At 69.5% G+C, this 46450-nt stretch carries 43 protein-coding genes and 2 pseudogenes; 27 read left to right on the top strand and 18 right to left on the bottom strand.

What is annotated here, in order from left to right; all coding sequences use genetic code 11:
- Positions 1-143 precede the first annotated feature (143 nt).
- From ACXC9Q_RS38400 to ACXC9Q_RS38375, 6 genes are all read left to right on the top strand, one after another.
- Positions 144-1049, top strand: a complete 906-nt coding sequence (locus ACXC9Q_RS38400; RefSeq protein ID WP_457061671.1) for an SPFH domain-containing protein — start codon at positions 144-146, stop codon at positions 1047-1049.
- A 9-nt stretch (positions 1050-1058) separates the two neighbouring features.
- Positions 1059-1268, top strand: coding sequence for a hypothetical protein (locus ACXC9Q_RS38395; RefSeq protein WP_328526396.1), 210 nt, complete (start codon positions 1059-1061; stop codon positions 1266-1268).
- On the top strand, positions 1261-1983 hold the full coding sequence (locus tag ACXC9Q_RS38390) for a GOLPH3/VPS74 family protein (protein WP_457061670.1): 723 nt from the start codon (positions 1261-1263) through the stop codon (positions 1981-1983). The genes ACXC9Q_RS38395 and ACXC9Q_RS38390 overlap by 8 nt, the downstream gene beginning before the upstream one ends.
- 63 nt (positions 1984-2046) lie before the next feature.
- Positions 2047-2406 carry a GntR family transcriptional regulator gene (locus ACXC9Q_RS38385; protein ID WP_457061668.1) on the top strand — a complete coding sequence of 120 codons (360 nt, stop codon included), beginning with the start codon at positions 2047-2049 and terminating at the stop codon, positions 2404-2406.
- Positions 2406-3320: an ATP-binding cassette domain-containing protein gene (locus tag ACXC9Q_RS38380; protein WP_457061666.1), complete on the top strand. Its 915-nt coding sequence runs from the start codon at positions 2406-2408 to the stop codon at positions 3318-3320. Before ACXC9Q_RS38385 ends, ACXC9Q_RS38380 begins: the two co-directional genes overlap by 1 nt.
- On the top strand, positions 3320-4117 hold the full coding sequence (locus tag ACXC9Q_RS38375) for a hypothetical protein (protein WP_457061665.1): 798 nt from the start codon (positions 3320-3322) through the stop codon (positions 4115-4117). The genes ACXC9Q_RS38380 and ACXC9Q_RS38375 overlap by 1 nt, the downstream gene beginning before the upstream one ends.
- Positions 4118-4607: 490 nt before the next feature.
- Here ACXC9Q_RS38375 and ACXC9Q_RS38370 read toward each other — a convergent pair whose 3' ends face one another.
- From ACXC9Q_RS38370 to ACXC9Q_RS38355, 4 genes are all read right to left on the bottom strand, one after another.
- On the bottom strand, positions 4608-7313 hold the full coding sequence (locus tag ACXC9Q_RS38370; protein WP_457061663.1) for a glycogen debranching protein: 2706 nt from the start codon (positions 7311-7313) through the stop codon (positions 4608-4610).
- 41 nt (positions 7314-7354) lie between these two features.
- Positions 7355-8395, bottom strand: a complete 1041-nt coding sequence (locus ACXC9Q_RS38365; RefSeq protein ID WP_457061661.1) for a LacI family DNA-binding transcriptional regulator — start codon at positions 8393-8395, stop codon at positions 7355-7357.
- A gap of 73 nt (positions 8396-8468) precedes the next feature.
- Positions 8469-9272, bottom strand: a complete 804-nt coding sequence (locus ACXC9Q_RS38360; RefSeq protein ID WP_457061660.1) for an LLM class flavin-dependent oxidoreductase — start codon at positions 9270-9272, stop codon at positions 8469-8471.
- A gap of 83 nt (positions 9273-9355) precedes the next feature.
- On the bottom strand, positions 9356-10096 hold the full coding sequence (locus tag ACXC9Q_RS38355) for an SDR family oxidoreductase (protein WP_457061659.1): 741 nt from the start codon (positions 10094-10096) through the stop codon (positions 9356-9358).
- Between the two features lie 111 nt (positions 10097-10207).
- On the opposite strand from ACXC9Q_RS38355, the gene ACXC9Q_RS38350 reads away from it, so the two are divergent.
- The 4 genes from ACXC9Q_RS38350 to ACXC9Q_RS38335 are packed head-to-tail and all read left to right on the top strand — an operon-like array spanning position 10208 to position 13359.
- On the top strand, positions 10208-11701 hold the full coding sequence (locus tag ACXC9Q_RS38350) for an AlkA N-terminal domain-containing protein (protein ID WP_457061658.1): 1494 nt from the start codon (positions 10208-10210) through the stop codon (positions 11699-11701).
- A 2-nt stretch (positions 11702-11703) separates the two neighbouring features.
- Positions 11704-12258 carry a GNAT family N-acetyltransferase gene (locus tag ACXC9Q_RS38345; protein ID WP_457061657.1) on the top strand — a complete coding sequence of 185 codons (555 nt, stop codon included), beginning with the start codon at positions 11704-11706 and terminating at the stop codon, positions 12256-12258.
- Positions 12255-12740: a methylated-DNA--[protein]-cysteine S-methyltransferase gene (locus tag ACXC9Q_RS38340; RefSeq protein WP_457061656.1), complete on the top strand. Its 486-nt coding sequence runs from the start codon at positions 12255-12257 to the stop codon at positions 12738-12740. The genes ACXC9Q_RS38345 and ACXC9Q_RS38340 overlap by 4 nt, the downstream gene beginning before the upstream one ends.
- A 46-nt stretch (positions 12741-12786) precedes the next feature.
- Positions 12787-13359 (top strand): YdeI/OmpD-associated family protein, encoded by a 573-nt coding sequence (locus tag ACXC9Q_RS38335; protein WP_457061655.1) that lies wholly within the window; start codon positions 12787-12789, stop codon positions 13357-13359.
- 649 nt (positions 13360-14008) lie between these two features.
- On the opposite strand, the pseudogene ACXC9Q_RS38330 reads toward ACXC9Q_RS38335, so the two are convergent.
- Both ACXC9Q_RS38330 and ACXC9Q_RS38325 read right to left on the bottom strand, forming a co-directional pair.
- Positions 14009-15255, bottom strand: a pseudogene (locus tag ACXC9Q_RS38330) (cation:proton antiporter).
- 1 nt (position 15256) lies between these two features.
- Complete coding sequence (locus ACXC9Q_RS38325) at positions 15257-15742, bottom strand: cation:proton antiporter regulatory subunit (protein ID WP_457061653.1); 486 nt, start codon at positions 15740-15742, stop codon at positions 15257-15259.
- 153 nt (positions 15743-15895) lie between these two features.
- On the opposite strand from ACXC9Q_RS38325, the gene ACXC9Q_RS38320 reads away from it, so the two are divergent.
- The 3 genes from ACXC9Q_RS38320 (at position 15896) to ACXC9Q_RS38310 (ending at position 19918) form a co-directional block, all read left to right on the top strand.
- Positions 15896-16435 carry a PadR family transcriptional regulator gene (locus ACXC9Q_RS38320; RefSeq protein ID WP_457061652.1) on the top strand — a complete coding sequence of 180 codons (540 nt, stop codon included), beginning with the start codon at positions 15896-15898 and terminating at the stop codon, positions 16433-16435.
- Between the two features lie 121 nt (positions 16436-16556).
- Positions 16557-18578 (top strand): oxidoreductase, encoded by a 2022-nt coding sequence (locus ACXC9Q_RS38315; RefSeq protein ID WP_457061651.1) that lies wholly within the window; start codon positions 16557-16559, stop codon positions 18576-18578.
- Positions 18579-18682: 104 nt separating this feature from the next.
- Positions 18683-19918, top strand: coding sequence for an FAD-dependent monooxygenase (locus ACXC9Q_RS38310; protein WP_457061649.1), 1236 nt, complete (start codon positions 18683-18685; stop codon positions 19916-19918).
- Here ACXC9Q_RS38310 and ACXC9Q_RS38305 read toward each other — a convergent pair.
- Positions 19868-20458: a TIGR03086 family metal-binding protein gene (locus ACXC9Q_RS38305; RefSeq protein ID WP_457061647.1), complete on the bottom strand. Its 591-nt coding sequence runs from the start codon at positions 20456-20458 to the stop codon at positions 19868-19870. The two genes, ACXC9Q_RS38310 and ACXC9Q_RS38305, sit on opposite strands and share 51 nt — an antisense overlap.
- 120 nt (positions 20459-20578) lie before the next feature.
- Positions 20579-21163, bottom strand: a complete 585-nt coding sequence (locus tag ACXC9Q_RS38300; protein ID WP_457061646.1) for an HhH-GPD-type base excision DNA repair protein — start codon at positions 21161-21163, stop codon at positions 20579-20581.
- A gap of 78 nt (positions 21164-21241) precedes the next feature.
- On the opposite strand from ACXC9Q_RS38300, the gene ACXC9Q_RS38295 reads away from it, so the two are divergent.
- The gene (locus ACXC9Q_RS38295; RefSeq protein ID WP_457061644.1) at positions 21242-22174 is read left to right on the top strand and encodes a GntR family transcriptional regulator; all 933 of its coding nucleotides are present in this window, start codon (positions 21242-21244) and stop codon (positions 22172-22174) included.
- Between the two features lie 41 nt (positions 22175-22215).
- The gene (locus tag ACXC9Q_RS38290) at positions 22216-23076 is read left to right on the top strand and encodes a hypothetical protein (RefSeq protein WP_457061643.1); all 861 of its coding nucleotides are present in this window, start codon (positions 22216-22218) and stop codon (positions 23074-23076) included.
- Between the two features lie 51 nt (positions 23077-23127).
- On the opposite strand, the gene ACXC9Q_RS38285 is transcribed toward ACXC9Q_RS38290, so the two are convergent.
- Positions 23128-24075 carry an NAD-dependent epimerase/dehydratase family protein gene (locus ACXC9Q_RS38285; RefSeq protein ID WP_457061642.1) on the bottom strand — a complete coding sequence of 316 codons (948 nt, stop codon included), beginning with the start codon at positions 24073-24075 and terminating at the stop codon, positions 23128-23130.
- Between the two features lie 136 nt (positions 24076-24211).
- Between ACXC9Q_RS38285 and ACXC9Q_RS38280 the strand changes: the two genes are divergently transcribed.
- The 5 genes from ACXC9Q_RS38280 (at position 24212) to ACXC9Q_RS38260 (ending at position 28840) form a co-directional block, all read left to right on the top strand.
- Entirely contained in the window at positions 24212-24886 is a 675-nt protein-coding gene (locus ACXC9Q_RS38280) for an SDR family NAD(P)-dependent oxidoreductase (RefSeq protein ID WP_457061640.1), read from the top strand.
- 87 nt (positions 24887-24973) lie between these two features.
- A complete protein-coding gene (locus tag ACXC9Q_RS38275) occupies positions 24974-26482 on the top strand; it encodes an LCP family protein (RefSeq protein WP_457061639.1) in 1509 nt (502 codons plus the stop codon).
- An 18-nt stretch (positions 26483-26500) separates the two neighbouring features.
- Positions 26501-26857: a YciI family protein gene (locus ACXC9Q_RS38270; RefSeq protein WP_457061638.1), complete on the top strand. Its 357-nt coding sequence runs from the start codon at positions 26501-26503 to the stop codon at positions 26855-26857.
- Positions 26858-26941: 84 nt separating this feature from the next.
- Complete coding sequence (locus tag ACXC9Q_RS38265; RefSeq protein ID WP_457061637.1) at positions 26942-27316, top strand: YciI family protein; 375 nt, start codon at positions 26942-26944, stop codon at positions 27314-27316.
- A gap of 267 nt (positions 27317-27583) precedes the next feature.
- The gene (locus ACXC9Q_RS38260; RefSeq protein ID WP_457061636.1) at positions 27584-28840 is read left to right on the top strand and encodes an RNA polymerase sigma factor; all 1257 of its coding nucleotides are present in this window, start codon (positions 27584-27586) and stop codon (positions 28838-28840) included.
- Here the strand turns inward: ACXC9Q_RS38260 and ACXC9Q_RS38255 are convergent, their stop codons facing one another.
- The 3 genes and pseudogenes from ACXC9Q_RS38255 to ACXC9Q_RS38245 all read right to left on the bottom strand — a co-directional run bounded on the left by ACXC9Q_RS38255 (position 28841) and on the right by ACXC9Q_RS38245 (position 30637).
- Entirely contained in the window at positions 28841-29182 is a 342-nt protein-coding gene (locus ACXC9Q_RS38255; RefSeq protein WP_457061634.1) for a helix-turn-helix domain-containing protein, read from the bottom strand.
- A 64-nt stretch (positions 29183-29246) separates the two neighbouring features.
- Positions 29247-29429, bottom strand: a pseudogene (locus ACXC9Q_RS38250) (response regulator); the annotation flags it as partial.
- A gap of 74 nt (positions 29430-29503) precedes the next feature.
- Positions 29504-30637, bottom strand: a complete 1134-nt coding sequence (locus tag ACXC9Q_RS38245; protein WP_457061632.1) for a sensor histidine kinase — start codon at positions 30635-30637, stop codon at positions 29504-29506.
- Positions 30638-30752: 115 nt separating this feature from the next.
- Between ACXC9Q_RS38245 and ACXC9Q_RS38240 the strand changes: the two genes are divergently transcribed.
- From ACXC9Q_RS38240 to ACXC9Q_RS38230, 3 genes are all read left to right on the top strand, one after another.
- Positions 30753-32351, top strand: a complete 1599-nt coding sequence (locus ACXC9Q_RS38240; protein WP_457061631.1) for a carboxylesterase/lipase family protein — start codon at positions 30753-30755, stop codon at positions 32349-32351.
- Between the two features lie 93 nt (positions 32352-32444).
- The gene (locus tag ACXC9Q_RS38235) at positions 32445-33218 is read left to right on the top strand and encodes an alpha/beta fold hydrolase (RefSeq protein ID WP_328526424.1); all 774 of its coding nucleotides are present in this window, start codon (positions 32445-32447) and stop codon (positions 33216-33218) included.
- A complete protein-coding gene (locus ACXC9Q_RS38230; RefSeq protein WP_457061630.1) occupies positions 33215-34003 on the top strand; it encodes an alpha/beta fold hydrolase in 789 nt (262 codons plus the stop codon). Before ACXC9Q_RS38235 ends, ACXC9Q_RS38230 begins: the two co-directional genes overlap by 4 nt.
- A 54-nt stretch (positions 34004-34057) precedes the next feature.
- Here the strand turns inward: ACXC9Q_RS38230 and ACXC9Q_RS38225 are convergent, their stop codons facing one another.
- Together ACXC9Q_RS38225 and ACXC9Q_RS38220 are read right to left on the bottom strand one after the other, a co-directional pair.
- Complete coding sequence (locus ACXC9Q_RS38225; RefSeq protein WP_329481761.1) at positions 34058-34684, bottom strand: superoxide dismutase; 627 nt, start codon at positions 34682-34684, stop codon at positions 34058-34060.
- Positions 34685-34904: 220 nt separating this feature from the next.
- Positions 34905-35849, bottom strand: a complete 945-nt coding sequence (locus ACXC9Q_RS38220; RefSeq protein WP_457061629.1) for an NADP-dependent oxidoreductase — start codon at positions 35847-35849, stop codon at positions 34905-34907.
- A gap of 71 nt (positions 35850-35920) precedes the next feature.
- Between ACXC9Q_RS38220 and ACXC9Q_RS38215 the strand changes: the two genes are divergently transcribed.
- Entirely contained in the window at positions 35921-36280 is a 360-nt protein-coding gene (locus ACXC9Q_RS38215) for a winged helix-turn-helix transcriptional regulator (RefSeq protein ID WP_457061627.1), read from the top strand.
- Here the strand turns inward: ACXC9Q_RS38215 and ACXC9Q_RS38210 are convergent.
- Genes ACXC9Q_RS38210 through ACXC9Q_RS38200 form a run of 3 tightly spaced genes read right to left on the bottom strand, consistent with a single transcriptional unit; the run spans position 36236 to position 38318 of the window.
- Positions 36236-37057, bottom strand: coding sequence for an alpha/beta fold hydrolase (locus ACXC9Q_RS38210; protein WP_457061626.1), 822 nt, complete (start codon positions 37055-37057; stop codon positions 36236-36238). The genes ACXC9Q_RS38215 and ACXC9Q_RS38210 overlap by 45 nt on opposite strands.
- 47 nt (positions 37058-37104) lie before the next feature.
- Entirely contained in the window at positions 37105-37563 is a 459-nt protein-coding gene (locus ACXC9Q_RS38205) for a nuclear transport factor 2 family protein (RefSeq protein WP_457061625.1), read from the bottom strand.
- A complete protein-coding gene (locus ACXC9Q_RS38200) occupies positions 37560-38318 on the bottom strand; it encodes a hemerythrin domain-containing protein (RefSeq protein ID WP_457061623.1) in 759 nt (252 codons plus the stop codon). The genes ACXC9Q_RS38205 and ACXC9Q_RS38200 overlap by 4 nt, the downstream gene beginning before the upstream one ends.
- A 119-nt stretch (positions 38319-38437) precedes the next feature.
- On the opposite strand from ACXC9Q_RS38200, the gene ACXC9Q_RS38195 reads away from it, so the two are divergent.
- Positions 38438-41824, top strand: coding sequence for a BTAD domain-containing putative transcriptional regulator (locus ACXC9Q_RS38195; protein WP_457061621.1), 3387 nt, complete (start codon positions 38438-38440; stop codon positions 41822-41824).
- Here ACXC9Q_RS38195 and ACXC9Q_RS38190 read toward each other — a convergent pair.
- Positions 41760-42671: a TIGR03564 family F420-dependent LLM class oxidoreductase gene (locus ACXC9Q_RS38190; protein ID WP_457061619.1), complete on the bottom strand. Its 912-nt coding sequence runs from the start codon at positions 42669-42671 to the stop codon at positions 41760-41762. The two genes, ACXC9Q_RS38195 and ACXC9Q_RS38190, sit on opposite strands and share 65 nt — an antisense overlap.
- A gap of 86 nt (positions 42672-42757) precedes the next feature.
- Between ACXC9Q_RS38190 and ACXC9Q_RS38185 the strand changes: the two genes are divergently transcribed.
- Together ACXC9Q_RS38185 and ACXC9Q_RS38180 are read left to right on the top strand one after the other, a co-directional pair.
- A complete protein-coding gene (locus ACXC9Q_RS38185) occupies positions 42758-43294 on the top strand; it encodes a TetR/AcrR family transcriptional regulator (protein WP_457061617.1) in 537 nt (178 codons plus the stop codon).
- Positions 43295-43348: 54 nt separating this feature from the next.
- Positions 43349-46336, top strand: a complete 2988-nt coding sequence (locus ACXC9Q_RS38180) for a glycine--tRNA ligase (protein ID WP_457061673.1) — start codon at positions 43349-43351, stop codon at positions 46334-46336.
- Positions 46337-46450: the final 114 nt, after the last annotated feature.

The raw sequence follows: 46450 nt of genomic DNA, 5'->3' as shown, positions 1-46450 counted from the left end.
CACCATCCACACCCCACCGCCTTGACACCACCCCACCCCACCTAACTAACCGGCTTTGGGGTTGACCCCTGAAACGGGACCAGCAGTGGCTTGTTAATGTGATATCACTTTGCTACCTTTGAGCTATTCGAGAGGAGCTGGTGATGGTGGATGTCGCGGTGGAGATGCCGAAGCCCAAGGTGACCGAGCGGGTGGCCTGGCAGCTCAACGGGTGGCCGATGGCCGGGCTGGCCTTCGTGCTGGTGGTGGGCGGCGTGGCGTTGTTCATCGCCGCGGCCGGGTCGGGCAATGGCGTGCTGATCACGGTCGGGATCCTGGTGTTCGTCGCGGGCGTGATCGTCGCGGCCGGACTCACTCCGGTGGCGCCGGGGCGGGCGCGGGTGCTGCAGATCCTCGGGCGGTACGCCGGGACGATCCGCATCGACGGTCTGCGCTGGGTCAACCCGATCGCCACCCGCAAAGAGGTGTCCACCCGGATCCGCAACCACGAGACGGCCGTTGCCAAGGTCAACGATGCCGACGGCAACCCGATCGAGATCGCCGCGGTGGTGGTCTGGCAGGTCGAGGACACCGCGCAGGCGATGTTCGAGGTGGACGACTTCGTCGAGTTCGTCGCGATCCAGACCGAGACTGCGGTCCGGCACATCGCGAACAGTTATCCGTACGACGTGCACACCGACGACGGCGTACTGTCGCTGCGGGACAGCACCGAGGAGATCACCGAGACCCTGTCCGCCGAGATCGGTGCCCGGGTGCAGGCGGCCGGCGTCCACGTGATCGAGTCGCGGATCACCCACCTCGCGTACGCCCCGGAGATCGCCCAGGCGATGCTGCGGCGCCAGCAGGCCGGTGCGGTCGTGGCGGCCAGGCAGCGGATCGTCGAGGGCGCGGTCGGCATGGTCGAGCTCGCGCTGGACCGGCTGTCGGAGCACGAGGTGGTGGAGCTCGACGAGGAGCGCAAGGCGACCATGGTCAGCAACCTGCTGGTGGTGCTGTGCGGCGATCGTGACGCCCAACCGGTGGTCAACGCCGGCACGCTCTACCAGTAAGCGGCCGCCGTGGCCGCCGAACGCAAGAAGATCCTGCTCCGGCTGGATCCCGTGGTGCACGACGCGCTGGCCCGCTGGGCGGCCGACGACCTGCGCAGCACCAACGCCCAGATCGAGTACCTGCTCCGGCGGGCGCTGGCTGACGCCGGCCGGCTGCCGACAGGCGTCGGTAAGATCCGCCGCCCGGGCCGTCCGGCCAAGGAGGAAGACGATGAGTAGGACACTGGTGACTCCGCTGAGGCGACCGCCGATGCCGGCGCGACACGTGCCGCGCCGACGGAAGGCAGTTGCGCTGGGCAACACAAAGGCCCCGGATGCCTTGGCTGCAAGGCTTTTCCTGCTCGCTTACGATCCGGAGCGTGGGCGGCCGGTGGGTCGATCGAAGCTCGGGAAGTTGCTCCGGGCCGCGGCTCTGACCGACCTGCAGCTCAACGGGAACCTTGCCGACGACAACGGCCGGGCCAGGCTGACGATGGCGGCCGCACCGTCCGATCCGGTGCTCGCCCTTGTCCTCGAGGACATCCGCGCCGTCGGACCGCGGAAGTGGCGGCACTGGGTCGACCGGCGGCAGCGCGCCATCGTCCGCGAGGTCCGCGACGACCTCGAGCGCGCTCGCATGATCAAGGTCGAGCCGCACCGCATCCTCGGCCTGATCCCTGCCGACCGCATCACCTTGCGCCACCCGCTGGTACGACGCCAGATCCTGCAGAGCGCGCGCGACACCCTGCGGCCGTCTCGCCTGGTCAGCCGCGTGGATCTCCGTGACGCCGCGATCGTCGTCCTGGCGTCCACGGCAGACCTACGGACGGTCGTCACGAAGGAGCAGCGCACCCGCCACAAGGACCGACTGGCTCAGTTGGCGGTCCGCGTCGGTCCCGTCGTACCTGCTCTGAAGAGGTCTCTGCAGCAGTCGCAGTATTCCGCGGGCGGCTGACCTTGCGGGGTGCTATGGTTCGTTACTCAAGTAACTAACCCAGGAACCGGAGAGGGGGCCGTGGTGTTCGACGATCGGAGTCCGATCTATCTGCAGATCGCGGAGCAGATCAAGAATGACATCGTCGCCGGCGCCCTCGGCGAGGACGAGCAGGTGATGTCGACGAACCAGTACGCCGCCTTCTACCGGATCAACCCGGCCACCGCGGCCAAGGGATTCGCGCAGCTGGTCGACGAGGGCGTGCTGTACAAGAAGCGCGGGATCGGGATGTTCGTCAGCCCGAACGCCCGCGACCTGCTCCGCACCGGCCGGCGGGACTCGTTCTTCGCGGACGTCGTCGACCCGATGATCCGGGAGGCCAAGGCGATTGGCGTACCCCTCAAAGACGTCGTCCAGCACATCCGGACCTACGGAGAAGCCTGATGACCACCCTGACAGACACCGCCCTGACTGTGCGCACGGAGGACCTCTCGGTACGGTTCGCCGGGGTGCCCGCGCTGGACCGGCTGGACCTGCGCCTCGCGCCCGGCAAGATCCACGGACTGCTCGGCCGGAACGGATCCGGCAAGAGCACGCTGGCCGCGACCCTGGCCGGCTTCCGGCGGCCGGACGCGGGCCGCGTGTGGATCGAGGGCGGCGACCTCGGTACGGCGCAGGAGCCGTACGAGAACGCGGTCGTGACGAGCCGGGTGTGCCTGATCCGCGAGTCCGGCGACCTGATCGACGCGGCGCTGGTCCGGCATGCGATCGGTCTCGCCGCGAGCCTGCGCCCGTACTGGGACGACGAGCTGGCCGGCGACCTCCTGGATCGCTTCGAGGTCCCGTTGAACAAGAAGGTGCAGAAGCTGTCCCGTGGTAAGAAGTCCGCGCTCGGGGTCGTTCTCGGCCTGGCGAGCCGGGCGCCCTTGACCATCTTCGACGAGAGCTACCTGGGCATGGACGTCCCGTCCCGGAACCTGTTCTACGACGCTCTGCTCGCCGACTACGCCGAGGTGCCGCGTACGGTCCTGCTGTCGACCCACCTGGTCAGCGAGGTCAGCACGATGCTCGAGGAGGTGGTCATCCTCGACAACGGACGCCTGGTCACCCAGTCGCCGGTGGACGCGCTGCGCGGCCGTGGCGCCTCGATCGTCGGCCCGGCCGCGGCGGTGGACGAGTTCACCGCCGGCTTCACGGTGCTCGCGGAGGATCGGCTCGGCGGCACCAAGTCCACCACCGTCCTCGGCGACCTCGATCCGGCTCTGCTCGCGCAGGCCGCCTCATCCGGTCTCGAGATCGGACCCGTCGGCCTGCAGGAGCTCTTCGTCCACCTGACCGCCCCGACGGGAGGCCGCTGATGAGCGCTGCACTCGACAACCGCACGCGTCCGGCCGAGCAGGCGGTCGCTCGTGCGTCCCTGCCGCGTGGTGTGACGAATGGCCATCGGCTGCGCCGGATCCTGCTCGCGATGTGGGTCGGGATGCGGCCGATGCTGGTCGGCTACTGGATCGTGATGCTGGTCGGCTTCCTGATCGTCGGCATCGGGATCAAGGCCGCGACCGGCGGGATCGACCACAGCACCTGGGATTACGGCACCCAGTCGCCGAAGTACTTCTCGATGGCGGTCGGCATCATCATCACCCCGGCGTACCTGACCTTGCTGATCGCCCAGGGCATCACCCGGCGGATGATGTCTGTTGCCGTGAGCATCTATCTCGCCGGCGCCGCGGCCGCCACTGCCGCGCTCTGGGTGGTGGTCTACCAGGTCGAGCATCTGATCTACGACTGGCAGGCGTGGAATCAGGCGCTCGCCAACCCGCACCTGTTCACCAAGACCTCGCAAGTGGGCCTGATCTTCACCGAGTTCTTCCTGCTGATCCTGTCGCACGAGGTGGCCGGGTGGTTGCTGGGGATCACGTTCGTCCGGTTCGGCTTCTGGCGTGGCGTGCTGCTCCTGCCGCTGTCACTGATCCCGGCCGCGGCCGCCGAGTTCCTGCTCGTCGCGCAGTGGCTCGCGGACGTGCTGAACGGTCTCGGCTATCACCGTCCACCACTGGCCGTCGCCGTACCTTCCGTCCTCGTGGTCAGTGCTCTCGGTCTGTACGCCGGCTATCTCGTACTGCGACCGATGGCGATGAAACAAGCGAAAGGCTGAGCGATGTTATGCACAGGGGGTGTGTATAAGTCGGCCGTTTTCTGTGGATGGTCAGGCGGTCACTGTGGATGACACGCACCGGCTCGCGAAGTAGTCAAATCTGTTGGCAGGGAAGGGTTGTGCGACCCTGGCTCGCGGCGGTAGAAATGTCGACACGCTACTTCGATTAGGGGGTGGCGGGTCGAACGGAAACCGAGGACCTTCACGGTGGGGATCCCCACCGAGGTAGACCGGTGACGGGGTCTGCCGGCCTCTACGGACCCGTTCGGGAGGCTGGAGACGTCACCTTCCTTCAGCTAGTGGGGCCCCTCCGACTCATACTCGGAGGGGCCCCGCCTCGCGTCCGGCACGACACTTGTGTCCTGTAACGACACCAACACGTATCGATAACCGCGGGTCCGGGCAACAGAAAGCCGGCCGGCGCACAGAACGGTTGTGCGCCGGCCGGCGATCCGGGGGCCCGTGCCGTACCGGCCACGACCCCGTGGTCTCAGGCGAGGGTGATCTTCAGTGCCGAGGACGCGCCGCGCGCCGGCACCTGCACTTCCACTCCCCGCGTCGTCGTGACCAGCTTGTACGTCGCGGTCCGGCCGTCGAGGGTCACGCTCTTGACCTTCGCACCGGACGGCAGCACCGCACCGATCGTGACCGATCCGCCGACACCCTTGACGGTCACGTCGGTCCGCAATTCCTTACCTGTAAGGCGTGCCGAGACATCGACCGATCCGTGGCCGACCCGGATGTTGCTTCCGGCCACCTTCTGCTGACCCTGCGGCAACTGCGGGATCACCGAGACCCGGCCGTGCCCCAGATCGGGGTCGACACCGAGCTGCTGGTGGATCACCGGCCAGAGGATGCCGTACGCGCCCCAGGCCTGCAGCGCCATCGAACGGTCGTAGAACGGCCGGCCGATGTTCGCCGGAGAGTCCGGCGAGGGAGCGATCTCCGGCATCGCGCCAGGCGTCTCCCACACCGTCGGGTCGAGCTGGATCCGGGCGTTGCCGGTGGTGTACACCTGCTGCTGCTTCGTGCCCAGCCGACCGAAGTTGCCTTCGGCAACCGCCATGATCGACGTGTTCAGTCCGAAGATGGTGCGCTCGCTCTTCACCTGGGAGACGACCGGGTCACACGAGGCGCCCGGGTTGCCGGCCGGGTCGGAGGTCGGACCGGTGCCGGTGTGGAACAGGCCGAATTCTCCTGTGTAGCAAGGCTTCTCGCGCTGGTCGAGAGCGGTCTTCGCGTGGTCGGCCGATGCGAGCGGCGAGTTCGGCTGACCCGGCCGGACCAGGACCGCCTCCATGGGCGTGACGCCGATCCAGTGCCGCTGGAAGATCGGCGTGTTGTCGTTCGCCGGATTCGCCGGGTCGTCGACGGAGTCGGCGTACCCCATCGCCTGCGGGACCCACCACTGCGCCTCGAAGCGGGACTCGAGGTCGTTCGCGCGGGTGGTCGCCCACTGCTGGACCGTGGCGTCGTGCTTGGACGCGGCGAGGTCCGCGAGGTCGCGCAGACCGCGGGCGAGGTAGACGGTGCTGTCGAGTTTCTCCACGCCCATCCCGGCACGCTCGACGTTCGCCAGGCCTTCCGGCCAGCCGTCGCCGTCCTTGTCGAGCTCGCGGTAGACGTACTGCAGGTTGCGGACGCTGAAGTCGTACATCTCGTCGCGGAACCTGTTGTCGCCGGTCCACCGCCACAGCAGCGCGACGGTACTCGGGAACTTCACCGTCTCGTCGGTGTTGCCCGCACTCTGGTTGGAACCGAAGTACACGTCACCGGTCGGTGTCACTTCGTGTGCGACCTTGCCGCTGCGGTTGTTCAGGATGTCGCTGACGTCGCGCAATGCACGCAGGTGCTGCTTCACGGTATCGAACTGACCGGCCGCGACGGCGGCGTACGCGGTGTACTCACCGTCGGTCGCGAACAGCCACGGATAGTCCGGGAATCCCGCGCCGAACCAGCGCGCGGTCGGGACCGTGCCGACCGGAGCCGGATAGTCCTTGCCCTCGTTGACATCGCGGATCTGCAGGTTGTGCGACTCCTGCACGGAGTCGGCCAGGTTCTGCTTGCTCCACTCGACGCTCTGCTGCAGTAGCCGGTCACCAGGAAGGTCCACCGCGGACTGGGCGTCGATCTGCTTCCGCTCGGAAGCCTTTGCCTTGAGCAACTTCTCCGGGTTGCTCAGCGCCTTGCCGTACTCGCGCTGCGCCGCCGACGCACCCTGGTCGGAGCCGGCCACCGCGAACCAGATCGTCTTCTGTTGGCCGGGTTTGAGGCTGACGTCGTACGTCAGTTGCCCGCCGGTGCCCTTGCCGACCAGCGAGTCGTCACACCGCGCGGGCGTCGTACCGTCGGCGGGGCAGATGACCGCCGGGTCCTGGGGGCCACGGTGGTTCGGGCCGAGTGCGTGGGCCGTCGGACGCAGGGACGATCCGACGAACGCGGCGTAGTCGTGAGCGGTCGCGTTGGGGTACGACGGTGTGCCCTGCTCCTGGAAGCGGAGTGCACCGTTGGCGTACGCGCCCGTGTCCGGGAGGTTCGCGTCCGCCGCACCGGGTGCGGTCCAGCCCCACGGGTAGGACTGCATCAGCTCGGAGTGCGCGTCCACGGCCAGCTTGACCGTCTTCGCCGTACTCGAGCTGAGCGTCAGGCCGACCAGCGTCGCGCGGACGCCGTCGGGGACGAAGTCGGTACGACGGACGTCGACGGAACCGGAGTAGTCGATCCGGCTGTACCCGTGGCCGCTGGTGTACTTCGCGGCGGCGACGTCCTTGCCGAGCCAGTTGCCGTCCAGGCCGAACCAGAGCCCGTCGAGCAGCTTGATCGGCTGGGTCCAGAACCCGCCCATCTCGCCGCGGATGTGCCAGCCGCTGGCCGGGTACAGCCCGCTCTCGTCGCCCATCGCGTAGGCGCGATCGCCGACGACGAGCGACCGGCGGTCGGCTAGGCGGGTTGTGGTGGACAGCTCGGACGATCCGCCGGTCTGAGCGGCGGCCGCCGTAGCGCCGGCAGCCGAGCCCGCGGTGGCCGGGCCGGCGGCTGCGCCGGTGGTGGTGGGGCCGGCGATCGCGGACGCTGTGCTTGCCAGCACGGTGGCGGTGGCCAGCAAGGCGATGCCGGCCGTCTTGCGCACCGGTTTGCGGCGCGGTGGGGCGGTGCTGTGTCCGATCAAGGATCGGACGTCGGGTCGGGGAGTCATGGCGGTTCCTCCTTCTCGCGGCGCTCGGGGTTTGCGCCGCATCAGCCAGGGGCTGAGCTGCCCCTGATCACCAGTTCGGGTTGCAGCAGGCGTTCGATCGGTGGCCCGGAATCGGCACCGGAATCAGCACCTGAATCAGCGTCGGTGCCGGCAGCGGTCAGGATCGTGATCAGCTCGGCGGCGATCCGGTTCATCGGTTGCCGCAGGCTGGTCAGGCCGGGGGACACGACATCGGCGAGAGGTGAGTCGTCGAAGCCGGTGATGCCGACGTCCCGGCCGGGGGTGAGGCCACGGCGGCTGAACTCGCGGAGCGCGCCCAGCGCGAGAATGTCGCTCAGGGCAACGATTCCGTCCGGCGGCCGCTCGGAGTCGAGCAGGTTCGCGGTGGCGCGGGCGCCCTCGTCGAGGCTGTCCTCACGACACCGGACCGACAGGCCCGCGGTCGGCAGGCCGAGCGCCTTACATGCGCTGCGCCAGCCGCCGAGACGGTCCTCGGCCAGGCCGGACGACTTCGGCCAGCCGATGAAGGCGATGCGCCGGCGGCCGGTCTCGTGCAGGTGCCGGACCGCTGTGGCGGTGCCGGCCGCGCCGTCGACATCGACCCACGGGCCGGGCTGGGTGGTCTCCTTCCAGACCCGGCCGAAGGACACGAACGGGATCTTCTGGTCCTTCAGCCAGCCGTGCCGCGGATCGTGGGTCTCGGTCTGCGAGAGCACGAACCCGTCCACCATGCGGCGCGCGTGCAGATCGTCGTACACCTCCATACCGTCGACGCCGGCCGGAGCGGTGAACAGCAGGATGTGGCGGCCGCTGCCCTCGGCCGCCGCGCACAGGGCGTGCAGGAACTGATCCATCACCAGATGGGTCTGGTTCGGCCAGTTGGGCACGCAGTACCCGATCAGTTCGACCGCGCTCGTGCGTAGGCTGCGGGCGTTACGATTCGGCCGGTAGTTGAGCAGTTCGATCGAGCGGCTGACCCGCTCGAGCGTGTCTGGGCGGAGCCGCTGCGGCGCATTGAGAGCGTTGGACACCGTCTGCACCGACACCTCGGCGTGGGCGGCGACCTGCTTCAAGGTGGCCACGGCAACCTCCCACGGGGGTTTGAACGTTAAAAACACCCGCAGTCTCTCCTGCGACCTTCGTCGTGTCAACGGCTCAGAGCGTCGGCGGTCCCTGCCTGACGATCGCCGCCGTCTCGTCCGGCGGGAGTGGCGGGATCCATCGCCCCCACCACGTCGCTCCCGCCGCGGCGAAGGCCGCCGGATCGCCCCCGCTCACCTTCACGTCGAACCAGGCGGCGGCGGTCCCGGCGGTTGCTCGACGCTCCGCAAGCAACTGCCGCGCGTCGTCCGGCGTGATCCGGTGCGGTGCGTCGGTCGTACCCTTGTATGCGCAGCTCCCGTCCCACCGAAGGATCCTGCGCCGGACCGCCGGGACGAGCATGTTCCCACCGATCCAGATCGGGATCCGCGGCTCCTGCACCGCCCGGGCCGTCAGTTGCACGTCGTCGAGCCGATAGTGCCGGCCCGCAAAGCTCACCGGACGCCCGGTCCACAACCGGTCGATCACGGTGAGCCCTTCGTCCAGCATCTCCGCCAGCTCCCTCGGCGCCCGCGCAGGCATGAACGGATCCCCAGGGTCACCGATCCCGACCCCCAGCACGAAGCGCCCGTTCGACAGGTGATCCAGCGCGACCGCCTCGGCCGCGACCTTCCACGGACTACGCCGGGGCAGCGGTGTCACCGTCGTACCGATCCTGATCCGCGAGGTCGCCACGGCCATCGCCGCCAAACAGATCCACGGGTCCCACGTCGGCTCGGAGGTGTCGCCTTGGTAGATCAGGTAATCCTCGAGGAACAACGCGTCCCAGCCGGACTCCTCGACAACCCGCGCGAGCTCGGCGAGCCCGCGCGGGTCACGCCCCGCCCCCACCGCCCCAACCGTCACCGAAAACCTCATGCCCCGGACCCTAGCCCGACAGGTCGACGCTCCTTTGTGGAAACAAATCGGCGGATGGCGATGATTTGTTTCCACAAAGGTGGTCAGGCGGTGTGGCCGCCGTCGATGGTGAGCGCGGTGCCGGTGATGTACGCCGTCTGCGGGCCGGCCAGGTACGTCACAGCGGCCGCGACCTCGGCCGCCGTACCGAACCGGGGGAGGGCCAGATTGGTCAGCTGGGCGGCGGCGAACGGGCCGTCGGCCGGGTTCATGTCGGTGTCGATCGGACCCGGGTGGACGACGTTGGAGGTGATGCCACGCTCTCCCAGTTCGCGGGCGAGGGCCTTGCTCAGGCCGGTCATCGCGGACTTGCTCATTGCGTACAGCGTCATGCCCGGTCCGGGGACCCGCTCGGTGACACAGCTGCCGAGGTGGATCATCCGGCCGCCGTCGGACAACCGCCGTACGGCGGCCTGCGCGGCGGCGTACGCGCCCCGGACGTTGATCGCGAGCACCCGGTCGACATCGGCCAGGGTGAGCTCGGTGATCGGGGCGATCGCGCCGACGCCGGCGTTGTTGACCAGGATGTCCAGCCCGCCGAGCCGATCCGCGGCCCGCTGTACGCCGTCCGCGACCGCCACCGCGTCCGCGGCGTCGACCTCGAGTGCGAACGCCCGCCGTCCGAGTGCCTCGATCTCCTTCACCACCTTGGCCGCTGCGTCGGCGGAACTCTTATAAGTGAAGGCGACGTCGGCCCCGCGTTCGGCCAGTGCGATCGCCGTCGCAGCGCCGATCCCGCGGCTGCCGCCCGTCACCAGGGCCTTCTTGCCAAGTAGTTCGTTCATGCCTCCAGTCCACCGACCTGCGCGGGTCGAAGCTGGCGGAAATCGGACCCCGGATCCTGGCGTCGCAATCCCGCGATACCTCGATGGCGCAAAACCGCTAGAGAACTGTCGGTGGCGGCAGGGATGCTGGAGCACATGTACGAATGCCGGGAGCGATGTGTCCGCGCCGTCCAGTCCAAGGATGCGCGCTTCGACGGGTGGTTCTTCACCGCGGTGCTGACGACGAAGATCTACTGCCGGCCGAGTTGCCCGGTGGTGCCGCCGAAGGTCGAGAACATGCGGTTCTACCCGAGCGCCGCGGCCGCGCAGCAGGCCGGATTCCGCGCCTGCAAGCGATGCCGGCCGGACGCGAGCCCCGGCTCACCGGAGTGGAACGACCGGGCCGACCTGGTCGCCCGCGCGATGCGGCTGATCGCGGACGGCGTGGTCGACCGTGACGGCGTACCAGGCCTGGCCGGACAGCTCGGCTACAGCGTCCGCCAGGTGCAGCGTCAACTGCACGCCGAGCTCGGCGCCGGGCCGCTCGCGCTCGCCCGCGCCCAGCGTGCGCAGACCGCTCGGCTCCTGATCGAGACCAGCGAGCTGCAGATGGCCGATGTCGCGTTCGCCGCGGGGTTCTCCAGCGTGCGGACCTTCAACGAGACCGTGCAGGAGGTCTTCGCGCTCGCGCCGACCGAGCTGCGCCGCCGGGCCCGACGAGGTACGACGTCCTCAGCGCCCGGGACGATCTCACTCCGGCTGCCGTTCCGCGCGCCGCTCACCCCGGACAACCTCTTCGGTCACCTGATCGCGACCGGCGTGCCAGGGGTGGAGGAGTGGCGCGGCGGTCACTACCGGCGCACGCTCCGGCTGCCGCACGGTCATGGTGTGGTCGCCTTGCGGCCGATGCCCGACCACATCGCCTGCCAGGTCTCGCTCACCGACCAGCGCGACCTGGCGATCGCGATCAGCCGCTGCCGCCGGATGCTCGACCTCGACGCCGACCCGATCGCCGTCGACGATCTGCTCAGCACGGATCCGTTGCTCGCGCCGCTGATCGCGAAGGCGCCGGGGCGCCGCGTCCCGCACACCGTCGACGGTGAGGAGTTCGCCGTACGCGCGGTGCTCGGTCAGCAGGTGTCGACAGCGGCGGCGCGGACGCACGCGCATCGGCTGGTGGTTCAGCATGGTGAGCCGATCGAGGACGCGGCCGGTGGACTGACGCATCTCTTCCCGACGATGCAGGCGCTGGCGGGGCTCGATCCGGAGACGCTGGCCTTTCCGAAGTCCCGTCGTACGACGCTCACCACGTTGATCGCCACGCTTGCCGCCGGCGAGATCGACCTGGGTGCGGGCGCGGACTGGGATCGCGCGCGGGAGCAGGTGGCCGCGCTGCCGGGGATCGGGCCGTGGACAGTGGAGTCGATCGCGATGCGGGCGCTCGGTGACCCGGATGCCTTCGTGGCCAGTGATTTGGGTGTCCGATACGCCGCCCGTGATCTAGGATTGCCGGAAGCCCCCAAACCGTTGACCGACCACGCGCGTGCGTGGCGGCCTTGGCGTGCGTACGCGGTGCAGTACCTCTGGGCCACCGGTGACCACGCCATCAACAAGATTCCGGAGTGAGCATGACCGAGCTGACCACCGACCGTCTTCTCCTGCGCCAGTGGCGTGACTCCGACCGCGAGCCGTTCGCGGTGATGAACGCGGACCCGGCCGTGATGGAGCATTTCCCGGCCTCGCAGACGCGCGAGCAGAGCGACTCCCTCATCGACCGGAACATTCCCGAGATCGACGGGCGAGGCTGGGGCCTGTGGGCGCTGGAGGTGCGCGAGACGGGCGAGTTCATCGGCTTCACCGGATTGTCGGTGCCGAGCTTCGAGGCCCACTTCATGCCGGCGGTCGAGATCGGCTGGCGCCTGATGAAGGGTGCCTGGGGCAACGGTTATGCGACCGAGGCGGCCCGGGCGGCGCTCGCGCACGGCTTCGGCCCGGCCGGGCTGGACGAGATCGTCTCCTTCACCACGACCACCAACCTGCCGTCGCAGCGGGTGATGCAGCGGATCGGGATGACGCACGACGAGGCCGGGGACTTCGACCACGTCCGCATTCCGGCCGGCCACCGGTTGCAGCGGCACGTGCTCTACCGGATCAACCGTTCGCGGTGGGAGGCAATGCGTTGACGTACGCGGTCATGGACAGCCCGCTCGGCCCACTCACGCTGGTCGCGACCGGCGCGGGTGAGCTGGCCGGGCTATACATGGCCGAGCACCGGCATCGCCCGCCGATGGAGACCTTCGGGGACCGCGACGACTCGGTCCTGCCCGCGGTCGCCGCGCAACTCACCGAGTATTTCGAGCACGGCCGGACGACGTTCGACGTACCGCTGCATCTCGCGGGGACGCCGTTCCAACAGCAAGTCTGGACGGCGCTCCAGGACATCCCGTACGGCGAGATCACGACGTACGGCGATCTCGCGCGGGAGCTCGGCCTCGTGCCGGGCGCCTCCCGCGCGGTCGGCCTGGCCAACGGCAAGAACCCGATCAGCATCATCGTCCCGTGCCATCGCGTCGTCGGCTCCACCGGCAGCCTGACCGGGTACGGCGGAGGCCTCGAGCGCAAGCAGGCACTGCTGGATCACGAGCGAGGCGACGTCCTCTTCTGAGGAAAGTGCTCACTCGATGAGCACTTATCCGGCGCATGCTCATCGTATGAGCATCACTGACGAGGAAGCGCTGGCGTGTGGATCCGCGGCCGAGTGGCGCGAGTGGCTGGCCGCGAACGGGCAGACGGAACGCTCGGTCTGGCTGATCGTCCGCCGTGACGAGGGCGGGGTGAATCTCGCGACTGCGGTCGAGCACGCGCTGTGCTTCGGCTGGATCGACAGCAAGACCGTGAAGCGCGACGACCGCAGCACCTACCAGTGCTTCACCCCACGCAACCCGCGCAGCACCTGGAGCAAAGTCAACCGCGACCGCGTCGACCGCCTGACCGCCGCCGGCCTGATGGAACCACCCGGCCAGGCACTGGTCGACCACGCCCGCCACACCGGCACCTGGGATCTCCTGGCCGACGCCCAGAACCTGATCGTCCCCGCCGACCTGGCCGCCGCACTAGTGGCGAATCCCCAGGCAAACAAGCACTTCCAGGCCTTTCCACCCTCCGCCCGCCGCACCATCCTCGAATGGATCACCCTGGCCAAACGCCCCCAAACCCGAGCCGCCCGCATCACCCGAACCGTCACCGAAGCAACTCACAACCACCGCGCCAACACCCCCCACTGACCCACCCACCGGCGCCCACACGCCCACCCGCGGGCGCCCGCACACGCCCGCCGGCGCCCACAGCGCTAGACCTGTCAGGCGGCCCTGCTGACTGCCCACCTACCCGCGCGCCAGTTACCGAGGGCTTGAACAGCAGCCAGGGTGCTGGCACAGGAGATAGCGGCTCTTGTGCTGGGTGTGTGGGTGACAGGGGTCGGGCGCTGCGGTGCGGTCGGTGGGTTCGGGGGCTGTGGGGTCACCTGGTGGGGAGTGCGGACATCGGGTGTGGTGTCCGTGGTCTCGATCAGGTGTCCGAGGTCCGGAGGGTTGCTGGATAGAGTCCCAGGGAGGACCTGGCGTACCGAGGAACGGGTAGTAGTCGGCCACGCCCCACCCGACCGGCGCGGGGTCGACTTTGGGCACGGGATGGTCGTTGTGTGGGCGGTTTCGTGGTTGAACCGTGCCCAAGGTAGCCAGCTCGGCCCGGGTACGCCCACGGAAACGACAGGGGAGCCGAAATAGCTTGTTCACGGCCCCGGTGGTGTGGGTCAGCCGACCCGGCCGAATGTGGTGCTCGGGGTCGACGAGAGATGGTGCGCCAAAGGGCCTGGGCGGGTAGTCGGTACGTGGGTCAGGGCGTGGGTCAGGGCATGGGGGTTAGGGCGTGTGGTCAGGACGCGGGGTCTGGTGCGCGGGGGTCAGGTGGGGGTGTTGGCTGGGTTGTCCAGGTGTTGGGGGCGGGGGATTGGGCGGGGGTCACGCGCTTGGTCTTGGACAGGCGGCGGGCGACTGGTTCGGTGTAGCGGGCGGCGACCGGGCCGAGGATGACGAGGATGAGGACGTAGGCGGTGGCGAGCGGGCCGAGTTTGGGTTCGACGCCGACGGCCAGGCCGGCGATGACGATGGAGAACTCGCCGCGGGCGACGAGGGTGCCGCCGGCTCGCCAGCGGCCGGCTGACTTGATGCCGGCGCGGCGGGCGGCGTACCAGCCGGTGGCGATCTTCGTGAGGGCCGTGAGTACGGCGAGGCCGAGAGCGATCGCGAGGACCGGCGGGATCCTGGCGGGGTCGGTGCTCAGCCCGAAGAACACGAAGAAGACCGCGGCGAACAGATCCCGCAGCGGGCTGAGCAGGTTGCGCGCGCCGTGGGCGACCTCGCCCGACAACGCGATCCCGACCAGGAACGCGCCGACCGCCGCCGACACCTGCAGGTGCTGCGCGATGCCCGCGACCAGCAGCGTCAGCCCGAGTACGACGAGCAGCAACATCTCCGGGTTGTCCGAGGAGACCGCCCGGCTGATCACCCGCCCGTAGCGCAGCGCGATGAACAGTACGACGCTGACCGTACCGAGCGAGATCAGCAGCGTCACGCTCCCGCCGGCCAGCCCTACTCCGGCGAGCATCGCGGTCAGGATCGGCAGATAGACGGCCATCGACAGATCCTCGAGGACCGAATCCCCAGCACCACCGGGGTTTCGCGGTTGCCGAGCCGGCCGAGATCGCCGACCACCTTCGCGATCACGCCGGACGACGAGATCCAGGTGACACCTCCGAGCGCGACCGCGGCGACCGGCCCCCAGCCGAGCAGCAACGCGACGGCCGCACCGGGCAAGGCGTTCAGCAGGAAGTCGACCGCACCCGACACGTACTGCGTCTTGAGTGTGCCGACCAGATCCGACGCCGTGTACTCCAGGCCGAGCAGCAACAGCAGCAGGATCACGCCGATCTCGGCGCCGGTGGCAACGAACTCCTCACTGGCTGCCAACGGCAACAAACCGCCGTGCCCGAACGCGAGCCCGGCCAGCAGATAGAGCGGGATCGGCGAGAACCCGAGCCGCCCGGCGATCCGGCCGAGGATGCCGAGGGCAAGGATGACCGCGCCCAGCTCGATCAGCAGGGCGGTGATGTTCTCGTGCACGTCACCCTCCCGCGATCAGATCGGCGACGGCGTCCACACCTTCACGCGTGCCCACGACGACCAGCGTGTCCCCGGTCGCGAACCGGAAGTCCGGGGTCGGCGACGGGGTCGCGCCGAGACGCCGCAGTACGGCGACGATCGACGCGCCGGTCCGGCTGCGGGCCTGGGTGTCACCGAGGGTGCGACCCGAGTACGGCGACTTGGCCGTGATCGGGATGTGTTCGGTGACCAGGTCGATCTCGATCTCGCCGCGGACCGGGTCGAGCGGCGCGGGGATCAGCAACTGCGCCAGCGCCGCGGCCTCACCGGGATCCAGCGGGACGGAGTCCTTGCAGGCGTCGTCGTCCTCGGGGTCGTGGAAGCCCAGGAACCGCCGGCCGTCGTTGTGCACGACCACCGACACGTGCTCGCCGCCCTCGGTGATGAGGTCGTACCGGGTGCCGATCCCGGGCAACGTCGTTCTGGTCGGGTGGGCCTGGTGGTCCATGATGCTCCGATCCGCGATAGCTGGCGTCTGCAACCATTGTCTCAAAGTCTGAGCCTGCGGTCCGGGAGCTGGCTGTGATCTGGCCCCCAGCCTGATGTGATCTGCCATGCACTCAGGTGCACTGCAACGAGTTGCATAGGTAGAGTCCCCGGTATGGCGTTGGAGCACGCGATCCTGGTGGCGCTGAGCGAGCGCGACGGGTCCGGTTACGAATTGGCCCGGCGGTTCGACCGGTCGATCGGCTACTTCTGGCCGGCCACGCACCAGCAGATCTACCGGGTGTTGCGCCGGATGGACGAGGCCGGCTGGGTGACGCACACCGAGATCGCCCAGGAGGGGCGTCCGGACAAGAAGGTCTACCGGGTGTCCGCGACGGGCCGGGACGAACTCTCGCGCTGGCTGGCCGAGCCGGAGGATCCCGCCGTACTGCGCGATGGGCTCGGGGTGAAGTTGCGTGGTGCGTCGCTCGGCGATACAGGCGTCGTACTGCAGGAGATCGAGCGGCACCGGGCCGAGCATGCGACGCGGCTCGAGGTGTATCGCGGGATCCAGCAGCGCGACTTCCCGAAGCCGGCCAAGCTGCACGACCGGGACCTGCACCAGTACCTCGTGCTCCGTGGCGGGATCCGGGCCGAGGAGTCGTTCGTGGACTGGTGCGACGAAGTGATCGAAGCTCTACGGAAGGACCACTGATGACTGTGCCTTTGGCCGGGCCTTCGGCGCCGGCGTGGTCATGGGGCCTCGGCTCCCGGCCTTCCCTCGTCGCTCCAGTCGCTTCGCTCCCTACGCTCCTCAGTCCAGGCCGGGAGGCCCCATGACCGCATATCCACACGTCACGGCGCCGTTGGATCTCGGTCATGTCGTGCTGCCCAATCGGGTGATCATGGGCTCGATGCACACCGGCCTCGAGGACAGGCTCAAGGATCTACCGAAGTTGGCGGCGTACTTCGCCGAGCGGGCTCGTGGTGGTGTGGGTCTGATGGTGACCGGCGGTTATGCCCCCAATCGCACCGGCTGGCTCACGCCGTTCGGGTCCAAGCTGACCAGTCGTCGCCAGGCCCGCAAGCATCGCCTGCTCACCGACGCCGTCCATGCCGAAGGCGGCCGGATCGCGCTTCAGATCCTGCATGCCGGCCGCTACGCCTACCATCCGTTCAGCGTGTCTGCGTCGGCTCTCAAGGCGCCGATCAACCCGTTCAAACCGCGGGCGCTCTCCGATCGCGGAGTCCGCAAGCAACTGAAGGCGTACGTCGATTGCGCGGCGCTGGCGCGTGAAGCCGGGTACGATGGCGTCGAGATCATGGGCTCCGAGGGGTACTTCATCAACCAGTTCCTGTCCGAGCGCACGAACAAGCGCACCGACCGTTGGGGCGGCAGCCCGGAGAATCGCCGCCGCCTCGCCGTGGAGATCGTCCGCCAGACGCGTGAACGCGTCGGCGACGACTTCCTGATCATCTATCGCCTCTCCATGGCCGACCTGGTCGAAGGCGGCCAGACCTGGGACGAGGTCGTTGCGCTGGGCAAGGAGATCGAAGCGGCCGGCGCGTCGATCATCAACACCGGCATCGGCTGGCACGAGGCCCGGGTGCCGACGATCGTGACCTCGGTGCCGCGGGCCGCGTTCACAAGCGTGACTGCCGCGTTCAAGCCGCACGTCGGCATCCCGGTGGTCACCTCGAACCGGATCAACCTGCCGCAGGTCGCCGAGGAGGTGCTGGCCCGCGGGGACGCCGACCTGGTCAGCATGGCCCGGCCGTTCCTGGCCGATCCGGACTGGGTGCTCAAGGCAACGACCGATCGGGCCGACGAGATCAACGTCTGCATCGCGTGTAATCAGGCCTGTCTGGATCATGTGTTCGCCAAGCAGAAGGCGAGCTGCATGGTCAACCCGCGGGCCGCTCGCGAGACGGAGCTGCAGTTGCTGCCGACCCGTCGTACGAAGAACATCGCGGTCGTCGGGGCCGGGCCGGCCGGGCTGGCCGCCGCGGTGACGGCGGCCGAGCGTGGGCATCGGGTCGAGCTGTTCGAGACGGATCAGGAGATCGGTGGGCAGTTCGGAATCGCTCGGCGGATCCCTGGGAAGGAAGAGTTTGCGGAGACGATCCGGTACTACCGGCGCCGGCTCGAGCTCACCGGTGTGAAGCTCCACCTAGGTCGGCGCGCGACGGCCGACGACCTCGCCGGCTTCGACGAGATCGTGCTCGCGACCGGCGTCGTACCGCGGGTGCCGGCGATCCCGGGCATCGATCACCCGAAGGTCCTGTCGTACGTCGAGGTCGTCCGGGAAGGCAAGCCCGTCGGGGCGACCGTTGCCGTGATCGGCGCGGGCGGGATCGGTGTCGATGTGAGCGAGTTCCTGACCACGGAGGCGTCGCCTGCGCTTGACCTGGCTGCGTGGAAGGCCGAGTGGGGTGTCGCCGATCCGACCGTCGCGCCTGGTGGGCTGACCACCCCGAGGCCGGAGCCGTCGCCGCGGAAGGTCTATCTGTTGCAGCGGAAGCCCGGGAAGATCGGCGCCGGCCTCGGCAAGACCACCGGCTGGGTGCACCGCGCCGCACTGAAGAGCAAGCAGGTCGAGCAACTCCGCGGCGTCAACTACGAACGCATCGACGACGAAGGCCTCCACCTCACCTTCGGCCTGCAGCACGAGAACCCCCGCGTCCTGGCCGTCGACACCATCGTCATCTGCGCCGGCCAAGAACCGGTCCGCGACCTCGCCGACGCCCTCGCCCCGGCCAACCGCCCCATCCACCTCATCGGCGGCGCCGACATAGCCGCCGAACTCGACGCCAAACGCGCCATAGACCAGGCCACCCGCCTAGCCCTCACCTTGTGATGGCGCCCTAGGGCATTCGACCGGAGTGCTCTAGTGCGCGCTCGCCTCGGGCGGGGAGTGCAGTGCACCGTTTACGGCGTACGCGCACTAGGTGAGGAGACAGGATGACGAAGCGAGTATTGATCTCCGGTGGGGGGATCGCGGGGCCGGCGGTGGCGTTCTGGTTGCGGCGGTTCGGGTTTGTGCCGACGGTCGTCGAGGTCGCGCCGGGGCCGCGGCCGGGTGGGCAGACCGTGGACCTGCGCGGGGTGTCCCGGGTGGTCGTCGAGCGGATGGGGCTGATGGCCGCGGTCGGGGAGCGGCAGATGCATGAGCGTGGGCTGGAGTACGTGCGGGCCAACGGGCGGCGCGCGGCCGCGATGCCGGCCGAGTTGTTCGACGGCGCGGGCCCGGTCGCCGACATCGAGATCCTCCGTGGGGATCTCGCCGAGATCCTGGCCGACGCGACCGGCGACATCGAGTACCTGTACGGCGACTCGATCGCCAAGCTGGACGAGGATGCGAGCGGTGTCGAGGTGACGTTCGCCGGCGGCATCCAGCGGCGGTTCGACCTGGTGGTCGGGGCCGACGGCGTGCACTCGCGGGTCCGCCGGCTCGCGTTCGGTCCGGAGGAGCGGTTCGTGCGGCACCTCGGCGGCTACATGTCGTACTTCACCATCGAGACCCCGGAACCGCTGAACGACTGGATGAAGATCTACACCGCACCCGGCGGTCGCTGGGTCGGACTGCGACCCGACCACGACCCGCGCTTCGCGAAGGCCCTGCTGGCTTTCCGATCGCCGGTGCTCAGCTACGACCGCCGCGACGCCGAGGCGCAGAAGGCCTTGGTGCGCCAGCGGTTCGAGGGCCTCGGCTGGCACACCGAGCGCATTCTGGCCGGGCTGCGCGACGCGGACGACTTCTACTTCGACAGCGTCAGCCGCGTCGTCGTACCCGAGTGGTCGCGCGGCCGGGTCGCGCTCGCCGGGGATGCCGGGTACTGCGGCTCGCCGCTGACCGGCCACGGTACGGCGCTGTCGCTCGTCGGCGCGTATGTTCTGGCGGGAGAGCTCGCCGCCGCGGACGGCGATCACCTGCAGGCATTCCCGGCGTACCAGGCCCGGATGCAGGCGTACGTCGACCAGCGCATGGAACTGCCGCCCGGTGGGATCAAGATGGCGATGCCGATGAGCTCAGTCGGCGTCCGGCTGCGCGACACCTCGACGCGGGTGATGACGTCCCGCCTGTTCGCGGGTCTCCTGGCCAAGATGGCGATCGCGAAGCCCGACGCGATCGACCTGCCCGACTACTCAGTCGAGCGGGGAGACCCAGTCCGGATTGCGGCCGAGCAGGCCGAGTAGCTGGTCGAATTCGGAGGCGTTGCCGGAGACCTTGACGCTGCGCTCGAAGGCGGCGCCCGGGCCGCGGGTGGCGTCGGTGTCAGGGATCCGGCGGGCCAGGGCGAGCGCCATCTCGACCATGTCCGGCGGCGCGTCGTACGTGACGTCGATGGCCCGGGCCAGGTCCCAGGCGTGCACGACGCAGTCGAGCGGGTGGAAGGTCAGCGCGACCCGGCGCGGGAACGAGCCGAACTCGCGGACCTCCATCAGCCGGTCGAGTGCGCCGCCGTCGGCGAACGCGTCGGCGACGCCCACGTTGGACCGCCGGTACGCACCGGCCGGGTTGTCGCCGAGCCGGCCGCCGTTCCAGGTCTGCACGGGGGCCGAGCCGTTCAGGGCCGCGGCGGCGAAGCCTTCGTTCTCGCTGACGATATGACGGAGCAGGCCGCGAACGGTCCAGTCCGGGCAGGGAGTCGGAAACCAGAGCTGCTCGGGTCGCACCTGCATCACGACTTCCCCGAGGACTGCGCCGGCCCTACGATCCAGATCCCGGATGTCCATCCGTGCTCCTCCCGTCGCCGGCCGCCTCAGCGAGCATAGGCTGCTCGAAGGTGATTCGGCAGGAACCCGCGTGAGCACAAGGGACAACCCGCGCGGTGGGGCCGGGAGGGGCAGCTGGGGTCAGGCGGTTCCCGCGGCGGCTGCCTTGGCGGCCTTCTTGAAGGAGCGGACCTTGTTGAGGGACGCGGCGTCGGTGACGTCGGCGATCGAGCGGTGCGAACCGCGGTCGCCGTAGCTGCCGGCCGCCTCCCGCCAGCCCTTGGGCTCGACCCCGCGCTGCTTGCCGAGAAGCGCGAGGAAGATCTTGGCCTTCTGCTCGCCGAACCCGGGCAGCGCCTTCAGCCGCTTCAGCACCTCGGCCCCGTCGGGCTTGGGGCGGCCGGCGGTCCAGATGCCCGCGGTGTCGCCGTCGTACTTCGCGATGATGTGCTCGGCCAGCGCGTGCACCCGCCGGGCCATCGATCCGCCGTACCGGTGGATGGCCGGTGGAGTGACGCAGAGCTCGACGAACGTGTCGATGTCGGTGGCGGCGATCTTGTGCAGGTCGAAGCCGTCCATCCGGTTGGCGATCTTGAGCGGCCCCGAGAAGGCGTGCTCCATCGGGTACTGCTGGTCCAGGAGCATGCCGACCAGCAGGGCGAACGGGTCGTCGTTGAGCAACTTGTCGGCGTCCGGGTTGCCGGTCAGGTGGAGTTCGCGCAGCATGGCGCCCATCTTGACACGAAGCAGTGGCTCGGCGGGCTATTGCGCGTACGATGTATGCGTACTAGTTCGGGAGGGTTGATGGGTGCGGCGCCGTACCAGGTGATCGCTGCGGAGCTCCGGCGGCGGATCGAGGCGGGCGAGCTGAAGCTGGGGGACCGGGTGCCGTCGACGCGGGCGCTGGTGCGCGACTTCGGGGTCGCGATGGCGACCGCGACGAAGGCGTTGCAGGCGCTGCAGCAGGAGCGGCTGGTGCATGCGAGTCCGGGCGTCGGGACGGTCGTCGGTCCGCCGCCACGCTCGGCCACGCGATCCCGGCCGGCCGCCGCTCACCGCGCCGTACCGACGGACGGCGGCCTGGGTCTCCATCGCGACGAAGTGGTGCGGATGGGGATCGCGATCGCGGACGCCGAGGGGCTGGGCGCGCTGTCGATGCGCCGGATCGCGGCCGAGCTCGGGGTGTCGACGATGGCGCTGTACCGGTACGTCGGCGGCAAGGACGCGCTGGTTCTGCAGATGGTCGACACCGCCATGGGCGAGTTCCCGTTGACCGAGGCGCCGGACGGTTGGCGGGACGGGGTCGCCGCGGTGGCCCGGTCGCAGTGGGCGGCGTACCGGCGGCATCTGTGGCTGGCGAGCGCGGTCAGCCTCGGCCGCCCGCAACTGCTGCCGAACCTGCTGCCGCACACCGATGCCGTCCTGCGCGCGCTCCGTGGGGTCGACAAGAGCGACGCGCTGTACGCCGCGATCTCTGTGTTCGCGTTCGTTCGTGGGGTGGCGCTGGCGATGGAGACCGAGGCGTACGCCGAACAGGACACCGGGCTGACCGCTGACGAATGGGTCGACCGGCAGAGTGGGCAGATGGCCGCGCTGGTCGCCACGGGGAATCTGATCGGGTTCCGTGAGCTGCTCGCGGACGGCTTCGACTTCGACTACGACCTGGACCGGCTGTTCGAGTTCGGTCTCGGACTGGTGCTGGACGGGCTCGAAATGAGACTCGCGCCGCTACGCTGAGTACTGACGGTCTCGAGGAGGTGACTGTGGACCCTGTGTTCGTGCCTGACGTGCCAGTCGGCGTACGGCGGTTGTACGAACACCGGCCCGAGTTGTTCGTCCCGGCCTCGGCGCCGCGGCCGAAGCGGGAGACGTCGTGGTCGGTTGCTCCCGCGAACACGTTCGGCACCCTGCTGGTGTGGATCACGGTCTGTGTCGGCGGATGGATCCTGGCGCTGATCTTCCTGGCCGGGACGCTGCCGGCTGCGGTCGCCGCCTGGTCGGCGGTGGCGCTCGCCGGGATCGCGGTGGTCGCGACCGGCGGGATCCTGGTGAAGTCTGGGATGGAGGACCGCGGGCACAAGGCGGTCCGGTTGCAGCACGGGAAGTACCTGCTGCCGGAGGACTTCGACGCGCCCGCGGCGCGGCTGCTCGGCCGGGCCCAGCGCGCGGTGAAAACGGTGCTCGAGGCAACAGTTACCCAACGCGGGCTGCTCGACGAGATGAAGAACGAGCTGGTCCTGCCCGAGCAGCTCTGGGACATCGCGCAGGTGCTGCGGGAGCACACCGCGCTGCGGGCCCGGCAGCGCGACGTGGCTCGTGGGATGGCGACCGCCGAGCTGGAGACTGTCCTCGGGCCGCAGCGCCGGGCCCTCGCGCTGTCGGTGGACGCGATCAAACGCAAGGTGGATCTGCTCGACCATTACGCCGACCGGGTCCGCTCCGCCGACGCCGCTCTCCGCGCCGAGGCGGCGCTAGGTGACGGCGACCGCTACATCGAGCTCCTGGCCCGCACCGAGCCGGTCGGCGACACCTCGATCGTGCAAGGCTTCGCCGACGAAGCCACCGCCCTCAAGGAGACCCTCACCCGAACCATCAACGCCGCCCGCGACGCGGGCCGCACGCTCGCCCTCCCGGAATAGCAGCCGGGCCCTGAGGGGAGGGCAAGGTGGCGTGAGACGGGCTGGTGGTGATCAGCTGCCGGCGAGGAGTCGTGCTTCTTCCTCGGGTGTCAGCCCGATTCCGAGTTCGGGTTTGCCTCGAGCATCGTCCCAGGTGAGGACGTCGGCGACTGTTCGGCGGAGGGGAGTGACCGGCATGCCGGCGGCTCGTGCCTTGGCGGGGTTGCGGCGGCGTTCACCCCATTCGGCCTCGGGGTCGATGAGCGGGAACCGGGGCGGGACGGAGTCGAAGGGGACCTGGACGATGTCGACTGTGGTGCCGGAGAGGTCGGCGGCGGTGGTGATGAGTTCGGCGATCGTGCTGTCGGGGCCGATCGCGTTGTAGGCGCCCGAGCGCTCGTCCGTGATCAACTGGACGACGAGCCGGGCGACGTTGCGGCTGTCCACGAGTTGCAGCGGCGCCTCGGGCTTCGTCGGCAGCGCGACCCGACCGCCGCGGGCACCACGTCGTACCCAGTAGAGGGCCGTGCCCGACGAGTCACCGGGACCCGTGACCCGACCCGGACGGACGATCGTCGCGCGGTCGCCGTACCGCGCGAGTATGTCGTCCTCGCAGGCGACCTTGCAGGGGCCGTAGGTCTCGTTCGTGAGTACGTCGGCCGCCCGCATCGGCGGCCTCCGTGGCGCCGTCTCGTCGGTCCCGGCCGGCAGGTCGCGCACGTACACCGCGTGACTCGAGATGAACACGTACCGTCCGACCCGATCGCCGAGCACGTCCATCGTCTCGTCGACCTGCTTCGTTTGGAAGCCACTCAGATCGACGACCGCGTCCCACTCGCCGGTCCGCAGCGCCTCGTAGTCGCCCGTCTCCCGGTCGCCGACCAACTGCGTGACCTCCGGTGGCAGCGCCGTACCACTCTTTCCGCGGCTGAAGGACGCGACCTCCGCGCCTTGTGATAGCGCGTCCTCGACAACCGCGCGACCGACAAACCCGTTCCCACCCAGCATCAGAATCCGCACAACCGACCAACCTAGTCCCGGCTCCCCGCCCACCGCGACCGGATTAGGCTGCCGTCATGAGCGAGCGGAGCGAGGGCATCATCAAGCACAGTCGATTTCGTGTCTCATCGGCGCCCGGAGCGAAGCGAGGACGTCGATGAGCAACACTGTGGTGGTTGCTGGTGGCACCGGTGCGCTCGGGGTCGCGGTGACCGCGGAGTTCCTCCGGGCCGGGTGGCGCGTCGTGGTCCCTGGGCGGACCGAGGAGTCCCTGGCCCGGCTCGGCACCGACCCGGCCCTCAACCCGGTGATCGCCGACCCCTTCGACCCGGCCGGTACGGCGGACGTCGTCGCGCTGGCCGCCTCCGACGAGACCGCCCCACTGACCGCACTGGTCAACCTGATCGGCGGCTTCGCCTCCGGCGCACGGGTGCACGAGACCCCGATCGAGGACTTCGAGGAACAACTCCGGCTCAACCTGCGCCCGACGTACCTGATCACTCAGGGCGTGCTGCCGCATCTGCTCGCCGCGGGTGCTGGAGCGATCGTTTGTACGTCGAGTGGCGCGGCGCAGCGGCCCTTCTCCGGGGCGGCCGGATACATCACCGCGAAGGCCGGCGTGATCGCGTTCGCGGACGCACTGCACGCGGAGTACGCACGCGATGGCATCCGGGTGAACACGATCATCCCCGGCACCATCGACACCCCCGCCAACCGGGCCGAGAGGCCGAAGGCCGACACCTCCCAGTGGACCCCGCCGGCGCGCATCGCCACTGTCGTCCGGACCCTCGTCGAGGTCGACGGTTTCGCGGGTGCCCATCTGTCCGTATGACAACCGATTGACCCTGTAATACGTCTGAGGAGGTACAGGTGCGGGTACTTGACGCACACTGGATCTGGGGACGGCGACAGGGGAGCCATGGGGAGAAGTGCGCGCGCGGCAGCCAACCGGCCACGGTCGGTGCCGAAGCTGCTGAGTCTGACGCTACTGGGCGCGCTGTTGCCTGGGCTCGGACTGATCGCCGGCGGTCGCCGTCGGATCGGCGCGTTCGTCCTCACCCTCGCCCTCGGGCTGGTCGGCCTGGGCGTGTACGTCGGTCTGACCCGGCGGGACCAGGTCCTCGCGGCGGCCGTCGTACCGAGCCGGCTGCTGATGACCTCGGTCGTGATCGGGGTGCTGGCGTTCCTCTGGATCGTGGTGATCGTCGCCTCGCACCGGTCGTTGCGTCCGGCAACGGGTGGCCGCGGTGGGCGGGCGATCGGCGCGATGTTCGTCGGCATGCTGTGCTTCGCGATCGCGGCCCCGGCGGCGCTCGGCGTACAGAGCGTGCTCGCGCAGCGCACCCTCGTGCAGGACGTGTTCCAGGCACAGGCGGAGAGCAAGAGCGCGACCCGGCCGACGGTGGTCAACGTCAAGGATCCCTGGGAGGACCGGCCGCGGCTCAACCTGCTGCTGATCGGCGGTGACGACGCACCGAGCCGGGTCGGCGTCCGGACCGACACGGTGATCGTGGCGAGCATCGACACCAGGACCGGCAACACGGCGCTGATCTCGTTGCCGCGCAACCTCACCTTCATGCCGTTCCCGAGCGACTCGCCGCTGCACAGGATCTACCCGGAGGGCTTCGGCAAGGAGGGGCTCAGCCTCGACGGCCGGCTGGAGTGGATGCTGACCGCGATGTACCAGAACATCCCGGACGCGCACCCCGGCATCCTCGGACCGTCCGACAACGAGGGCGCCGACGTACTGAAGCAATCGGTCGGCGAGGCGACCGGGCTGAAGCTCGACTACTACCTGCAGGTCAACCTGCAGGGCTTCCCGGAGCTGGTGGACGCGATCGGCGGGATCACCGTCAACGTCAACGAGCGGGTCGCGATGGGCGGGATCAGCAGCTCACACATCCCGCCGGCCGAGTGGATCGAGCGTGGGCCGAGGCAGCATCTGGACGGCCGGCACGCCCTGTGGTTCGCCCGCGGCCGGTACGGCGCCGACGACGACCAGCGGCAGGTCCGCCAGCGGTGCGCGATCAAAGGCATCGTCGACGCGGCGGACCCGCAGACGCTGGTGACGAAGTACCGGGCGATCGCCAAGGCCGGTCAGCACCTGCTGCGCACCGACATCCCGCAGGAGCTCTTGCCCGCACTGGTCGAGCTCGCACTCAAGGTGAAGTCGGGGACCGTCTCCAACGTCACCCTCGACGCGTCGAAGCTGCGGCTGAAGTACCTGCACCCCGACTACGGCGCCCTGCGCGACACCGTCGAGAAGGCGCTCGAAGCCGACCCGGCGCCGGCCGTTACGCCGACCACCCCGCCGACGCCCTCGAAGTCTGCCCGCAGGCCCGTCGCTCCGCCGCCGACGCCGGCCGGCCCGACGCAGAACCTCGTCGACGCCTGCGCCTATCAGCCCAACGGCGACCAGCCCAATTAGGGGCGTAGGTTCGGCGTCATGCGTTTCGACCGCTACACCGTGATCCTGTTGGCGCTGCGCCCGGACGCGCCCACGATGACGGACGAGGAGGCGGACGAACTGCAGGACCGGCACCTGGCGCATGGCGCCGACATGCAGGAGCGCGGGCTGGTCCTGGCTCGCGGACCACTCGTGGACCAGGACAACGAACGCTACCGGGGCTTCTCGATCTGGTCGGTGGACGCCGCGACAGCTCGCAAGCATGCCGAAGCCGATCCGGCGGTCCGGGCCGGCCGCTTGGCGGTCGAGGTCATGACCTGGATGATGCCCGCCGGCAACCTCCAGTTCTCCCGCGTCCGGCCACCCCGCTCGATCGCCGACGCAACGACCGACTGATTGCCGCGGATCGGGTGTCGATCTGGTGGTGGGTCGCTCGACGTGAGAGTAAGTGGTCGACCGACAGGACGAGGAGCGGGTGCGATGCGCTACATGATCATCAACAAGGCGGACGCTGACAGCGAGGCGGGAAGGTTCCCGGCGCCGGAGGTGGCCGAGGGGGTCGGGAAGGTCGTCGAGGACCTGTCGAAGGCCGGCGTACTGCTGTTCGCGGAGGGCGTGCACCGCAGTTCGCTCGGCGCCCGGGTGAAGGTCGAGGACGGCAAGCGCACCGTCACCGACGGCCCGTTCGCCGAGACCAAGGAACTGATCGGCGGCGTCATCGTCGTCGAGGTCCGCAACCGCGACGAGGCCGTCGAGTGGGCCGCCCGCCTGGCCGAAGCCCTCGGCAACGAGGTCGAGGTCCGCCGCGTCGTCGAAGAAGCCGACTTCGACCCCAACTCGGACCTCTACTCCTGAGCCTGCCCCCACAGCCGGAGGCTTGCCCCCCGAGATTCCAAGTGGGCAACCCTCCAGCTGGTGGGGCACCCCCCGAGTTGGAGGGTTGCCCCCTGGGATTTCGGGCGGCCAACCCTCCGGCTGGTGGGGTAGCCCCTGAGCTGGGGGGTTGCCCCATGGGATTGCGGGTGGGCAACCCTCCGGCTGGTGGGGCAGCCCCTGAGTGGGGGGCGTGCTGTGGGAGAGGGGTGGGTTGATGTTGGACGTGGGGTGTTGTTCTATCGGCGGGTGACAGTTATCGAGGCGGCGGGGGCGGTCGACGCGGTCTGGCGGATCGAGTCGGCCCGGATCATCGCGGGCGTGACCCGGATCGTGCGGGACGTCGGGCTGGCCGAGGAGCTGGCGCAGGACGCGCTGGTGGCGGCGCTCGAGCAGTGGCCGGAGTCCGGCGTACCGAACAATCCCGGCGCCTGGCTGATGGCGATCGCCAAGCGGCGCGCGATCGACCTGATCCGGCGCAAGGAGACCTACCAGCGCAAGCTCGCCGAGATGGGTCACGAGCTGGAGATCGACGGCGACAGTGTCGAGGACGACGTCGAAGCGATTCTCGAGGACCACATCGAGGACGACCTGCTCCGGCTCGTGTTCACGGCCTGCCACCCGGTGCTCACGATGGATGCGCGGGTCACGCTGACGCTGCGGTTGCTCGGCGGCCTGAAAACCGACGAGATCGCTCGCGCGTTCCTAGCCCCTGAGCCGACGATCGCCCAGCGGATCGTCCGGGCCAAGCGCAACCTCGCCAAGGCCAACGTGCAGTTCGAGGTGCCGGCCGGCGACGAGCTGCTCGAGCGGCTGTCGGCGGTGCTCGAGGTCGTCTACCTGATTTACAACGAGGGCTACTCCGCGACCGCGGGCGACGACTGGATGCGCCCGGCGCTGTGCAACGAGGCGATGCGCCTCGGCCGGCTGCTGGCCGAGCTGATGCCGGACGAGCCCGAGGTCCACGGTCTGCTCGCGTTGATGGAGCTGCAAGCGTCGCGTGCCAACGCGCGGATCGGCCCCGAGGGTGAGCCGGTCCTCCTGCTCGACCAGGACCGCCGCCACTGGGATCGACTGCTGATCCGCCGCGGCCTCGCAGGTCTCGACCACGCCTGGGCCCTGGAGAAGCCGCCCGGCCCGTACCTCCTCCAGGCCGCGATCGCCGCCTGCCACGCCCGCGCCGCCGACCCCGACGACACGGACTGGGCCCGCATCGCCGGCCTGTACGCGATCCTCGCCCAAGTCACGCCGTCGCCGGTCGTCGAGCTCAACCAGGCGGTCGCGATCTCCATGGCGTTCGGCCCGCAACGCGGCCTGGAAGCCGTCGACGCGCTCGCCGACGACCCGTCCCTGAAGGACTACCACCTGCTCCCGAGCGTCCGCGGCGACCTGCTGTTCAAACTCGGCCGCCTCGCCGAGGCCCGCGAGGAATTCGAGAAGGCTGCCGCCCTCACCCGCAACGAACGCGAACGCACCCTCCTGCTCGAACGTGCCGCCGCCTGCTAGCTACTCCGCATCGTGCAGCAGTACGGCGACCTGCGTGCGATTCGTGACGTCGAGCTTGGCCATCAGACGGGTGAGGTGTGCCTTGACCGTGGCCGTGCTGAGGTAGAGCTCGCCGGCGATCTCGCGATTCGTGCGACCTCGGGCGATCGCGGTCGCGATGGCGCGGTCGCGATCGGTCAGTGTGGCGAGCAGTTCGCGTGACTGCCGGCGTACGACGTCTCGATCGGGCATGGTGACGTGCTCGATCAGCCCGGCCAGCACGCTCGGGGACAGCACCGGCTCGCCCGCGGCCGCGCGGCGGATGGCGTCGACGATGTCGGCCGGCGGCGTGTGCTTCAGCACGAATCCCGCCCGCGCCCGCCCGCAACGCCCGCAGCACCTGATCGTCGGCGTCGTACGTCGTCAGCACGATGACGCCAGGTTGATCCGGCCGGTCGCGCAGGGCCGCGGTCGTGGTGATCCCGTCCGTGCCCGGCATCTTGAGATCCATCAGCACCACATCCGGCCAGGTCGAGGCGACCAGATCGGGTACGGCGGCGCCGTCCTCCGCCTCACCGGCGACCACGAGGTCGGGTACGCCGCCGAGCATCGTCCGCAGGCCCATCCGGACCAGTGCGTCATCGTCCACCAGGAGCACCCGGATCGGACGATCAGCAGGCGCGGTCATGACGCCAAGGGTAGCCAGGCAGTCAGCCGGAAGACGCCGTCCGACGTCCCGTAGCCGAGCCGGCCGCCGAGCAGATCGACGCGTTCCCGCAGTCCCAGCAACCCGAGACCGGCGCCGGGCACCGCCGATTCGCCGGGCCGGACCAGTTTGTTGCTGACGACAACCATGAGTCCGTCGGCACAGCTGAACTCGATCCGCACGGGCGCTCCGGGTGCGTGCTTGCGAGCGTTCGTCAACCCTTCCTGCACCACCCGGTACGCCGTTCGCCCGGCCGCCTCCGGAATAGTTGCGTCCGGCAACTTGGTGGCCTCGACCGGCTGACCGGACCGGACCGCGTCGTCGATCAGCTCGGCGATCCGTTGCAGGCCGGGCGTCCGGAGATCCGGGTCCGGCGGCAGGGTGTCGTCCCGCAGGACGCCGATCACCTTCTGCAGGTCGGTCAGGATGCCGTGCGACGAGCCGCGGATCACCTCGGCGGTGGCCGCGACGTCCGCCGGCGGGGCGTCCGGGCGGAACGCCAGCGCGCCGGCATGCATGCTGAGCAGCGAGATCCGATGTGCCAGCACATCGTGCATATCCCGCGCGATCCGCAGCCGCTCGGACCTGCGGGCGTGCTCGATCCGGGCCTTCTCCTCGGCCTGCGCCCGCAGCGCCCGTTCCTCGGCCTCCTGGGCCAGCCGCAACCGCAGCCGCAGGAACAGCCCCAGCTCGATCGCGCCGATCAGCACGAGGACCCCGAAGATCGGCCAGTACGTGTCGAACCCGTTCCGGACCACCAGGTTGACCGTCACCGCGGCCAGGGCGAACCCGGCGACCGCGAGTGCCTGCTGGTAGCGCCGCCGGACGATGATCGCCGCGATCGCCGCGGCGGGGCCCGCGGTAGTGGTCACAGCCGTCGCGACCAGCAGCACCGCGACGACCGGAATCGGCCGGCGGCGCCGGAACAGGAGCAGCGGCGGCCCGGCGACCGCGGCCACGAGGTCCAGCACCAGCCAGGCCCGGGCGGGCTGTGGGTCCGCAGCGAACTCACCGGTCAGCGTCGCCGCGGCGACGAGGTAGGCCAGCAGCATCAGGCAGACGTCGCCGAGGCGTTGCCGGCGTGGCCAGGGCTGCTCCTCGTGATCGTCCACGTCCTCGAGAAAGGAGCCGTTCGGTCCGTGCGGTGTGGATTGTCGACCATCGGCTGGCAGGTCTGGCCAGGTGGCTACTGCCGGTCAGCCGGGTCTGATGGACAGGCTGAAGACCATGTTGAGAAGACTTCGATTCCTCCCGGCCGCGGTCGGTTTGCTGCTGGCCGTCGTACCGCTGCAGGCGAGCCAGGCCGGCACGCACCAGGACGTCGTACGCGTCCGCGACGGCGTGCTGCGCGGGGTGACCGGCCCGTCGACCATCACCTTTCAGGGCATTCCGTACGCCGCTCCGCCCGTCGGCGAACTGCGGTGGACGGCACCACGCCCGCCCGCGCACTGGGACGGCGTTCGGGACGCGTCCAAGCCGACTCCGTTCTGCGCCCAACCGGGTAATGATGGCAAGTCGTTGATGCCCGGGACCTCCGAGGACTGTCTCTATCTCCACGTCACGATGCCGAAGACCAAGTCCTCGACGCCTCGGCCGGTGATGGTCTGGTCGCATGGTGGCGGGTTCAACTCCGGCTCGGGGAGTCAACATGTGTCCAGCAAGCTGGTGACCGAGGGCGACGTGATCATGGTGACCGTCGACTTCCGGATCGGTGTCTTCGGCAACTTCGGGCTCCGCGGACTGCCGGGCTCCGGCACGTTCGGGCTGCAGGATCAGCAGGCGGCGCTGCGGTGGGTGCGGGACAACATCGGTGCCTTCGGCGGCGATCCGCACAACGTGACGCTGTTCGGCGAATCGGGTGGCGGTGTCGGGACCTGTGGGTTGCTCACCTCACCAGGCACTCGTGGGCTGGTCGACCGCGCGATCATGCAGAGCGGGTCCTGCCTGTTGAGCTGGCCCCGCAACGGTCTCATGATGGGCGTTCCGGCCGGCTCGTTCTGGCATCCGGTGGCTGCCGTGCAGCAGACCGGCAAGGCTGCGGCCGATCACCTGAGCTGCACCGGCTCGCGTACGACGGTCCTGCACTGCCTGCGGGACCTGGACACGGAGAAGGTGTTCGCCGAGTCCGGCGCCTTCGGATCTGTTGCCTATGGCACCCAGACGTTGCCGGTCGAACCGGGGAAGGCGATCCGGGCCGGGCTGTTCCCGAAGATCCCGGTGCTGTCCGGTCACACCAAGGACGAGGCGCGCGCGATCGCGGCCCTCGCGGAACTGCTCCAGGCTCCGGTGACCGCGGCCAACTACCGGTCGTTGCTGGTCGAGGCGTTCGGTGACCGCGCCGCCGAGGTCGAGGCGGCGTACCCGGCGTCGGCGTACTCGGCGCCTGGACAATCGGCCGACCTGTCGGCGGCGCTGGCGTGGTCGGCGATGGACACCGACCGGGTGTTCGCCTGCACGCAACAGGCTTCGACGAAGGCGTTCGCCCGAAAAGCGCCGGCCACTTATGCCTACGAGTTCGCGGACCCGGCCGCCCCGGGTTACGTCCTGTTCCCACCCGGCTTCCCGACCGGGTCGTCCCACGCCTCGGAGTTGAACTACCTGTTCGACGCCGCGGGAGGTGCGCCGTACCAGTTGACCGAGACTCAAGAGAAGCTCGCGACCCAGCTCCGCCGCTACTGGACGAACTTCGCCCGCTCCGGCAACCCCAACGGCGACGGCACGCCGACCTGGCCGCACTGGCCGAGCGTCCAGCTTCTCGCTCCCGGATCAACCCACCCGATCGACGACACTCACGCCCACCGCTGCAGCCTGTGGAACACCATGTAGTGATCTGGGTCACAGGGGTGTCGATTCCGGGTGGCGTCGTTCGACGCCGTGGGTGAGGCCAGCTGAGTGGCCCGCTGAACCTGGAGGAACATCATGGAGAAGGTCACCTCGGCGGACGGCACCGCCATCGCGTACGACCGGCTCGGCGAGGGACCCGCGGTGGTCCTCGTCTGCGGCGGCTCGGTGGACCGGATGTCGAACGCCCCGCTGGCAGCGCTGCTGGCACAGAACCACACCGTCTACAACTACGACCGCCGTGGCCGCGGCGACTCCGGCGATGCGCCGGAGTACGCGATCGAGCGCGAGTTCGAGGACCTGGACGCGATCTTCGCGGCTGTCGGCGGACCGGCCTGCCTGTACGGGACCTCGTCCGGTGCGGCGCTCGCCTTGCTCGCCACCGCGGCCGGCCGCCCGGTGACCAAGCTCGCGCTCTGGGAGCCGCCGTACATCCTCGAGGGCACCCGGAAGCGGCCGCCGGCCGACACCGCGTCGATCTACCGCGCGTTCGTCGCCGAGGGTCGTCGCGACAAGGCGGCCGAGTACTTCATGGCCGAGGTGGTCGGGCTGCCGGCCGACTTCGTCGCGATGGCGAAGGAGTCGCCGTGGTGGCCCGCTCAGGAGGCGATCGCGCACACGCTCGCGTACGACGCGACCGTGATGGGCGACTACTCGATCCCGGCCGCGGCGGCAACGGTGACGGTACCGACCCGGGTCTTCACCGGTGGCGCGTCGGAGGAGTGGATGAAGCTCGGCAACCAGGCTGTCCAGGACGTGATCCCGGGCGCCACCGGCCGCGTGGTCCCCGATCAGCAGCACAATGTGGACCCAGCCGCGCTGGCTCCGTTCCTGAAGGAGTTCTTCGCATGACCAGCACAGTATTTTCCAAGGACGGTACGACGATTGCCTATGACCGGCGTGGTGACGGGCCGGCCCTGGTGCTGGTCGACGGTGCGCTGTGCGGGCGAGCCCAGGGGCCGATGCCCGAGCTCGCCGAGGAGCTGGCAAGTCACTTCACGGTCTACAACTACGACCGGCGCGGCCGGGGTGAGTCCGGCGACGCGGACAGCTATGCAGTGGATCGCGAGATCGAGGACCTGGCCGCGGTGATCGAGGCCGCGGGTGGTTCGGCGTACGTGTACGGCTCGTCGTCCGGGGCGGCGCTGGCGCTGCGGGCCGCGGCGGCGGGGGTGGCGATCGAGAAGCTTGTCGCGTTCGAGCCGCCGTTCGTCGTCGACGACAGCCGCAAGCCGGTGCCGGCGACCTGGGTCGAGGACCTCGAGTCCCGCGGTCCGGCGGACGCGGTGAAGTACTTCATGACGAAGGTGATCGGCCTGCCCGGGCCGTTCGTCGCGATGATGAGGCTGATGCCGGCCTGGAAGCACCTGAAGGCGATGGCCCCGACCCTTCCGTACGACGCCCGCGTCGTCGGCGCCAATGTGGCCGGCCGGCCACTGGACGCGGCGCAGTGGGCCGGAATCGAGAGCCCGGTGCTGACGGTCTACGGCGGCAAGAGCCCGGCCTGGATGAAGGCGTCGGTGCGTGCGGTGGCTGACGCCGTACCGGGGGCGGACTGCCACGAGGTGCCGGGTCAGACGCACCTGATCAAGACGGCCGCGATCGCCCCGGTGCTGACCGGGTTCTTCACCCGCTGACGCCCGCCGGGGTCCGGCGAACCGATGGCTCGCCGGACCCCGGAAAGGCGCTGCTCAGGCGCCGGTGACCAGCGCGCCGGCGCCGGCGCGCGCGGCGTCGAAGCGGGCCTGCGCGTCGGCCCAGTTCACCACGTTCCACCAGGCCTTCACGTAGTCCGGCTTCACGTTCTTGTACTGCAGGTAGAAGGCGTGCTCCCACATGTCCAGCATCACGATCGGGATCTGCCCGGCCGGCAGGTTGCCCTGCTGGTCGTACAGCTGGTGGATCAGCAGGTTGCCGCCCAGCGCGTCCCAGCCGAGGATCGCCCAGCCGGAGCCCTGGATCGTGGTGGCGCTGGCGGTGAAGTTGGCCTGGAAGGCGTCGAACGAGCCGAAGGACTCGTCGAGCGCCGCGCCCAGCTCGCCGTCCGGCTTGTCGCCACCGTCCGGAGACAGGTTCTTCCAGAAGATCGAGTGGTTGACGTGCCCGCCGAGGTTGAAGGCCAGCGTCTTCTCCAGCCCGACGATCGAGCCGAAGTCACCCTTCTCGCGGGCCTCGGCCAGCTTGTCCAGGGTGTCGTTCAGACCCTTCACGTAGGTGGCGTGGTGCTTGTCGTGATGCAGCTCCATGATCTCGCCGGCGATGCTCGGCGCCAGTGCGCCGTAGTCGTAGGGGAGGTCGGGAAGCGTGTACGTGGTCAACTCTGCTCCTTCGTCGGGGCCCGCGGGGGCCGATATCTGCGATGTCCTGTCTCAGCGGCACCAGCTTGAAACTTCAACCACGGTTGAGGTCAAGGTGCCACGCTGTGGGACGGGCCAGGCAGCACCTCCGACCGGTGCCCGGTGCGACCGCCGTTCACACGGCGCACGCACCGAACACCCCCAGCTTCACATACTGCTCCGCAGGATCCACGGCGGCGTCTCACCTGACCGCGAGCACCAGCTTCCCCCGGGTCCGGCCGTCCTCCAGCTGCCGGTGCGCCGCGGCCGCATCCGCCAGTGGGAACACCTCCTCGACCTCGGCCCGGACCGCTCCGCACTCGATCAGCGCCGCGATCTCGGCGAGTGCGTGACCGTCGGGTTCGACCAGGTACGACGCCACTCGGACACCGGACTCCGCAGCGCGGGCGAGCCGCTCCGGCGAGGTCCCGGACGGTACGGCGACCACCAGGCCACCCGGCCTGGTCACCGCCACGGACTGGGCCAGCGTGGTCTCGCTGCCGACCAGGTCGATCGCGACGTCGATGTCCCCGGTCGCCCCGGCCACGTCCGCCGAGTGGTAGTCGATCACCTCGTCCGCGCCGAGGCCCCGCAGCCACTCGTGCTTACCGGCGCTCGCCGTACCGACGACGTACGCGCCGAGCTCTTTGGCGAACTGCACGGCCAGGTGCCCGACTCCACCCGCGGCCGCGTGGATCAGCACCCGCTGACCCTTCTCTACGCCGGCCAGCGCGGTCAGGATCTGGTACGCCGTGAGTCCGGCCAGCGGGACCGCGGCTGCGTCGGTGTGGCTGAGGTTGGCCGGCTTAAGGGCGAAGTGCCGCGACGGCGCGGTCACGTACTCCGCGTACGCCGAAGCCGCCCGGGGGAACCACGGCATCCCGTAGACCTCGTCGCCGACCGCGAGGGTGTGGACGCCGTGACCGATCTCCTCGACGACACCCGACACGTCCCAGCCGAGGATGAACGGCGGGTCTCCGAGCAGGCCGGCGACGCCCTGACCCGCACGGGTCTTGGCATCGACCGGGTTCACGCCGGCCGCGTGGACGCGGACCAGCACCTCGGTGGGGAGCGGCGTGGGGCGGTCGGTCTCGACGAGGTGCAGGACCTCAGGGCCGCCGAAAGTGTCTTGACTGATGGCTCTCATGGACCGCAAGCTATCTGTGGGACGGTAGTATCCCGCAAGGACCACTACTATCTAAAGGGAAGTACGAGGGTATGTCGACCACCTGTGCGACCGGGATCCACGACAAGCACGACGTGTACGCCGCGCAGTGTCCGTGCCGGGAGATCCTCGATCTGCTCGCGAACAAGTGGGCCGCCCTCGCGATCGGTGCGCTGGAGGACGGCCCACTGCGGTTCGGTGAGCTGCAGCGACGGCTGCAGGGCATCAGCCCGAAGGTGCTGACCCAGACCCTGCGCCGCCTCGAGGAGAACGGCTTCCTGCATCGGGAGATCTACCCCGCCGTGCCGCTGCACGTGGAGTACTCACTCACCGACCTCGGCCACAGCGTGTCCAAGCCCCTCGCCGCCTTACGCACGTGGGTCGAGACTCACCTCGACCAGCTCACCGCGTAGCGCCTTCGCGAACTCGTCCGGTACGCCGACGAAGCCGGTGTGGTCACCGGGGAACCGCGTCGTCGTGATGCCGAGGCGTTCAGCCAGAGCGGTCGAGGTTCGGTCACACAGCTGACCGGTCGATTCCTCACCGATCCCGATCACGATCCGTACGCCGCTGTCCCGCAGCCGATCCACGTCCGGCAGCCACGTGATCGACTCTCGCATCTCGTGGGCGAACCAGAACCGCTCGTCGGCCACCTGCTGCGGATCCCGTTCGCCGCCGAACATCCCCTCGATCATGCCGTCCGGCACCTGGATGTTCGCGATCGCGAAGAACTGCTTCCACGCGCCGATCACATCCCCGGCCAGGTAGTCGGCCATCATCTGCTCGGACCTGGCGAGCAGCTCGTCAGCGTCCTCGACGAGCCGGTCGAGCGGCGGCTCATGCGCGATCACCGTGCTCACGACGTCGGGGTGAGCCTGGGCCAACGCCAGCACGGTGACCGCGCCACCACTCGAACCGAGCACCGTCGCGGGGCCCGCATCGACGTGCCGGATCAACCGGGCCAGGTCGTCGGCGCGCTGTTCGGGTGTCGACGTACCGCCGGCGTGAAGCCGACTGCGCTTCACGCCGCGCGGATCCGTCGTCAGGACCGTGTAGTCGTCGGCCAGCAGGTCGGCCAGGGGCGCGAACGCGTCCGCATCCATCGGTGCGCCGACCAGGACCACCAACGGTCCGGTCCCACGCACCTCGTAGTACAACTCCGCCTCGGGAACCACCAGTGTGTTGTTCATGTCGTCTCCACGAACGGCACCCGCGCCGATGGACAACTGGGGCGGCGTCAGTCCGACAGGCCGAGCTTCCGGAGCAGGTCCTGGTGCGCGAACTGGCCGTAGTACTCGACCATTCCGGCGATCCGGCCGTCCCGGAACGTCGCCTTGATCGCGAACCTGTTCTCGTAGTGGTCGCCGGTGACGAGCTCGGCCACCATTCGCTCCTCGATGATCGCCACGTCCGGGTCGTCGGTCTGGTGGAAGACCAGGTCGTGGATGGTGATGCTGCGGGCGGCCGAGATCAGTCCGGTGAAGGCCGCGTGCAGAGCTTCGGTGCCGGTGATGACCGCGGGCAGTCCCGCGACGGGCAGGGCGGCCTCGTAGCTGCCATCCGGCTGCCAGCACTCGATGTAGGCGTCGATGTCGCCGCCGAACAGGAACCCGGCGGAACGCTGCCAGAGCGCCTCGTTCCGGACCCTTGCGTCGGCGATGTCACTGGCGCTGTCGATGGTGGTCGCTGAACTCATGACGAAACTCCTTGATCTGTGACGTGGTTGGTAGCAGGCGTGGCGAGGTCGGTGCTGCGCCTCGGCGTACTGGTGCCGTGGATGCGGCGCGCGTAGCGGCGGAAGGAGTGCCGGCCGATGATCGGCAGCAGCCGCCGGACCGGCGCGGGGAGGTTCGCGAGCTCGAGCCCGATGACCTCGGGGTCGCCTTCGTAGAGCATCATTCCGAAGCCCAGGAACACCTTGCGGCGCGGAATCGACGACATTCCCTGAGCGGTGAACTCCGCCCACTCGGCGGTCGTGATGTGCCGGGCCATCAGCGGAAGCAGGTGCGTCTCCTCGGCCTGCAGATGCTCGAACAAAGCCGAGCAGAGCTCGGTGAGGACCCGTGCCAGCTCCTCGCCATCGCTGCTGGACGCGGTCGTCCGCCAGGTGTCGAGAGTCGCGTTCGACTGCTCCAGCAGGCCGGCGACTGTCTCGTGCTGGCTCTCCATCACATGCACGAGCGGCGCGAGCTCCTGCGGGACCCGTTCGAGCAGGGCAGCCCAGAGCAAGTCGTCCTCGATGGTGTGATGGTGGTGCAGCAACGCCAGGAACAGGCCGACGTGATCCGCTACCTCGCGGGTACGGCGCTCGTCGCCGGCAACCGTTCTGCGTACCGCCGCCGGGCTCAGCCCGAGCTCGCGACGGAAGTTGTCGTGCGCCACCTTCATCATCCGGACATCGGTGAGCCCTGGTCCGTGCAGCTGCCGTCCGTCCGCGGTCTGGCTCGTCATCGTCCTCCCCTTTCGCTGTGTGGTGGTCCGATCGTGGATCGGCGCACTTGGAAGTCACCCCGGTCCGGCTTGGAAACGGACTGCTGTCAATCGGCGCCGTGCCGGGTTAGCGTCGTACCGTGCGGTTTCGGGTGTTGGGGCCGGTCGAGGTTCTCGATGCCGACGGGGGGCTGGTCCATCTGGGGGGCCAGAAGCAGCGGGCCCTGCTCGGCCTGCTGCTCGCGTCCGGAGGCCGGGTCGTCTCGGTCTCCCGGATCATCGACGAACTGTGGGACGAGGATCCGCCGGCGAAGGCCCTGGTGTCGGTCCAGTCCTATGTCGCGAATCTGCGCCGGGTGCTGGAGCCCGACCGGGCCGCCCGGTCCGCGGCCAAGGTCCTGGTCACCCAGCCACCCGGCTACTCGCTGGCGGCCGAGTCGGTCGACGCGGTGGAGTTCGAGCAGTTGGTGACGGCGGCCCACGACGTACTGCCGGATGATCCCGGGCGTGCTCGTGAGCTGTTCGGAACTGCTGTCGGTCTGTGGCGCGGCGAGCCGTACGCAGATCTGTCCGCAGCAGTGCCGGGTCTGGCCGCCGAGGCTGTCCGGCTCGGCGAGCTCTGGCTGCTCGCCACCGAGAACCGGCTCCGTGCGGACTTCGCGCTGGGAGGCCATGAGCGGCTGATCGGCGAGATCGAGGGTCTGGTCGAGCTCCATCCGCTCCGCGAGACCGCGTGGGGTCTGCTGGCCTTGGCCTTGTACCGATCCCAGCGCCAGGGCGAGGCGCTGGACGCGCTGCGTCGGGCCAGACGAGTCCTGGCCGAGGAGCTTGGTGCGGATCCGGGTCCGGAGTTGCGCCGGCTGGAGCAGGCGATCCTCGATCACGAGCCGAGCCTGGATGCGGCACCGCTCGTCCCGGCGCGGCCGATCGGCGGCTCGGTGGACCGTCTCCGCGGGCCGGCCGCCGCCGGTCTGGTCGGCCGGGACAGCCACCTGAACGGGCTCACCGAGCACCTCGTCAACGCGAGCGCCGGACGTGGGGTCGCGGTCCTGGTGACCGGCGAGCCGGGGATCGGCAAGACCGCTTTAGCTCGCGCGCTGACAGCCACTGCGGCCGCCATGGGTCTCAAGACCGGTTGGGGTCGCTGCGACGGCGCCGAGGGTGCACCCGCGCTGTGGCCCTTTTCGCAGGCCTTGGCGGAGTGGCTTGATCACCACAGTTCGGGTGCCCTCGCCGCGTTGACTCCAGGCGACGGCGGATCTGGTACGACGGACGCGGACACAGCGGCCTTCCAATTGGCCGAAGGTGTCAGTGCGCTGCTGCGGTCGGCCGGTCCGATCCTGCTGGTGCTCGACGATCTTCATCGCGCCGACGGCGACACGCTGCGCCTGGTGCAGCGGCTCGGCGCGACGCTGTCCGGACTGCCCGTCGTACTGCTGCTCACCAGCCGTGATGCGGATGCCGATCTGACTCCGGAGCTCGGGTCCGTGCTCGCCGATCTCGCCCGGGCGGGCTTGGTGCGGATCGGACTGCACGGCTTGGACGAAGCTGAGGTACGGGCCTTCGCGAAGCTGCACCATGAGGCCGACCTCCCAGTCGCGGTGGCCGGCGCGCTGATGGAACGGACGAACGGGAACCCGTTCTTCGTCGGCGAGCTGATCCGGCTGCTCGCCGAACAGCGGCGCCTCGCGGATCCTGCGGCCGCCGGGTCACTCGAGGTGCCTGACGGTGTTCGCGACGTTGTCCGGCAGCGGATCTCCCAGCTGCCCGCCGAGGTGGAGCCGCTGCTCTCCGCCGCCGCGGTATCCGGTGTGACGTTCGACGGCGAACTTGTCGAGGCGGTGTCCGGATTGCCGGCCGACGGCGCGGTGGCGGCGATGGAGACAGCTTTGCTGGCCGGCCTGATCGTTGCGGACGGCAACGAGTATCGCTTCACGCACGCCCTGGTGCGGGAGGCCGTCTATGCGCGGGTGCCGTTGGGCCGTCGTCGTCAGTTGCACGGCGCACTCGCCGTACTGCTCGAGCAGCGTTTCGGTGGCGCCCGGCTGGCGGAGATCGCACACCACCACGCGCAGGCCGGCCCTGATCATGCTCGCGCCGCGTGGACCGCGGCCGTCCGCGCGGCAGCGGTGGCCGCCCGCCAACCCGCGCCGGCCGAGGCCGCGCGGCTGCAGGCTCTCGCGCACGCGTCAGTGCTGCGTGACAGCACCGCGACGGCCACCGATCGGTACGACGTACTCGTCGGCCTGGCGCGAGCCCAGAAGCGCGCCGGGCAGGAGCGGCAGGCCGGGGAGACCGCGCGCGCCGCGGCCGAGATCGCTCTGACCGACGGGGATGCGCTGGCAGCGGCCAAGGCCTTGGTCGAGATCACCGCCGACGGTGTGTGGAGCTGGCGGGAGTACCAAGTGGTCGACGGCCAAGGTGTCGCGTTGATCGAGCGATTGCTGAGCGAGATTCCGCCCGGGTCCGACGTGATCCGGGCCAGGTTGCTGGCGGCCCTGGCCGGTGAGATCTACTACGACCCCGACGCCGGCCGCCGTGCCGTCGAGTTGTCGGCCGAAGCCGAACGACTTGTCCGCGGCCGGACTGGTGACGGTCAGGACGAGTTGGCCAGGGTGCTGGAGCTCCGCCATCTCGCCTACGAGCGTCCGCAGTTGCTTACCGAACGACTGTCCGCGGCCGGCGAGCTCGTCGACCTCGCCGAGTCCGCGGACGATCCCATCGCCCTTGCCCGCGCGTTGGTGTTCCGGGGCCGGGACCAGATGGAGCAGGGCCATCTCGCCGCCGGCCTACGGGACTATCAACGCGCGCGGGTACTGGCCCGGACCCATGCACACGCACCGGTGCTCGTCGCCCTCGACTGGGCAGACGCGGTGATCGCGATCGCGCGTGGCCGATTCGCGGAGGCGGAAGCGGCGATGGCCGCCGCCGACCGGTTCCATTCGCTGACGACCGTTGCGGGTCGGGCCGAGGTGCCGATGGCGGTCACCGCGACGCTGCATCTGGTCCGCGGATCGCTCCCCACGATCGAGCCGATGCTCGCCGGCGCGGCTGCGGCAACGGGGCTCCCACTGCTGCACGACTGGCATGCGCTCGCACTGGTACAGGCGGGGCGAGCGGAGAAGGCGCGGTCCGAGCTTGGGCCGTGGCAACTGCAACCGGACATCCCGGCGGATTACCTGTGCCTGACGCACCTCGCGATCCGGGCCGAGCTGTGGTCCAGGCTGGCGTCGCCGGACGCCGCCGAGGCCCTGCTCCGCCAGTTGGCGCCGTACGCCGATCGCCTGGTCTTCGGCGGCACTGGGATCACGGTGACCGGTTTCGCCGGACACCAGGTCGGCCTGCTCGCCCGCACGTGCGGGGACCTCGACCAGGCGATCGAGCACCTGACGACGGCGCTCGATCGCCATCAGCAGGCCGGACTCCGGCCGTTCGCCGCCGCGAGTGCCCGGGAGCTCGCAGTCACCTTGCGTCAACGGGGCCGACCCGCCGACCACCTCCGTGCCGCGTCGCTAGGAACTCCTTAGTCCGCTCCTGCTCGGTCGTCGTACCGATCGGAGCGAGCATCAGGTCGGTGACTCCGGTATCCCGTAGCTGGTCGATCCGCTTGGCGATCATCTTCTCGTCGCCGGCGAGGAGTACGTCGGCCGGTCCGTCGAAACCCTCGCGGTCGAGCATCGCCCGATATTCCGGCACCTGCCCGGCCAGTGCGAAGTCCTTTGCGAACCGCGCGCGTACGGCGTCTTCCTCAGCAGTCACGCACACCGCGAAACCAGCCACGATTCGCGGTGGAATGTTCGCGGCTTTGGTGATCGAGGGGACGACATGATCGGCGAGAGTGCGCGGCCCAGTCATCCAGGTGATGGTCCCGTCCGCGAGCTCACCCGCCACCCGCAGCATCGCCGGCCCGAGCGCGGCTACCAGCACAGGCGGCGCCTTCGCACCCTCGATGGTGACTGATCCAACCGCGGTGAGCGTGTCACTACGATGGTCGACGGACTCGCCGCGCAGCAACGGTCGCAGTACCTCCAGGTACTCGCGCAGTCGTCGAGCCGGCCGGTCCGTGGGTAGTCCGTACATCGCGTGGACCATCCGCGAGATCCCAGCGCCGATGCCCAAGGTCAAACGATTGCCCGTCGCCGCCTGCACGGTCAGAGCCTGACTGGCCAACACCAACGGATGCCGCTGTGGAAACGGCACCACCGCGGTGCCGAGCTCGGCCGGACCTTCGCCGACAACCGCGAGCGTGGTGAGGGCGTCGAGGTTCGGCCCTTGCGAGATCCAGGCGGTACCGCTCGTCGCCTGGATCTGCTCGGCGATCACGCCGGGATCGCGTTGTCCCCGAACGTCGCCGTACGCCAGTCCGATCTGCATCCAAGCCTCCCGAGATAAACGGGGTGGGTCCCCGATTAGGGCTGCTACGATATGGGGGACCACCCCGGTTAGCAAGGGACTTGACCATGCGGGCTGACGCGCAGCGGAACTACGACCGGATGGTCGCGGTCGCCGCCGAGGTCGTCGGGGAACAGGGTGCCGAGGCCTCGCTGGAGGAGATCTCACGCCGGGCAGGGGTCGGTTCAGCCACCTTGCACCGCCACTTCGGCGGCCGGGGTGCCCTGCTCGAAGCGGTCTTCCAGAACAGCATCGACGCGGTCTGCGCGCGGGCTGACGAGCTCCAGGATCACCCGGAACCCCTGCAGGCGTTGACGATCTGGCTCCACGACCTGGTCGGTCACATCACGACGAGCCGCGGTCTCGGCCCGGCGTTGAAGCTGAGCGCCGAGCGGGGTTCGCAGTGTCACGCCCGCATCGTCGACGCCGGCCGGAGCCTGCTGGTGCGGGCTCAGAAGGACGGCGCGGTGCCGGATGACGTGGCGGTCGACGACCTGTTGAAACTGGTCAACGGCATCTCCCTGGCGAGCGACCAGGACTCCGCCCAGGCCGGCCGTCTGCTCGACCTGGTTATCCGGGGCGTGGCGTCCGGCCGGGGCGAATAGACTTCGTTCCCGGAAACCCCTCCGGAAGATGGCTCGAGGTTCGCTGTGCTCACCATGCAGGACGCGCTGCTGGCGCTGACGAAGTACTGGACCGACCGTGGCTGCATGATCGTGCAGCCGTTCAACACCGAGGTCGGAGCCGGGACGCTGAACCCGGCGACGATCCTGCGAGTGCTCGGTCCCGAGCCGTGGCGGGTCGCGTACGTCGAGCCGAGTGTGCGGCCCGACGACAGCCGCTACGGCGAGAACCCGAACCGCCTGCAGACCCACACCCAGTTCCAGGTGGTGCTCAAGCCGGACCCGGGCAACCCGCAGGAGCTGTTCCTGGCCAGCCTGGAAGTGCTCGGGATCGACATCCATGCGCACGACATCCGGTTCGTCGAGGACAACTGGGCGAATCCGGCGACGGGCTCGTGGGGTCTCGGGTGGGAGGTCTGGCTGGACGGCCTGGAGATCACCCAGTTCACCTACTTCCAGCAGGCCGGCGGCATGACGCTGGACCCGGTGTCGGTGGAGATCACCTACGGCATCGAGCGGATCATGATGGCGCTGCAGGGCGTCTCGCACTTCAAGGACATCTCCTACGCCCCGGGCATCTCGTACGGCGAGGCGTTCGGCCAGGCCGAGTACGAGATGAGCCGGTACTACCTGGACGACGCCGACGTCGAGTCGCAGAAGCGCCTGTTCGAGGAGTACGCGAACGAGGCCCGCCGGATGATCGACGACCGGCTCCCGGTGCCCGCGCACATCATGGTGCTGCGCTGCTCGCACACGTTCAACGTGCTCGACGCCCGCGGCGCCGTGAGTACGACGGAACGCGCCAAGGCCTTCGGCCGGATGCGGACCCTGGCCCGCGAGGTCTCGCGCCTGTGGGCCGAGCGCCGCGCCGAGCTCGAGTACCCGCTGGGGATCGCGGAGCTGCCCGCCGCTGCGCCGGAGCCGACCGAGTTCCCTGCCAGCAGCGGGACCCGGCAGCTGACCTTCGAGATCGGCACCGAGGAGATGCCGCCGTCCGAGGTCACGAAGACCGCCGAGGCCGTGAAGACCGCTCTCACCGAGAAGCTGGCCGCGACCCGGCTCGGCCATGGCGACATCACGACGTACGCGACGCCGCGCCGGGTGATCGCGTTCGTCGCCAGTGTGCAGTCCGGTGAGCCGGACGCCGAGCGGGTCGTGCGCGGCCCGCGGAAGTCCGCCGCGTACGACGCCGACGGCAACGTCACCAAGGCCGCCGCCGGGTTCGCCCGTGGTCAGGGTGTCGACGTCAGCGAGCTGCACGACCTGGACGTCGACGGTGTCGAGTACGTCGCGGTGACCAAGCCGGACCCAGGTCGCGGGGCCGCCGAGGTGCTGAGCGGCATACTGAGCGAGATCGTCAGCGGACTGCGGTCGGACAAGAACATGCGCTGGAACGACGCCAAGCTGTCGTTCACCCGGCCGATCCGCTGGCTGGTCGCGCTGCTCGGCGACCAGATCGTCCCGGTGTCGGTGTCGACGCTGGCCGCCGGCCGGCTCACCCGCGTTCACCGCAACGCCGCGCAGCCGAAGGTGGAGATCGCCGCGGCCGAGGGATACCTGGACCTGCTCCGGATCCACGGCATCGAGGCCGACCCGGCCCGGCGGCGCGAGCAGATCGTGACCGCGGCGCGCGAGCTGGCCGAGGGCGCCGGCGGCACGGTCGACGTCGAGGGCGAGGCCGCACTGGTCGACCAGATCGTCAACCTGGTCGAGGAACCCGCCTCGATCCTCGGTGGTTTCTCCGCCGACTACCTCGAGTTGCCCGGCGAGATCCTCACCACCGTGATGCGCAAGCACCAGCGATACCTGCCGGTGCGGGACGCTGACGGCAAGCTGCTGCCGCACTTCGTTGCCGTGGCCAACGGTTCGGTCGACGAGGACGTGGTCCGCGGCGGCAACGAGGCGGTGCTCCGGGCACGCTACGAGGACGCCGCGTTCTTCTGGCGGGCCGATCTGGAGACGTCGCTCGAGGACATGAAGAGCGAGCTGGAGAAGCTGGCCTTCGAGGAGCGGCTCGGTTCGATGGCGGACCGGGCCGGGCGGATCGGCCGGATCGCGCTGTCGCTGGCGTCGACGGTCGAGTTGGGTGACGACGACCTGACCACACTGAAGCGGGCGGCTGAGCTGGCGAAGTTCGACCTCGGGTCGCAGATGGTGGTCGAGCTGACCAGCCTGGCCGGCACCATGGCCCGCGAGTACGCACGCCGGGCCGGTGAGACCGAAGGGGTCGCGCAGGCGCTGTACGACATGGAGCTGCCGCGGTCGGCCGGTGACCCGGTGCCGTCGACGACTCCGGGTGCGTTGCTGGCGCTGGCGGATCGCTTCGACCTGCTGGCGGGGCTGTTCGGCATCGGCGCGAAGCCGACCGGTAGCTCGGACCCGTTCGCGCTGCGTCGTGCCGCCGCCGGTGTGGTCGCGATCCTGCGCGAGCACCCGGAGCTGCGGGCGATCACGCTGCCCGTCGGTCTGCAGGCCGCCGCGGCGGAGATCGGTGCCCAGGGCATCGACGTACCGGCGGAGTCGCTCGACGAGGTGGCCGAGTTCACCGTCCGGCGCTACGAGCAGCAGCTACTCGACCGTGGCGACGACCACCACCAGGTCGCCGCAGTGTTGCCGTTGGCAACGGCTCCGGTGGTCGCGGACGAGACGCTGGCGTCGCTGCAGCAGCTGGTCGGCGGCACCGACTTCGCCGACCTGGTCGCCGTGCTCCAGCGGGTACGCCGGATCGTCCCGGAAGGCACCGAGGCGTCGTACGACGCGAGCAAGCTGACCGAGCCCGCCGAGGTCGTCCTGCACGAGGCCGTCCAGAAGGTCGGCCAGGCGCCGACCGCGCTGGCAGATTTCGTCAGCGCCGCCTCGGTCCTGGTCGAGCCCGTCACCACCTTCTTCGACGAGATCCTGGTGATGGCCGAGGACCCGGAGATCCGTGCCGCCCGCCTCGGCCTGCTGGCCACGATCGGTCAGCTGGCCACGCCGGTCCTGGACTGGCAGGCGCTCGGCACCAGCCTGAACCCGCCCCAGTAGCTCCCAGCTGGCCCTCGTGGACTCGACCACGGTCCACACTTTGAGGGGTCAACCCCAAAGCCGGTTAGTTAGGTGGGTTGGGGTGGTGTCAAGGGCGTGTTGGACGTGGAGCAG

The organism is Kribbella sp. CWNU-51, from assembly GCF_054073265.1.
This window is presented reverse-complemented; position numbering and strand designations above follow the sequence as displayed.

Coding starts and splice junctions, on each gene's coding strand:
- ACXC9Q_RS38400 (WP_457061671.1), top strand. CDS start 144: ATGGTGGATGTCGCGGTGGAGATGCCGAAGCCCAAGGTGACCGAGCGG.
- ACXC9Q_RS38390 (WP_457061670.1), top strand. CDS start 1,261: ATGAGTAGGACACTGGTGACTCCGCTGAGGCGACCGCCGATGCCGGCG.
- ACXC9Q_RS38380 (WP_457061666.1), top strand. CDS start 2,406: ATGACCACCCTGACAGACACCGCCCTGACTGTGCGCACGGAGGACCTC.
- ACXC9Q_RS38375 (WP_457061665.1), top strand. CDS start 3,320: ATGAGCGCTGCACTCGACAACCGCACGCGTCCGGCCGAGCAGGCGGTC.
- ACXC9Q_RS38370 (WP_457061663.1), bottom strand. CDS start 7,313: ATGACTCCCCGACCCGACGTCCGATCCTTGATCGGACACAGCACCGCC.
- ACXC9Q_RS38360 (WP_457061660.1), bottom strand. CDS start 9,272: ATGAGGTTTTCGGTGACGGTTGGGGCGGTGGGGGCGGGGCGTGACCCG.
- ACXC9Q_RS38355 (WP_457061659.1), bottom strand. CDS start 10,096: ATGAACGAACTACTTGGCAAGAAGGCCCTGGTGACGGGCGGCAGCCGC.
- ACXC9Q_RS38345 (WP_457061657.1), top strand. CDS start 11,704: ATGACCGAGCTGACCACCGACCGTCTTCTCCTGCGCCAGTGGCGTGAC.
- ACXC9Q_RS38335 (WP_457061655.1), top strand. CDS start 12,787: ATGAGCATCACTGACGAGGAAGCGCTGGCGTGTGGATCCGCGGCCGAG.
- ACXC9Q_RS38325 (WP_457061653.1), bottom strand. CDS start 15,742: ATGGACCACCAGGCCCACCCGACCAGAACGACGTTGCCCGGGATCGGC.
- ACXC9Q_RS38320 (WP_457061652.1), top strand. CDS start 15,896: ATGGCGTTGGAGCACGCGATCCTGGTGGCGCTGAGCGAGCGCGACGGG.
- ACXC9Q_RS38315 (WP_457061651.1), top strand. CDS start 16,557: ATGACCGCATATCCACACGTCACGGCGCCGTTGGATCTCGGTCATGTC.
- ACXC9Q_RS38310 (WP_457061649.1), top strand. CDS start 18,683: ATGACGAAGCGAGTATTGATCTCCGGTGGGGGGATCGCGGGGCCGGCG.
- ACXC9Q_RS38305 (WP_457061647.1), bottom strand. CDS start 20,458: ATGGACATCCGGGATCTGGATCGTAGGGCCGGCGCAGTCCTCGGGGAA.
- ACXC9Q_RS38300 (WP_457061646.1), bottom strand. CDS start 21,163: ATGCTGCGCGAACTCCACCTGACCGGCAACCCGGACGCCGACAAGTTG.
- ACXC9Q_RS38295 (WP_457061644.1), top strand. CDS start 21,242: ATGGGTGCGGCGCCGTACCAGGTGATCGCTGCGGAGCTCCGGCGGCGG.
- ACXC9Q_RS38280 (WP_457061640.1), top strand. CDS start 24,212: ATGAGCAACACTGTGGTGGTTGCTGGTGGCACCGGTGCGCTCGGGGTC.
- ACXC9Q_RS38275 (WP_457061639.1), top strand. CDS start 24,974: ATGGGGAGAAGTGCGCGCGCGGCAGCCAACCGGCCACGGTCGGTGCCG.
- ACXC9Q_RS38270 (WP_457061638.1), top strand. CDS start 26,501: ATGCGTTTCGACCGCTACACCGTGATCCTGTTGGCGCTGCGCCCGGAC.
- ACXC9Q_RS38265 (WP_457061637.1), top strand. CDS start 26,942: ATGCGCTACATGATCATCAACAAGGCGGACGCTGACAGCGAGGCGGGA.
- ACXC9Q_RS38240 (WP_457061631.1), top strand. CDS start 30,753: ATGTTGAGAAGACTTCGATTCCTCCCGGCCGCGGTCGGTTTGCTGCTG.
- ACXC9Q_RS38235 (WP_328526424.1), top strand. CDS start 32,445: ATGGAGAAGGTCACCTCGGCGGACGGCACCGCCATCGCGTACGACCGG.
- ACXC9Q_RS38230 (WP_457061630.1), top strand. CDS start 33,215: ATGACCAGCACAGTATTTTCCAAGGACGGTACGACGATTGCCTATGAC.
- ACXC9Q_RS38220 (WP_457061629.1), bottom strand. CDS start 35,849: ATGAGAGCCATCAGTCAAGACACTTTCGGCGGCCCTGAGGTCCTGCAC.
- ACXC9Q_RS38215 (WP_457061627.1), top strand. CDS start 35,921: ATGTCGACCACCTGTGCGACCGGGATCCACGACAAGCACGACGTGTAC.
- ACXC9Q_RS38210 (WP_457061626.1), bottom strand. CDS start 37,057: ATGAACAACACACTGGTGGTTCCCGAGGCGGAGTTGTACTACGAGGTG.
- ACXC9Q_RS38205 (WP_457061625.1), bottom strand. CDS start 37,563: ATGAGTTCAGCGACCACCATCGACAGCGCCAGTGACATCGCCGACGCA.
- ACXC9Q_RS38200 (WP_457061623.1), bottom strand. CDS start 38,318: ATGACGAGCCAGACCGCGGACGGACGGCAGCTGCACGGACCAGGGCTC.
- ACXC9Q_RS38190 (WP_457061619.1), bottom strand. CDS start 42,671: ATGCAGATCGGACTGGCGTACGGCGACGTTCGGGGACAACGCGATCCC.
- ACXC9Q_RS38185 (WP_457061617.1), top strand. CDS start 42,758: ATGCGGGCTGACGCGCAGCGGAACTACGACCGGATGGTCGCGGTCGCC.
- ACXC9Q_RS38180 (WP_457061673.1), top strand. CDS start 43,349: ATGCAGGACGCGCTGCTGGCGCTGACGAAGTACTGGACCGACCGTGGC.